The 57671-nt window shown below is 64.4% G+C and carries 48 protein-coding genes and 2 pseudogenes (1 of these 50 running past the window's edge); 18 read left to right on the top strand and 32 right to left on the bottom strand.

Features of this window, described 5'->3' with window-relative positions; all coding sequences use genetic code 11:
• On the top strand, positions 1-585 hold the 3' portion of the coding sequence (locus BLR94_RS10845; RefSeq protein WP_084304773.1) for a lysophospholipid acyltransferase family protein. It extends 183 nt beyond the left edge of the window; the window shows 585 of its 768 coding nt (coding positions 184-768); the start codon falls outside the window, past its left edge; the stop codon is at positions 583-585.
• 1 nt (position 586) lies between these two features.
• On the opposite strand, the gene BLR94_RS10840 is transcribed toward BLR94_RS10845, so the two are convergent.
• Positions 587-1435 carry a universal stress protein gene (locus BLR94_RS10840; protein WP_084304772.1) on the bottom strand — a complete coding sequence of 283 codons (849 nt, stop codon included), beginning with the start codon at positions 1433-1435 and terminating at the stop codon, positions 587-589.
• A gap of 133 nt (positions 1436-1568) precedes the next feature.
• On the opposite strand from BLR94_RS10840, the gene BLR94_RS10835 reads away from it, so the two are divergent.
• A complete protein-coding gene (locus BLR94_RS10835) occupies positions 1569-4277 on the top strand; it encodes a cation-transporting P-type ATPase (protein ID WP_084304771.1) in 2709 nt (902 codons plus the stop codon).
• Here BLR94_RS10835 and BLR94_RS10830 read toward each other — a convergent pair whose 3' ends face one another.
• Positions 4278-5312: an AbrB family transcriptional regulator gene (locus BLR94_RS10830; RefSeq protein WP_084304770.1), complete on the bottom strand. Its 1035-nt coding sequence runs from the start codon at positions 5310-5312 to the stop codon at positions 4278-4280.
• A 403-nt stretch (positions 5313-5715) separates the two neighbouring features.
• Between BLR94_RS10830 and BLR94_RS10825 the strand changes: the two genes are divergently transcribed.
• Positions 5716-6651: a GntR family transcriptional regulator gene (locus BLR94_RS10825; RefSeq protein ID WP_084304769.1), complete on the top strand. Its 936-nt coding sequence runs from the start codon at positions 5716-5718 to the stop codon at positions 6649-6651.
• Here BLR94_RS10825 and BLR94_RS10820 read toward each other — a convergent pair.
• Positions 6648-7229, bottom strand: coding sequence for an acyl carrier protein phosphodiesterase (locus BLR94_RS10820; RefSeq protein ID WP_084304975.1), 582 nt, complete (start codon positions 7227-7229; stop codon positions 6648-6650). The genes BLR94_RS10825 and BLR94_RS10820 overlap by 4 nt on opposite strands.
• A gap of 156 nt (positions 7230-7385) precedes the next feature.
• On the opposite strand from BLR94_RS10820, the gene BLR94_RS10815 reads away from it, so the two are divergent.
• Together BLR94_RS10815 and BLR94_RS10810 are read left to right on the top strand one after the other, a co-directional pair.
• A complete protein-coding gene (locus tag BLR94_RS10815) occupies positions 7386-7697 on the top strand; it encodes an ArsR/SmtB family transcription factor (RefSeq protein WP_084304768.1) in 312 nt (103 codons plus the stop codon).
• A 129-nt stretch (positions 7698-7826) separates the two neighbouring features.
• Complete coding sequence (locus BLR94_RS10810; RefSeq protein ID WP_084304767.1) at positions 7827-8876, top strand: alkene reductase; 1050 nt, start codon at positions 7827-7829, stop codon at positions 8874-8876.
• 63 nt (positions 8877-8939) lie between these two features.
• Here the strand turns inward: BLR94_RS10810 and BLR94_RS10805 are convergent, their stop codons facing one another.
• From BLR94_RS10805 to BLR94_RS10790, 4 genes are all read right to left on the bottom strand, one after another.
• A complete protein-coding gene (locus BLR94_RS10805) occupies positions 8940-9809 on the bottom strand; it encodes an ATPase (protein ID WP_084304766.1) in 870 nt (289 codons plus the stop codon).
• 221 nt (positions 9810-10030) lie between these two features.
• Positions 10031-10735, bottom strand: a complete 705-nt coding sequence (locus tag BLR94_RS10800) for a purine nucleoside phosphorylase YfiH/LACC1 family protein (RefSeq protein ID WP_084304765.1) — start codon at positions 10733-10735, stop codon at positions 10031-10033.
• A gap of 181 nt (positions 10736-10916) precedes the next feature.
• Positions 10917-11903, bottom strand: a complete 987-nt coding sequence (locus BLR94_RS10795; RefSeq protein ID WP_084304764.1) for an NAD-dependent epimerase/dehydratase family protein — start codon at positions 11901-11903, stop codon at positions 10917-10919.
• A 138-nt stretch (positions 11904-12041) separates the two neighbouring features.
• A complete protein-coding gene (locus BLR94_RS10790; RefSeq protein ID WP_084304763.1) occupies positions 12042-12935 on the bottom strand; it encodes a LysR family transcriptional regulator ArgP in 894 nt (297 codons plus the stop codon).
• 152 nt (positions 12936-13087) lie between these two features.
• On the opposite strand from BLR94_RS10790, the gene BLR94_RS10785 reads away from it, so the two are divergent.
• The 8 genes from BLR94_RS10785 to BLR94_RS10750 all read left to right on the top strand — a co-directional run bounded on the left by BLR94_RS10785 (position 13088) and on the right by BLR94_RS10750 (position 22971).
• Positions 13088-13690: a LysE/ArgO family amino acid transporter gene (locus BLR94_RS10785; RefSeq protein WP_084304762.1), complete on the top strand. Its 603-nt coding sequence runs from the start codon at positions 13088-13090 to the stop codon at positions 13688-13690.
• A gap of 60 nt (positions 13691-13750) precedes the next feature.
• Positions 13751-14590 (top strand): EamA family transporter, encoded by an 840-nt coding sequence (locus BLR94_RS10780; protein WP_084304761.1) that lies wholly within the window; start codon positions 13751-13753, stop codon positions 14588-14590.
• Between the two features lie 188 nt (positions 14591-14778).
• Positions 14779-15360, top strand: coding sequence for a superoxide dismutase (locus BLR94_RS10775; protein ID WP_084304760.1), 582 nt, complete (start codon positions 14779-14781; stop codon positions 15358-15360).
• 293 nt (positions 15361-15653) lie between these two features.
• Positions 15654-17717: a putative bifunctional diguanylate cyclase/phosphodiesterase gene (locus tag BLR94_RS10770; protein ID WP_084304759.1), complete on the top strand. Its 2064-nt coding sequence runs from the start codon at positions 15654-15656 to the stop codon at positions 17715-17717.
• Between the two features lie 159 nt (positions 17718-17876).
• The gene (locus BLR94_RS10765) at positions 17877-19214 is read left to right on the top strand and encodes an imelysin family protein (protein ID WP_084304758.1); all 1338 of its coding nucleotides are present in this window, start codon (positions 17877-17879) and stop codon (positions 19212-19214) included.
• A gap of 161 nt (positions 19215-19375) precedes the next feature.
• Positions 19376-20794, top strand: a complete 1419-nt coding sequence (locus tag BLR94_RS10760) for a di-heme oxidoreductase family protein (RefSeq protein WP_084304757.1) — start codon at positions 19376-19378, stop codon at positions 20792-20794.
• Positions 20795-20805: 11 nt separating this feature from the next.
• Positions 20806-21867, top strand: coding sequence for an imelysin family protein (locus BLR94_RS10755; protein WP_084304756.1), 1062 nt, complete (start codon positions 20806-20808; stop codon positions 21865-21867).
• 9 nt (positions 21868-21876) lie between these two features.
• Positions 21877-22971, top strand: a complete 1095-nt coding sequence (locus BLR94_RS10750; protein ID WP_084304974.1) for a DUF1513 domain-containing protein — start codon at positions 21877-21879, stop codon at positions 22969-22971.
• 143 nt (positions 22972-23114) lie between these two features.
• Here BLR94_RS10750 and BLR94_RS10745 read toward each other — a convergent pair whose 3' ends face one another.
• From BLR94_RS10745 to ppc, 6 genes are all read right to left on the bottom strand, one after another.
• The gene (locus BLR94_RS10745; protein WP_084304755.1) at positions 23115-23978 is read right to left on the bottom strand and encodes a DUF72 domain-containing protein; all 864 of its coding nucleotides are present in this window, start codon (positions 23976-23978) and stop codon (positions 23115-23117) included.
• A gap of 71 nt (positions 23979-24049) precedes the next feature.
• Positions 24050-24391, bottom strand: a complete 342-nt coding sequence (locus BLR94_RS10740) for a hypothetical protein (RefSeq protein WP_042551808.1) — start codon at positions 24389-24391, stop codon at positions 24050-24052.
• 117 nt (positions 24392-24508) lie between these two features.
• Positions 24509-25201 carry a tRNA (adenosine(37)-N6)-threonylcarbamoyltransferase complex dimerization subunit type 1 TsaB gene (gene tsaB / locus BLR94_RS10735; protein WP_084304754.1) on the bottom strand — a complete coding sequence of 231 codons (693 nt, stop codon included), beginning with the start codon at positions 25199-25201 and terminating at the stop codon, positions 24509-24511.
• Between the two features lie 189 nt (positions 25202-25390).
• On the bottom strand, positions 25391-26149 hold the full coding sequence (locus tag BLR94_RS10730; RefSeq protein WP_244158140.1) for a 5'-nucleotidase, lipoprotein e(P4) family: 759 nt from the start codon (positions 26147-26149) through the stop codon (positions 25391-25393).
• Between the two features lie 320 nt (positions 26150-26469).
• Positions 26470-27117 carry an adenylate kinase gene (adk, locus tag BLR94_RS10725; protein WP_084304752.1) on the bottom strand — a complete coding sequence of 216 codons (648 nt, stop codon included), beginning with the start codon at positions 27115-27117 and terminating at the stop codon, positions 26470-26472.
• 343 nt (positions 27118-27460) lie between these two features.
• Positions 27461-30097, bottom strand: coding sequence for a phosphoenolpyruvate carboxylase (ppc, locus tag BLR94_RS10720; protein WP_084304751.1), 2637 nt, complete (start codon positions 30095-30097; stop codon positions 27461-27463).
• Positions 30098-30277: 180 nt separating this feature from the next.
• Here ppc and BLR94_RS10715 point away from each other — a divergent pair, with 180 nt between their 5' ends.
• The 3 genes from BLR94_RS10715 (at position 30278) to lptF (ending at position 32136) form a co-directional block, all read left to right on the top strand.
• Complete coding sequence (locus BLR94_RS10715; RefSeq protein ID WP_084304750.1) at positions 30278-30622, top strand: pilin assembly protein; 345 nt, start codon at positions 30278-30280, stop codon at positions 30620-30622.
• A gap of 251 nt (positions 30623-30873) precedes the next feature.
• A complete protein-coding gene (locus BLR94_RS10710; RefSeq protein WP_084304749.1) occupies positions 30874-31308 on the top strand; it encodes a DUF4398 domain-containing protein in 435 nt (144 codons plus the stop codon).
• A gap of 42 nt (positions 31309-31350) precedes the next feature.
• The gene (gene lptF, locus BLR94_RS10705; protein ID WP_084304748.1) at positions 31351-32136 is read left to right on the top strand and encodes a lipotoxin F family OmpA-related lipoprotein LptF; all 786 of its coding nucleotides are present in this window, start codon (positions 31351-31353) and stop codon (positions 32134-32136) included.
• A 100-nt stretch (positions 32137-32236) separates the two neighbouring features.
• Here lptF and BLR94_RS10700 read toward each other — a convergent pair whose 3' ends face one another.
• The 18 genes from BLR94_RS10700 to BLR94_RS10615 all read right to left on the bottom strand — a co-directional run bounded on the left by BLR94_RS10700 (position 32237) and on the right by BLR94_RS10615 (position 55466).
• A complete protein-coding gene (locus BLR94_RS10700; protein WP_084304747.1) occupies positions 32237-32536 on the bottom strand; it encodes a PA3694 family proteiin in 300 nt (99 codons plus the stop codon).
• A gap of 95 nt (positions 32537-32631) precedes the next feature.
• The gene (locus BLR94_RS10695; RefSeq protein ID WP_084304746.1) at positions 32632-33927 is read right to left on the bottom strand and encodes a flavohemoglobin expression-modulating QEGLA motif protein; all 1296 of its coding nucleotides are present in this window, start codon (positions 33925-33927) and stop codon (positions 32632-32634) included.
• Positions 33928-34177: 250 nt separating this feature from the next.
• On the bottom strand, positions 34178-34729 hold the full coding sequence (locus BLR94_RS10690; protein WP_084304745.1) for a hypothetical protein: 552 nt from the start codon (positions 34727-34729) through the stop codon (positions 34178-34180).
• A 145-nt stretch (positions 34730-34874) separates the two neighbouring features.
• Positions 34875-36377, bottom strand: coding sequence for a lysine--tRNA ligase (gene lysS, locus BLR94_RS10685; RefSeq protein ID WP_084304744.1), 1503 nt, complete (start codon positions 36375-36377; stop codon positions 34875-34877).
• A gap of 60 nt (positions 36378-36437) precedes the next feature.
• A protein-coding gene (gene prfB, locus BLR94_RS10680) for a peptide chain release factor 2 (RefSeq protein ID WP_139207434.1) occupies positions 36438-37533 on the bottom strand; the annotation gives its coding sequence in 2 pieces (ribosomal slippage) (positions 36438-37460 and positions 37462-37533; 1095 coding nt in all).
• 159 nt (positions 37534-37692) lie between these two features.
• Positions 37693-38730: a response regulator gene (locus BLR94_RS10675; protein WP_084304743.1), complete on the bottom strand. Its 1038-nt coding sequence runs from the start codon at positions 38728-38730 to the stop codon at positions 37693-37695.
• Positions 38731-38794: 64 nt separating this feature from the next.
• Positions 38795-39799, bottom strand: a complete 1005-nt coding sequence (gene cheB, locus BLR94_RS10670) for a chemotaxis response regulator protein-glutamate methylesterase (protein WP_084304742.1) — start codon at positions 39797-39799, stop codon at positions 38795-38797.
• Complete coding sequence (locus BLR94_RS10665) at positions 39796-42078, bottom strand: hybrid sensor histidine kinase/response regulator (RefSeq protein WP_084304741.1); 2283 nt, start codon at positions 42076-42078, stop codon at positions 39796-39798. Before BLR94_RS10665 ends, cheB begins: the two co-directional genes overlap by 4 nt.
• On the bottom strand, positions 42075-42752 hold the full coding sequence (locus tag BLR94_RS10660; protein ID WP_084304740.1) for a chemotaxis protein CheW: 678 nt from the start codon (positions 42750-42752) through the stop codon (positions 42075-42077). Before BLR94_RS10660 ends, BLR94_RS10665 begins: the two co-directional genes overlap by 4 nt.
• Entirely contained in the window at positions 42742-43977 is a 1236-nt protein-coding gene (locus BLR94_RS10655) for a CheR family methyltransferase (protein ID WP_084304739.1), read from the bottom strand. The genes BLR94_RS10660 and BLR94_RS10655 overlap by 11 nt, the downstream gene beginning before the upstream one ends.
• Positions 43974-44489: a chemotaxis protein CheW gene (locus BLR94_RS10650; RefSeq protein WP_279615852.1), complete on the bottom strand. Its 516-nt coding sequence runs from the start codon at positions 44487-44489 to the stop codon at positions 43974-43976. Before BLR94_RS10650 ends, BLR94_RS10655 begins: the two co-directional genes overlap by 4 nt.
• A gap of 4 nt (positions 44490-44493) precedes the next feature.
• Positions 44494-46116 carry a methyl-accepting chemotaxis protein gene (locus tag BLR94_RS10645; protein ID WP_084304972.1) on the bottom strand — a complete coding sequence of 541 codons (1623 nt, stop codon included), beginning with the start codon at positions 46114-46116 and terminating at the stop codon, positions 44494-44496.
• 201 nt (positions 46117-46317) lie between these two features.
• Complete coding sequence (locus BLR94_RS10640; protein WP_084304738.1) at positions 46318-47046, bottom strand: tellurite resistance TerB family protein; 729 nt, start codon at positions 47044-47046, stop codon at positions 46318-46320.
• Positions 47047-47385: 339 nt separating this feature from the next.
• Positions 47386-49101, bottom strand: coding sequence for a single-stranded-DNA-specific exonuclease RecJ (gene recJ / locus BLR94_RS10635; RefSeq protein WP_084304737.1), 1716 nt, complete (start codon positions 49099-49101; stop codon positions 47386-47388).
• Positions 49102-49170: 69 nt separating this feature from the next.
• Positions 49171-49722, bottom strand: a complete 552-nt coding sequence (locus BLR94_RS10630; RefSeq protein ID WP_084304736.1) for a YaeQ family protein — start codon at positions 49720-49722, stop codon at positions 49171-49173.
• Positions 49723-49830: 108 nt separating this feature from the next.
• A complete protein-coding gene (locus BLR94_RS10625) occupies positions 49831-51468 on the bottom strand; it encodes a glucan biosynthesis protein D (RefSeq protein WP_084304735.1) in 1638 nt (545 codons plus the stop codon).
• Positions 51469-51601: 133 nt separating this feature from the next.
• The gene (locus BLR94_RS10620; protein WP_084304734.1) at positions 51602-52063 is read right to left on the bottom strand and encodes an ankyrin repeat domain-containing protein; all 462 of its coding nucleotides are present in this window, start codon (positions 52061-52063) and stop codon (positions 51602-51604) included.
• Entirely contained in the window at positions 52053-55466 is a 3414-nt protein-coding gene (locus tag BLR94_RS10615) for an AAA family ATPase (RefSeq protein ID WP_084304733.1), read from the bottom strand. The genes BLR94_RS10620 and BLR94_RS10615 overlap by 11 nt, the downstream gene beginning before the upstream one ends.
• 252 nt (positions 55467-55718) lie before the next feature.
• Here BLR94_RS10615 and BLR94_RS10610 point away from each other — a divergent pair.
• A pseudogene (locus BLR94_RS10610) lies at positions 55719-56090 on the top strand (transposase); the annotation flags it as partial.
• 129 nt (positions 56091-56219) lie between these two features.
• On the opposite strand, the gene BLR94_RS27125 reads toward BLR94_RS10610, so the two are convergent.
• Positions 56220-57365, bottom strand: a complete 1146-nt coding sequence (locus BLR94_RS27125; RefSeq protein ID WP_139207433.1) for a calcium-binding protein — start codon at positions 57363-57365, stop codon at positions 56220-56222.
• A gap of 11 nt (positions 57366-57376) precedes the next feature.
• Here BLR94_RS27125 and BLR94_RS10600 point away from each other — a divergent pair.
• Positions 57377-57671 (top strand): annotated as a pseudogene (locus BLR94_RS10600) (transposase); the annotation flags it as partial.

Below are 57671 nucleotides of genomic sequence, written 5' to 3'. Positions count from 1 at the left end.
AGCGTAGGCGGGCAACTCCCGCAAGCACCCATGCTGTGGTTGAGCAATCACGTTTCCTGGACCGACATCCCGCTGATCGGCATGCTCGCGCCGCTGTCGTTTCTGTCCAAGGCCGAGGTGCGCACCTGGCCGGTCGCCGGCTGGCTGGCGCACCAGGCCGGCACGCTGTTCATCCGCCGTGGCGCGGGCGACGGCGGCCTGCTCAATCAGCAACTGGGCCGGCACCTGGGCAGCGGTCGGCACCTGCTGATCTTCCCCGAAGGCACAACCGGCGATGGTACGGTGCTGCGTACCTTCCATGGGCGCCTGCTGAGCAGCGCCATCGACCGTGCGGTGGACCTGCAGCCTGTGGCCATCCGTTACCTGCGCCGTGGGCAACCTTGCAGCGTCGCGCCCTTCATCGGCGACGACGACTTGCTCTCGCACCTGCTGCGCCTGCTGTCCAGCGATATCGCCGAGGTGCGTATCCAGCTGTTGGCGCCGATCGACAGCCGCTCGGGCACCCGCAACGAACTCGCCCGACGCGCCCAGGCCGCGGTCAATCAGGCGCTGTATGGCGAAGCCGCAGTGCGCCAGGCGGCCTGATTCAGCCGTGTGGCGGCACCACCAGCATGTCGCCGGGATAGTCCGCCAGCATGCGACTGGCCACGCTGCCGAGCAGCAGGCGCTGAATGCCCTGGCGAGCGTGGGTGCCCATCACCAGCAGATCGGCACCGGTATCCTCGCTTACCCGCTCCAGCGCCTGCGTCGCTTCGCCGATAGGCACATGCAGGCGTGCCTCAGGCAGCGCCACCCCGGCCTTCTCCAGGCCCAGTTGCAGTTGCTCGCGGGCCTGGCGGGCCTGGGACTGGAACAGGCGCTGCTCGTTGCCCACTTCGGGCAGCACGCTTACCGGTATCGGAACGACGGCATGCACGACATCGCAATGCTCGAGGTCGAGCAAGCCCAGCTCCCGCCCACGCCGCAGGGCCAGCATCGAAGCCGGCGACAGGTCCAGGGCCAGCACAGCATGGCCGTAATGCCCCGACACCGGGCGGGTCACACGCAGCACCGGGACATGGCAGGCACGGATCAGCCGCGCCACCGTGGTGCCGTTGAACAACTCGCGCAGCCGGTTGGGCCGATGCAGGCCCACCACGATCAGATCCGGCTGCAAACGTTCGGCGGTCTCGACGATGACCTGCTCCACCACCCCGCGCAGCACCAGCACCCGGGGATGACTGCCGGCCTGCTCCGCGACCTGCCGAGCCTGCTCCTGCAACAGCGCTTCGGCGCGCTGCACATGTGCCGTTACAAACTCGTCGGGAGCACCGTCATCGACCACATGCAACCAGATCCACTCACCGCCGCCCTGCTGGCTCATCAGTTGTGCAGCGCGCTGTATGGCTGGCGTGGAGCGTTCGGAGAGATCGGTCGCCACCAGTAGTTTTTTCACTCTTGCCACCTCGCGGGCACTGGATTCATGCCTATTGAACGCCGCAGGTGAGCGTCGAATCTTGACCCATGTCAGACCACGGGCAGGCAGCCGGGCTAACGTTCTTCGCATGGCAACCCATGGAGACGTCGATATGCCCCAGCGACACCACAGCCCTGCGCAGAGCAACTGGCACGCCCTGGACCCGCAGCATGCCCTCGAGCAACTGGGCAGCAGCGACGCGGGCCTGAGCCCCGACGAAGCCAGCCAGCGCCTGCAACGTCATGGCGCCAACCGGCTGCCACCGCCGCCGCGCCGTGGGCCGCTGCGCCGCCTGCTGGCGCAATTCCACAATGTGCTGTTGTACATGATGCTGGCTGCCGCACTGGTGACCGCCGCACTCGGCCACTGGCTGGATACCACGGTGATTCTCGCCGCGGTTGTGGTCAACGCGATCATCGGCTTCATCCAGGAAGGCAAGGCCGAGAATGCCCTGGATGCCATCCGCAACCTGCTCTCGGCCCACGCCATGGTGTTGCGTGGCGGCGTGCGCCGGGAAATCGCCGCCGAACAGCTGGTACCCGGCGACGTGGTGCTGCTGGCTTCCGGCGACAAGGTGCCGGCCGACCTGCGCCTGCTCAGCGTGAAGAACTTCAATGTCGAAGAAGCCGCACTGACCGGCGAGTCGGTGCCGGTGGAGAAATCCGTCGCTGCCGTGGCTGCCGATGCCGCCCTCGGCGATCGGCGCGGCATGGCCTATTCCGGCACCCTGGTCAGCAGCGGCCAGGCGGTCGGCCTGGTGGTCGCCACCGGCGTCGACACCGAACTGGGGCGCATCGGCACCCTGTTGCGCCAGGTACAGAGCCTGTCCACGCCGCTGCTGCGGCAGATCGACCGATTCAGCCGCTGGCTGGCACTGGCCATCGTCCTGTTCGGCGCCGCGACTTTCGCGCTGGGCACGCTCTGGCGTGGCCAGCCGGCGGCGGACATGTTCATGATGGTGGTGGCGCTGACCGCGTCGGCGATACCCGAGGGCCTCCCGGCGATCATGACGGTGATCCTCGCCCTCGGCGTGCAGCGCATGGCCAGGCGCAACGCCATCGTGCGGCGCCTGCCGGCGGTGGAGACCCTGGGTTCGGTGACGGTGATCTGCTCGGACAAGACCGGCACCCTGACGCGCAACGAAATGACCGTGCAACGGGTGGTCAGCGCGGCTTCCATCATCGATGTCAGCGGCGTCGGCTACGCGCCCGCGGGAGGTTTCCAACGCGATGGTCAGGCACTCGCCGACGGCGATGCCGAACTGCAGGAAATCGGCCGCGCCGCCCTGCTGTGCAACGATGCACGGCTGCAGCAGGACAGCGACGGCCACTGGCTGCTGCATGGCGACCCCACCGAGGGCGCGCTGTTGACCCTCGCGCTCAAGGCTGGCCTGGATGCCGACGCGCTGCACGGCCAGTTGCCGCGCAGCGACGTCATTCCGTTCGAGTCCGAACACCGTTTCATGGCCACGCTGCACCATGACCATCAGGGCCACGGCGTCATCTACCTCAAGGGCGCGCCGGAGCGCCTCCTGGAAATGTGCAGCAGCCAGCGCGGCGGCGACGCTGGCGAACACCCCCTCGACGCCGACTACTGGCGCCGCCAGGCCACCGACCTGGCCGCCCGCGGCCTGCGCCTGCTGGCCATCGCCAGGCGCGAGGCGCCGTCCGGGCAACGCAACCTGGACCTCGCCGACGTCGAACAGGGCTTCACCCTGCTGGCCCTGGTCGGCATCATCGATCCCCCTCGCGAAGAAGCCATCGCCGCGGTCGCCGAATGCCGATGTGCCGGCATCTCGGTGCGGATGATCACCGGCGACCACGTCGACACCGCCCGCGCCATTGGCGCGCAGCTGGGCATCGGCATCGACCGCCCGGCGATGACCGGTGCCGAGATCGAACTGCTCGACGACCAGCGCCTGGCCCAGGTGCTGCCCACCATCGAGGTGTTCGCCCGCGCCAGCCCGGAACACAAGTTGCGCCTGGTACAGGCCATGCAGGCCAGCGGCCAGGTGGTGGCGATGACCGGCGACGGGGTCAACGACGCCCCCGCCCTCAAGCGCGCCGACGTCGGCGTGGCCATGGGCCGCAAGGGTACCGAGGCGGCCAAGGAGGCCGCCGAAGTGGTACTGGCCGATGACAACTTCGCCAGCATCGCCGGTGCGGTACGCGAAGGCCGGGCGATCTACGACAACCTGAAGAAATTCATCCTGTTCATGCTGCCCACCAACGGCGGCGAGGCGCTGATCATCATCAGCGCGATCCTGTTCCATCTGACGCTGCCGCTGACCCCGGTGCAGGTGTTGTGGATCAACATGGTCACTTCCAGCACCCTCGGCCTGGCCCTGGCCTTCGAGCCATCGGAGAGCGGCCTGATGAAGCGTGCCCCGCGCGACCCCGCCGAGCCGCTGCTGTCAGGGTTCTTCGTGTGGCGCGTGCTGATGGTCTCGGTGCTGATGATGGCCGGCGCCCTGGGCCTGTTCCTCTGGGAGCTGGAACGCGGCACCAGCCTGGAAAGCGCGCGCACCATCGCGGTGAACACCGTGGTGATGTGCGAAATGTTCTACCTGATCAACAGCCGCCATGTCTTCGACTCGGTGCTCAGCCGTGAAGGGCTGCTGGGCAATCCTGCCGTACTGATCGCCATCGCCGCCTGCGTGCTGCTGCAACTGCTGTTCACCTATGCCCCAGCGCTGCAACAGGTGTTTGGCTCCAGCGCGCTGAGCGCCGGCGAATGGCTGCGGGTGCTGGCGGCCGGCGCCCTGCTGTTCTGCATCGCCGAAGTGGAAAAAAGCGTGATCAGGCGCATACGCAGCGCCTGATCAGGCGGATTGCCGCCGCTGCCAGCGGCGAAAGATCGGTTCGGCGAGGAACAGCACCACGAACAGCCGGATCACCTGCATGGCGGTGACCAGCGGCACTGCCAGTTGCAGGGTTTCCGCGGTCAGGCTCATCTCGGCGATACCCCCCGGCATCATGCCGAGGGTCAGGGACTGGAAGTCCAGTCCGCTCGCCCAGCCGATCAGCAGTGCCGCGAGGCATGCCACCAGCATCATCGCCAGGGTGGTGATCAGTGTGCGGGCCAGAAACGAGGGCGCGTAGCGGAAGAAGGCACGATTGAAGAAGCAGCCCAGCGCGCTGCCGATCATCAATTGCCCGGCCTGGCTGGCGCCCGCCGGCAGGCCGCTGTGCAGGTCGAAGCCGATGCTGAGCAGCGCACTGACCAGCAACGGCCCGAACAACCAGGCGTTCGGCTGTTTGAAGCGCTGCATCAGCCAGCCCGCCAGGCCTGCCAGCGGCAGGATCAATGCCAGCCAGGGCCAGTCGGTGTGAATGGGATGCGCGAAGACCTCACCATCCCCGATCAGGAACTTGAACAGCGCCGGTACCAGCAACACCACCGCGACCACCCGCAGGCTCTGCGCAGCGGCGACCCGGGTCAGATCGGCGCCGTTGCGCGCGCCGAGGTTGACCATCTCCGCCGAACCGCCGGGCATGCTGGAAAAATAGGCGGTCGCGGTGGTTTCACCGGTACGGCGCATGAACCACACACCGATGGCGCTGCTCAGCACCGTGATGAAGGCGCCGATGACGATCGGCAGCAGGTGCGCGGCAATCTGCTCGACCAGCGCAGAGGTGAAGTGCAGGCCGATACCGATGCCGATGATCCACTGCCCGAATTTGCGCCCGCCAGGCAGCGCCTGCAGCTGCCAGGCGGTAGTGCAGCGCACCAGAATGACCGCGACCAGCGAGCCGATCATCCAGGGTAGCGGCCAACCAACGGCGCTGGCGATCAGGGCGCCTGTCGCGCCAACCAGCGGCGTTCCAAGGTAATTCAGGCAATGGCCCTTGAACATCGTGTCCTCTTGGGTCGATAAGGCGACAGCACCGGTATAGCCGGCAGCACGGGCGGAGACCCAGCGTCTCATCGGGCAACGACCAGCCAGGTCAATGCCGTCGATGATCGAGCCCGGTGGGCGCTGGAGAGCAGGGGGAGCCCTGAGACGATGCTTTTCGTCGTGACACAGCTCTTCCGATCACTGGAACGACCCGGTGAGAAGCACGTTGTAGCAACGTCTCACCGGTCTACCAGGGAGGGCAATATTGATCTTTATTAAAACAAAAAACAATACTAATTTATGGTAACGACATCCTCTGGGCTCTTTGCGCCCAGCGGATTACAGAGCAGAATGCAACGCCTGGCTCATCCGACCAGCCAGCTCGACAGCGCTCCCCGGACGAGAATCGACGCCCACCCTAATGACTCAGGAAAACAACACCCCGATAGCGCTCACCGCCTTGCAGAAACGCGTCGCACGCGAGGTCATCGCCTACGTGCGTCACGAGCGCCTGCCCGTCGGTCATCACCTGGCGGAATCCCATCTGGCACGGGCCCTGAACACGTCACGCACACCGGTGAAATTCGTGCTCAACCACCTCGCCGAGCGCGGCATGCTCAGGCACGATCGTAACCGTGGCTTCTTCCTCGCCCGGGCGGCCGACGATCTCAATGACCTGGTGCTGGAGATCGCCGCAGCCGAAGAGAATTCGGTGTACCTGAAATTCGTCGAACTGCGCCTGTCACGCCAGCTCCCGGAGCACCTCGGCGAGATCGACCTGATGCGCGAGTTCGGGGTATCACGCACCGAACTGCGGTCGGTGCTGCTGCGCATGCAACAGGAGGGCTGGGCCGAGCAGCGCAGCGGCCAGGGCTGGCGGCTGCTACCGGTGATCGATTCGATAGAGGCCTATGAGGAAAGCTTCAGCTTCAGGGTGACCATCGAGCCCGCCGGCCTGCTGTCACCGACTTTTCAGGTCGACCAGAAGGTGCTGGCGCTGTGTCGCCAGCAACAGGAATACATCGCCGCCACCGGCTACCTGAGCATGACCACTCAGGAGCTGTTCGAAGCCAACTCGAAATTCCACGAGATCCTTGCCGGCTTCTCGGGCAACCGCTTTCTGCTGCAATCGCTGAAACGCCTGAATGGCTTGCGCCGACTGGTCGAATACAGCGTCGACCTGCCACGGCCGACGCGGCGCAAGCAGGTGCTCGAGCACCTGCAGATTCTCGACCTGATCGAGCGTGGCGACCGCCTCGGTGCCGCCGACCGGTTGCGGGCACACCTCGAGGGGGCCAGGCGCAACAAGCTCAACCCGGCACTGCTCGAACGGCTCGGCCTGCAGAGCGAAGACTAGCCCTGTGCACGCTGCTCGCCGGCGAAGGCCATGAGCAGCGGATAGAAGGTGCTGAAGTCCTCGCTCAAGGGCTCGTAAAGACGGCGCAAGTCGTCCAGACCGCCATCCAGCAAGGCGGGCCGTGACAGGCGCCGGGCCATGCCGGCGAGCACCTGGCCGAGCACCTCGAAATCCCGATAACTGCCCAGCCAGTCCTGGGCGGCCATGCGCGGCGCCATGTGCTGCAGGTTGCCGGGCAAGCGCGCCTCGGCGGCCAGCACCTGGTACACCCGGGTGGTGAAGCGATCCAGCGGCTGCTCGCTGTAACGCTGCCAGTCCCGTGCCAGGCAGTGGTCGAAGAACAGATCGAGAAAGATCCCGGCGACCCGCCGGCGCTGCGCGGGAAAGCGCGCTCGAGCCTGGGCTTGCAATGGATGGCTGTCGGTGAAGGCGTCGATTCGCCGGTGCAGCGCGATGGCGGTTTCGATGCCGGCCGGCCATTGTCCGGCCAACGGCCCTTTGACGAAATCGCCATACAGGCTGCCGAGCAGTTCGGCAGGCGCGTTTCCGCCCAGGTGAAGATGTGCGAGGTAGTTCATGCCCGGCAGCTTAAGGCCTGGGCGTGCCACTGGCGAGATGTCGCCCATCACACCGGTCGATATGCACTATTTTCCTGAACGATCTGTATATCGCCAAGTCACGATATAGAGTTCGCTGCATCGCGATATTGCGTTGCGCCGCTATCAGGAGAACCCATGAGCAGCGACGGCGTCGATCTGGACGAAGTGATCAAGGCCCTGGCCCACCCGGTACGCCGGGATATCCTGCGCTGGCTCAAGGAGCCCGAGGCGTACTTCGCCCAGCAGGATCACCCGTTCGACATCGGCGTGTGTGCCGGCAAGTTCGACGAACGCACCGGCCTGTCGCAATCCACGGTATCGGCACATCTGGCCACCTTGCAGCGTGCCGGCCTGGTGACCAGTCGCAAGGTGGGCCAGTGGCATTTCTTCAAGCGCAACGACGCCACCATCGACGCCTTCCTGCAACTGATCGGCCGGCAACTGTGAACCCGGCAGCTGATGGCATTCCTGCCTTACTGCTGGCCGGCCTGCTGCCGGTGACCATCCTGCTGACCCGTTTGACCCGCACACCTGTCCATCACCCCGTTCTCAGCGAATGACCCGAGGATCCTGACCATGGCCACTCTGTTCGACCCCATCAAAATCGGCGACCTGCAACTCGCCAACCGCATCATCATGGCGCCCCTCACCCGTTGCCGCGCCGACGAAGGTCGCGTGCCCAATGCGTTGATGGCCGAGTACTACGTCCAACGCGCATCGGCCGGGCTGATCATCAGCGAAGCCACGTCGGTCACGCCGATGGGCGTGGGTTACCCGAATACCCCAGGCATCTGGTCCGACGATCAGGTGCGTGGCTGGAGTACGGTGACCAAGGCCGTGCACGCCAACGGCGGCAAGATTGTCCTGCAACTGTGGCACGTGGGGCGGATTTCCGACCCGTCGTACCTGGATGGCGAACTGCCGGTGGCCCCCAGTGCCATCAAGCCAGCCGGCCACGTCAGCCTGATTCGCCCTATGAAGGACTACGAGACCCCACGCGCCCTGGAAACCGAGGAGATCGCCGAGATCGTCGACGCCTACCGGCTGGGCGCGGAAAACGCCAAGGCTGCCGGCTTCGACGGCGTGGAAATTCACGCCGCCAACGGTTACCTGCTCGATCAGTTCCTGCAGGACAGCACCAACCAGCGCACCGATAACTATGGCGGCTCCCTGGAAAACCGTGCACGCCTGCTGCTGGAAGTCACCGATGCGGTGCTGAGCGTCTGGGAACCGGGCCGCGTGGGCGTGCACCTGGCCCCCCGCGCGGACAGCCATGACATGGGCGATTCCAACCGCACGGAAACCTTCACCTACGTGGCCCGCGAACTCGGCAAGCGCAACATCGCCTTCCTCTGCGCCCGCGAGCGGGAGGCCGATGACAGCCTGTCGCCGAGCCTGAAAGAAGCCTTTGGCGGCGCATTCATCGCCAACGAGCGCTTCTCGAAGGATCAGGCCAATGCCTGGCTGGCCAGCGGCAAGGCCGATGCGGTGGCCTTCGGCGTCCCCTTCATCGCCAACCCGGATCTGCCGGAGCGCCTGCGCCAGGGCGCAGCGCTGAACGAGGCACACAGCGAGACCTTCTACGCCTCGGGCCCGGTCGGCTATATCGACTACCCGCGCCTGTAATTTCCGCCACGCAATGAAAAAGCCCGCGTTCTCACGCGGGCTTTTTCATTGCGGTGCGCCGGGCTAGCGTGCGTCGATCTGCTGCTGCAAGTTCTGGATTTGCGCCTGCAGCGTGTTGACGCTGCGCGTGGTCTGCGCGCGGAACGCGTCGAACTCGGCGGTACTGCTACCACTGCTGGCCGCCGGGCGATTGTCCATCTGGCTCTTGAGCACCAGCAGATCCTGCTCCAGGCGATCGACAGCGGCGTTGGAGTTGCCAGCCTTCTTCAGTGCCTCGATGTCACCCGCCAGACTCTTGACCTGGGTAGCCAGTTTGCCGGCATCCGCCTGGGCGCTCTTCAGGGTGGCCAGCTCGCTTTTCACGGCAGCCAATTCGCTTTTCAGCGAGCCTTGCTCGCTGCCGAGGGTCTTGAGGCTCTCGTCGTACTTGCCCGTGTCACCCTGCTGGGCCTTGAGGTCGGCGATCAATTGCTCGATGCGCTTGTCCTGCCCGCTCTGCTGGCCACCAGCGGCCTGCTGTTGCCTGGTCAGCTCGGCGACCTTGCCTTCCAGCTGGCGCACCTGCAGGCGCAGGGCCTCACTGCCGGTGGTGACGTTGGACTCAGCCGCGACCACCTTGCCGGAGATGTCCTGAATGCGGCCCGCCGCTTCTTCGCTGATACGCGCGAAGCTTTCCTGTGTGGCAACCAGTTGCTGCTCCATCAGGTTGATCTGCTGGAAGCTCCACCAGCCCACGGCGCCCAGGGCGATGCTCAGCGCGCCGACCAGCGCCCACAGCGGGCCGGTGCTGGCTGCACGGGACGCAGCGGCGGCCTTGCCAGGCGCAGCGGCACGGGCATAAGACTGCGGTTCAGGGTCGAAATCATCCTGATCGCGGCGATCCGGCGTCAGGCTGGGCACATCATCGAGTTCGTCGTGGGCATCGTTACGCATGTAGGGAGACCTTGAGAAAACCACGGTGGAAGCAAATTGCCGCGCAGTATACCGATTCGCTGGTGACGCTTGGGTGTCGTAGTGCCAGTAATCGAGGTGTCACCGCGGCCTGTATTGCGCACACAGACCAGCGGTGTGCGGCTCCGGTTCCGTGACGGCCTGGGCCCCCGGTCACGGGGCGGGCGGCATGATCCACCGCGCCGACATTTCCCTCACAGAGGTCAAGACAGACAACGAATCCAGGAATACTGGAAAGCCTTGGCCTCCGCTCGATGGTGCCGCCTCCGGTAACTTGCAAGACCAAGGCCGGAGCAGTAGGTGCACAGATTCGACGCTTCTATATGCTTGGCTTCGATCCCTTCTGCCAGCAAGAGCAAGGTGCAGTACCTGGCAAGACTCAACCAGGCCTCGCCATGGGAGGCCACTGCCGAATTGGCGTGCTGGCAAGGCCGAACAACAAACCAGGGCGGTTGGTTTCCGGACCACAGCCGGCCATGAATACGCTGCAGTTCCTGGGTCAACTGGGTCGGCACTTCGTAACAGCACGCCATGATGCCAGGCCCTATCGCAATTCTCAGGCTTTGCCGTTCGATACCCGCTTGAGAAAAGGCACCGAGCGCATTGGCGATCACACCACCCAGCAAACCCTTCCAGCCGGCATGGATGGCCGCGACGAAACGCCCTGAGGTGCAACCCACCAGTATGGGCAGGCAGTCGGCGGTAATGACCGAGACAGGCCTGGTGCTACGGGTGAAAACAGCATCAGCGCTCAGATCCCCTGCCGGCTCCTGACCCGCTATTTCCACCACTTGGCTGGAGTGCTGCTGCCGCAGGTAGAAGGTACCCGCAGGCATCGCTTCATCCATGGGCCCGCAAAAGCCGTGCTGAATATTTGGCAACAGGCTCAGTATCTTGGCCGAGTACATGGCTCACCACGCGATGATTAGCTCGATGAGCCTCTACACTAGCCTAGGGCCAAGGGTAATGAAATCACCCTGTTTAGCGGTTTTTTCGCACGGATTCACAGGTCAAGCCACTGTCGCGGATTGACCTGTCGAGCGGCAACGGATTGCTCGCAGCCCCTGCACAATCGACCGAGCAACTGATCTAGCCCTGCGCCCGCCACCAGCGGCAGAACTCGTCCAGTGCCGGCCACAACCCGGCGGTGGCCTGGTAGTCCAGGTGCCGCTGCGCCTGGCTGATGTCCAGCGAGAAGTGGCGGCTCATCACGTCCACGGTCAGTCGCGACAACGACGGCTCGGGGCACCCCGGCAACAGCCTGCAGAGCCCCTCGTTGAAAGTCGCCATGCTGCGTGCCAGGCCGACCGGCACGTGGCGGGTAACCGCCGGCATCTGTAGTTGACGCAGCACGTAATTGACCACGTCCCAGAGTGGTACCGCCGCGCCATTGCTGATGTTGTAGGCCTTGCCCAGGGCCGGCCCGGCGGCCAGCAAGGCGCTGAGCAGGGCCTCGTTGAGGTTGTGCACGCTGGTGAAGTCGACCTTGTTCAGGCCATTGCCGATGATCGCCAGGCGCTTCTTGCGCTGCATGGCGATCAGCCGTGGAAAGATGCTCACATCGCCCGCCCCGGTGACGAAGCGCGGGCGCAGGGCAATCACTTCCAGGCCGAACTCCTGGGCGCCGAACACACGCTGTTCGGCGAGAAACTTGGTACGCGCATAGTGGCTGGAAAAACGCTTCGGCACCTGCTCTTCGCTCAGACCGACATGATCGCGCCCATCGAAATAGATCGACGGCGACGACAGGTGGACGAGCCGTCGAACCCGACGCTTGAGGCAGGCTTCGATGACGTTCTCGGTGAGCAGCACGTTGCCCCGATGAAAGTACTCGTAGCGCCCCCAGACACCCACGGCGCCGGCGCAATGCACCACCGCCTCGACATCGCTGCACAGCGCCAGGGCCAGCTCCGGGTCGTTGAGGTCGCCGGGCATGAAGTGCGCACCACGGCGCAGCAGATGCTCCAGTGCCTCTTCTCGGCGCCCAGTCACGCGCACGTCCAGCCCCTGCTCCAGGGCATGCCTGGCAAAGCGCCCGCCAATGAAACCGCTTGCTCCGGTGACCAGAATCTTCATCACGTCCTCCGCTCGCTCGTCGGCGCACTATAAAGCCTGGCGCAGGGTCGCGGCAGGCCGCCTGGAAGCTGTTCAAAGTCTTGCGAGCCAGAGCCAGAGCCAGGCAAGAGCGGGGCGCAGCAGCCTGTGAACAGGTTCTTACCCCAATGGCACCAGATAATCACCCGCATGGCGGTGCAAATACCCGGTCAGGCGGTCGAGCAGCTCGCCGCCATTGCGCCAGTGATGCCAGTAAAGCGGCACGTCGATGGGCCTCTCGGCGAGCAGCTCGACGAGCGCACCGCTGGCCAGCGCCTCGTGCATCTGTGGCTCGGGCACCATGCCCCAGCCCAGGCCCTCGGCGGTCAGCCGCAGGAAACCTTCCGATGAAGGGCACAGGTGATGCAGGAAGCTGCCCGACAGGCCAAGCTCACTGAGGTAGCGGTGCTGCAACTGGTCGTCCGGGCCGAATACGATGGCCGGCACATGGGCCAGCCGCTCGGCCGTCACGCCGCCGGGAAAATGTCGGGCGATGAAGGCCGGGCTGGCCATGGCCCGATAGCGCATGGCCCCGAGCGGCAGGCTGCGAGCGCCGGAGACCGGACGCTCCGCCGCACACACGCAAGCCGCCACATCGCCGGCGCGCATGCGCTTGAGGCCCACTTCCTGATCCTCGACCACCAGCTCCAGCAACACCCGGTGGCTGGCGCAGAAATCCGCCACCGCCCTCGCCCACCAGGTCGCCAGGCTGTCGGCGTTGACGGCGATGCGCAGCCGCTGGGTCTCACCATCGGCCTCCAGGGCCGGCACCTGCTGCTGCAGATCACGCTCGAGCAGGCGCACCTGCTGCACATGGTTGAGCAGGCGCCGACCGACTTCGGTGGGCGTCGGCGGCATGGCGCGCAACAGCACAGGCTGGCCGATGCGCGCTTCCAGCAGCTTGATGCGCTGGGACACCGCCGATTGCGACAGCCCCAGGACCTGGGCAGCGCGCTCGAAGCCAGCCTGTTCGACGACCGCGGCAAGGGCAGCCAGCAACTTGTAATCGAGCAATCGATTTTCCTAATGAGCGATCAGGAGGATTGCTTTTCCTTATACAAGCAATCGCCACAGACTGATAGCCATCCCTCCCCTATTCAGGATGCATCGGTCATGTCAGGTCTCGGCAACTTCCCTTTCTCCCCTCAGGCACAGGCGCGCTGACCATGTGGCAGAGCTACAGCAATGGCCTGGCGATCACCGCCGGCCTGATCGTCGCGCTCGGCGCACAGAATGCCTTCGTCCTCGCCCAGAGCCTGCGCCGCGAGCACCACCTGCCGGTGGCGCTGTTGTGCATCGCCTGCGATGCCTTGCTGATCAGCGCCGGTGTGTTCGGTCTGGCGACCCTGCTGCTGCAAAGCGAATGGCTGCTGGGTATCGCGCGCTGGGGTGGTGCGGCCTTTCTGCTCTGGTACGGCACCCAGGCATTGCGGCGCGCCTGTCGGCCGAACGCCCTGCTGTTAGAAAGAGGCGCCCCCCGTCCGCTGCGTGCGGTGTTGCTCGCGACCCTGGCCGTGACCCTGCTCAACCCCCACGTCTACCTCGATACCGTGCTGTTGATCGGCTCCCTCGGCGCCCAGCAGAGCGTGCCCGAGGCCTACGCGGCCGGCGCCGCCAGCGCGTCGCTGCTGTGGTTCATGTGCCTGGCGCTCGGCGCTGCCTGGCTGGCGCCATGGCTGGCTCGGCCGCTGACCTGGCGAATCATCGATCTGCTGGTGGCCGTGATGATGCTGGCGATAACCTGGCAACTGATCGCCAAGCCCTTGTAGGCCGTCGAGATGGACGACGGTGCTATGCTGCCCGTCCTGTCGCACGTTGCCGGAGGCTCTGTGGAAACCAGCGTCTTTCTCATGGTAATCGCCTCGGCAACCCTGCACGCGGGCTGGAACGCGCTGCTGAAAATCGGCCTGGATCGTTTTCTCACCGCTTCGCTGATGCAGATCGGCGCCGCTGCCGTCGCCGTGCTGGCCCTGCCGTGGGTAGCCCTGCCGAACGCCGCGGCCTGGCCGTGGATCGTCCTCTCGGCACTCCTGCACATCGGCTACAACGTGTTCCTCAGCCGTGCCTATCGATACGGCGATCTCGGTCAGGTCTATCCCATTTCCAGGGGCAGTTCTCCCCTGCTGGTGGCCGGTTTGTCGGTGCTTTTGCTGGGCGAAACCCTGCCAGCCGGGCAACTGCTCGGCCTGGCGGTGCTGGTCGCCGGTATCTGGTTGATGGCAATCCGGGGTGGCAGCGGCGAAGCCAACGGCGGCCTGCTGTTCAGCGCGCTGATGACTGCCCTGTTCATCGCCGGCTATACGCTCTCCGACGCCGCCGGCGCCCGTGTCAATGGCGACCCGCTGGCCTACTCGCTGTGGCTGTTCACCGTGAACGGCGCGGTGATGGCCCTGGTGATCCTTGGCCAACGCGGCCCAGGTATCGTTCGCGAACTGGGCCCGCACTGGCGGGCGGGGCTGCTGGGCGGGAGCATGTCGATGCTCGCCTACAGCATCGTCATCTGGGCGATGACCCAGGCGCCGGTGGCGCTGGTATCGGCCTTGCGCGAAACCAGCGTGGTATTCGCCCTGCTGATCGGCTGCCTGTGGCTCAAGGAGAGCCTGCCGCCGATTCGTCTGCTGGCCTGCCTGATCATCGTCGCCGGGGTGGCGACCCTGAAGCTCGCCTGAAGCGCCGGCCCGATCGGCGACAGCGGCTCTAGCGCGGTTTCCGGGCACGCTCGCCGCGTGGTTATACGCCAGGCCCGGTGCTATGATCCCTGCCCTGCGTCGCAAAGGATACAAATCCGCCGACGCATGTTTGGCCGCCCGTGATCGGCCCTGCGCTCATCGCAACAGACCTGATTAGGAGAACCACCATGGCTTTCGAATTGCCGCCGCTGCCTTATGCACACGATGCCCTGCAGCCGCACATTTCCAAGGAAACGCTGGAGTTCCACCACGACAAGCACCACAACACCTACGTGGTGAACCTGAACAACCTCGTGCCCGGTACCGAGTTCGAAGGCAAGAGCCTGGAAGAAATCGTCAAGACGTCCTCCGGCGGCATCTTCAACAACGCGGCCCAGGTATGGAACCACACCTTCTACTGGAACTGCCTGAGCCCCAACGGCGGCGGTCAACCGACTGGTGAGCTGGCCGCAGCCATCGAAAAATCCTTCGGTTCCTTCGAGACGTTCAAGGAAGAGTTCAGCAAGGTCACCATCGGCACCTTCGGGGCTGGCTGGGGCTGGCTGGTGAAGAAGGCTGACGGTTCCCTGGCGCTGGCCAGCACCATCGGCGCCGGTTGCCCACTGACCGCAGGCGATACGCCGCTGCTGACCTGCGATGTGTGGGAACACGCCTATTACATTGACTACCGCAACGTTCGTCCGAAGTATGTCGAGGCGTTCTGGAGCCTGGTCAACTGGGACTTCGTGGCGAAGAACTTCGCGGCCTGATGCCAAGCACCACGCTTGCCTGCAAGCGTACCAGCCAGATGCCGATGCCCTCCTGATGCGAATCATGGGGGCATTTTTTCATGTGCACGACGCCTGTCCACGGCAGGCGGGAGATGTGTCAGGATCGACAGACGGTCCTCAAGAGTTGATGGACGTCTCCGAAACAATGCAGGCGCTAGGGCAAACCGTCATCATTGGATCGACGCCGTGCAGCGGAGGTCTTTGACTGCCACCGTGACTTTGCCAATACTCAATCCCTGTCCGGCGTCCGGTATCTCACAAGGAACTGCTATTTGAAGCTGGAACTCAAGCACAGTCTGTCCGTGAAACTGCTTCGCGTCGTGCTGTTGTCCGCGCTTGCCGTTGGCGTGGTGTTGAGCCTGGGTCAGATCGTGTTCGATATCTACAAGACCCGCCACTCGATCACCAGCGATGCCCAGCGCATCCTCGGCATGTTCCGCGATCCTTCGACCCAGGCGGTCTACAGCCTCGACCGGGAAATGGGCATGCAGGTCGTCGAAGGCCTGTTCCAGCATGAGTCGGTGCGCCATGCCTCCATCGGTCACCCCGGCGAACAGATGCTGGCCGAAAAAAGCCGGCCGCTGGCCGAGCCCTCCATGCGCTGGCTGACCGATCCCATCCTCGGTGAAGAGCAGAACTTCACCATCCGCCTGGTGGGCCGCGAGCCCTACAACGAGTACTACGGTGATCTGAACATCACCCTCGATACCGCGTTGTACGGCGAAAGCTTCCTCACCAACTCGGTGATCATCTTCATTTCCGGGGTGCTACGCGCCCTGGCCATGGGCCTGGTGCTGTACCTGGTCTATTACTGGCTGCTGACCAAGCCGCTGGCGCAGATCATCGAACACCTGAGCAACATCAACCCGGATCGGCCCAGCGAGAACAAGTTGCCGATGATCGCCGGCCACGAGAAGAACGAACTGGGCCTGTGGATCAATACCGCCAACCAACTGCTCGCCTCGATCGAACGCAACACCCAGCTGCGCCGCGAAGCCGAAAACAGCCTGCAGCGCATGTCGCAGTACGACTTTCTCACCGGTCTGCCGAATCGCCAGCAGTTGCAACAGCAGCTCGAGCAGATTATCGAAGACGCCGGCCGCCTGCAGCGCCGGGTGGCCGTGCTGTGCGTCGGGCTGGACGATTTCAAGGGCATCAACGAACAGTTCAGCTACCAGATCGGCGACCAGTTGCTGCTGGCACTCTCCGATCGTCTGCGCAGCCACAGCGGCCGCCTGGGCGCCCTGGCTCGCCTGGGCGGCGACCAGTTCGCCCTGGTGCAGGCCGATATCGAACAGCCCTACGAGGCCGCGGAGCTGGCGCAGAACGTACTGGACGACCTAGAGGCGCCGTTCGCCCTCGACGAGCACGTCATACAGCTGCGCGCGACCATCGGCATCACCCTGTTCCCCGAGGACGGCGACAGCCCCGAAAAGCTGCTGCAGAAAGCCGAGCAGACCATGACCCTGGCCAAGAGCCGCTCGCGCAACCGTTATCAGTTCTACATCGCCAGCGTCGACAGCGAGATGCGCCGCCGCCGCGAACTGGAAAAGGATCTGCGCGATGCCCTGGCGCTGGATCAGTTGCACCTGGTCTATCAGCCACAGATCAACTACCGCGACCAGCGTGTGGTCGGCGTCGAGGCCCTGCTGCGCTGGCAGCACCCGCAACACGGCCTGGTTGCACCGGATCTGTTCATTCCGCTGGCCGAGCGCAATGGCATCATCATCGCGATTGGCGAATGGGTGCTGGACCAGACCTGCCGTCAGCTGCGCGAGTGGCACGATCAGGGCCACGGCGACCTGCGCATGGCGGTCAACCTGTCCACCGTGCAGTTGCACCACGCCGAACTGCCGCGGGTGGTCAACAACCTGATGCAGGTGTACCGCCTGCCGGCGCGCAGCCTTGAACTGGAGGTCACCGAAACCGGCCTGATGGAAGACATCAGCACCGCCGCCCAGCACCTGCTCAGTCTGCGCCGCTCCGGAGCGCTGATCGCCATCGATGATTTCGGTACCGGCTATTCGTCGCTCAGTTACCTGAAAAGCCTGCCGCTGGACAAGATCAAGATCGACAAGAGCTTCGTGCAGGATCTGCTCGAGGACGAGGACGACGCCACCATCGTTCGCGCCATCATCCAGCTCGGCAAGAGCCTGGGCATGCAGGTCATCGCCGAGGGGGTGGAAACCGCCGAGCAGGAGGCCTATATCATCGCTCAGGGTTGCCATGAAGGTCAGGGCTACTACTACAGCAGGCCGCTGCCGGCCCGCGAACTGACCCAGTATCTCAAGCAGTCCAGCCGCGCGCAGCACCGCGTCGATCCGGCAACGCTCTGATGCCGGGGCCGCTCTGAATCGAGCCTGAGCGCGATTATCCGGGTTCGGAACGGGCGGTAGCACATCCAGCCTTTGCGTAAAATGCAAATCTTTCGCATTATGTTGCAGCTCGCGTGGACGACCACGTGCGCTCCCCATTAACACGCAAAGGATTTCGTCATGATTCGTATGCCCCTGGCCTCTGCCAGCCTGCTGACAATCGCCATTGCCCTGGCGGGCTGCGGCGAAGACAAAGCGCCTGCCAACCAAGCCGCCGCCCCGGCTCCGCAAGCGAGCACCAGCAGTGCACCAGCAGCAGCCGGCGCCTTCGATGAAGCCGCAGCGCAAGACGTGGTCAAGCACTATGCCGACATCGCTTCCGCCGTGTTCGACGACGCCGCCAGCACGGCGAAAACCCTGCAGACCGCCATCGACGCGCTGCTCGCCACGCCGAACCAGGAAACCCTCAAGGCTGCCCGCGAGGCCTGGCTGGCCGCACGCGTGCCCTATATGCAGAGCGAAGTGTTCCGCTTCGGCAACACCATCGTCGACGACTGGGAAGGCCAGGTCAACGCATGGCCGCTGGATGAAGGGCTGATCGACTACGTCGCTGCGGACTACCAGCATGCGCTGGGCAACCCGGGCGCCAGCGCCAACATCATCGCCAACACCGAGATCCAGGTCGGCGAGGACAAGGTCGACGTCACCGAAATCACCCCGGACCTGCTCGCCAGCCTGAACGAGCTGGGCGGTTCCGAAGCCAACGTCGCCAGCGGCTACCACGCCATCGAATTCCTGCTCTGGGGCCAGGACCTGCACGGCACCGGCCCAGGCGCAGGCGAGCGCCCGGCTACCGACTACGTGGTCGGTGAAGGCGCCACCGGCGGCCACAACGAGCGTCGTCGTGCTTACCTGAAGGCCGCCACCGAACTGCTGGTCGCCGACCTCGACGAAATGGCTGGCCAGTGGAAAGCCGGCGTAGCCGACAACTACCGCGCCACCCTGGAAAGCGAATCCGCCGAGAACGGTCTGCGCAAGATCCTCTTCGGCATGGGCAGCCTGTCCCTCGGTGAGCTGGCCGGCGAGCGCATGAAGGTCGCGCTGGAAGCCAACTCCACCGAAGACGAGCACGACTGCTTCAGCGACAACACGCACAACTCGCACTTCTACAATGGCAAGGGCATTCGCAACGTCTACCTGGGCGAGTACAAGAAGGCCGACGGCACCAGCCTGACCGGCCCGAGCCTGTCGTCGCTGGTCGCCAAGGCGGACGCCGCTGCCGACAGCACCCTGAAGGCCGATCTGGAAGCCACCGAAGCCAAGCTGCAGGCCCTGGTCGACAGCGCCAACAAGGGCCAGCACTTCGACCAGTTGATCGCCGCCGACAATGCCGAGGGCCAGCAACTGGTGCGTGATGCCATCGCTGCCCTGGTCAAGCAGACCGGCGCCATCGAGCAGGCGGCTGGCAAGCTGGGCATCAGCGATCTGAACCCGGACACCGCCGACCACGAGTTCTGATTCGACAGCCTCAGGCGTAGACCAGGCCGATGCGACTCACCTCGCATCGGCCTTTTTCGTTTCTGCGCCGGCTACCATCCACACATGCAAATCCATCTTATTTAAAGCTGCATAGGCTGCTAAGATTCCCGCCCTTGATTTTCCTGTCACGGACTCTGTCGATGCCTGCGCCACCCGGTCGTCTGCTGCCAATGCTGGGCCTGGCCCTCAGCCTGGCGGCGTGTGAGCAGTCCCCGCGCTTCACCGAAGCAGAGCCTGGCGAAGCGCTTTCCGGCGGCACGGCCACGGTATCGCGCAGCGACCACAACGCGTTCTCCCTGCCCTCCGCCAACCTCGAGGCCGAACGTCGTCTGGATTTCAGCGTGGGCAACAGTTTCTTCCGCAACCCCTGGGTGATCGCGCCGTCCACCACCACCGCCCGCGACGGTCTCGGCCCACTGCTCAACACCAATGCCTGCCAGAACTGCCACATTCGCGATGGCCGTGGCCACCCGCCCGAACCCGGCAGCCTCAACGCCGTGTCGATGCTGGTACGCCTGTCGATTCCTGCCGGCAGCGCGCACCCGTGGATCATCGAGCGCCAGGGGGTGCTGCCCGAACCGAAGTACGGCGCGCAGTTGCAGGACATGGCCAACCCCGGCGTAGCGCCCGAAGGCAAGGTACGCGTCGCGTACAGCACCCACCACGTGCAGTTCGACGACGGGTATGGCATCGAGCTGCGCATGCCACAGTTGAACATCAGCCAGCTCGGCTACGGGCCGATGCACCCGGACACGCAGTTTTCGGCCCGGGTCGCCCCACCGATGATCGGCCTCGGCCTGCTCGAAGCGATCCCAGAGGCGGCCATCCTGGCCAACGCCGACCCCGAGGATCGCGACGGTGACGGCATCGCCGGGCAGCCCAACTGGGTGTGGGACGATGTGCAGCAGAAAACCGTGCTCGGCCGTTTCGGCTGGAAGGCCGGACAACCGACCCTGAATCAGCAGAACGCCCATGCCTTCGCCCACGACATGGGCCTGACCAGCAGCGTCGTGCCCCACGACCAGTGCACCGATGCGCAGGCCGCCTGCCGCGAGGCGCCCCACGGTGGCGAGCCGGAGGTCAGCGACAACATCATGAAAATGGTGCTGTTCTACACCCGCAACCTCGCCGTGCCAGCTCGTCGACGGGCCGACGACGCCCAGGTGCTGGCAGGCAAGAACCTGTTCCATCGCGCCGGCTGCCAGCGCTGTCATACGCCAAGCTTCGTGACCGCCACCGATGCCGCGGAACCGGAGCTGGCCAGGCAGACCATCCGCCCCTACACCGATCTGTTGCTGCACGACATGGGCGATGGCCTCGCCGACGGTCGCGGCGAGTTCCGCGCCAGCGGTCGGCAATGGCGCACCGCGCCGTTGTGGGGCATCGGCCTGACCGAGCAAATCAGCGGCCACACCCAGTTCCTGCATGACGGTCGCGCTCGCAACCTGCTCGAAGCCATTGCCTGGCACGGTGGCGAAGCAGAGGCTGCCAAACGCCACGTACTGACATTTTCCAGCGAGGAGCGCGCCGCGCTTCTGGCCTTTCTGAACTCACTGTAAAGGAGCCGCGCATGATTCGTTCTCCGCTGACCATCGCCCTGCTGGGCCTGACCCTGGTCGCCTGCTCACCCGCCGACCCGCAGGCCACGGTCAGCGCTGCGCTGGCCGAAGGCGTGCTGCTGCCCGCTCACATCACCTGGAAAGAGGCCGATGCCGGCCTGGCCAGGAGCGCCCGGTCGTTCTGCGCAGGCGAAGAGGATCTGGCCACCGCTCGCCAGGCCTTCCTCACCGCCCAGAGCGCCTGGGCCAGCCTGCAGCCACTGGCCGTCGGGCCGCTTGCAGAAGGCAACCGCGCCTGGCAGGTGCAGTTCTGGCCGGACAAGAAGAACCTGGTGGCACGCCAGGTCCAGGCCCTGGTCAAGGGCAACGCCCGGTTGAGCGCCGCCGACCTGGAGAAATCCAGCGTGGTCGTCCAGGGGCTGACCGCCTACGAGTACCTGATCTTCGATCCGGAAATCGATCTGCACGACGCTGAACAGAAAGCCCGCTACTGCCCGCTGCTGGTGGCCATCGGCGAGCATCAGCAGGCCTTGGCAGGCACCGTGCTGACGCAGTGGCAGGACCAGGCCGGTGCACTCAGCCAGTACAAGACCTTTCCCAACGAGCGCTACGCCGAAGCCGGCGAAGCCATCTCCGATCTGCTGCGCACCCAGGTCAGCGCCATCGACGGCCTGAAGAAGAAACTCGGCGCCCCCCTGGGCCGGCAAAGCAAGGGCGTACCGCAGCCCTACCAGGCGGAAGCCTGGCGCAGCCAGGCCAGCCTGGCCAACCTCGGCGCGGCGCTGACCGCTGCCGAGCAGCTCTGGCACGGCGCCAAGAACGACGGTATCCAGGCCCTCCTGGGCAGCGACCAGGATGCGCTCAAGCAGCGTATCGACGGGGCCTACGCCGAGACCCAGCGACAGCTCGCCGGCCTGCAGCGCCCGCTGGGCGACCTGCTGACCGACGAAGCCGGACGGCAGACCCTCAACGCCTTCTACGACAGCCTCAATGTCCTGCACCGCCTGCACGAGGGCGAGCTGGCGCGAGCGCTGGGTATCCAGCTGGGCTTCAATGCCCACGACGGAGACTGACTCATGACGATCAAACGCAGAGCCTTTCTTGGCTTGAGTGCCGCGGTACTCGCTGCCGGTGCCGTGGGCGGCTGGAAGCTGAGCCACAACGGCGGTCAGCCACTGCTGCTCTCGGCACGCAACGACGAAGATGGCAAGCACTACGCGGTCGGTTATCGGCTCGACGGCCAGCGGGCGTTCGCCACGCAGGTCAGCGAGCGCTGCCACGACGTGGTGCCCCATCCGACCCTGCCCATGGCCCTGTTCGTCGGGCGCCGGCCGAGCACCGAGAGCTACCTGGTGGACACCCGCGACGGACGCCTGCTGCAGACCCTGCACAGCGAGCAGGACCGGCATTTCTACGGCCACGCGGTATTTCACAAGGACGGCCAATGGTTGTACGCCACCGAGAACGATACCCGCGATCCCGGCCGCGGGGTACTTGGCGCCTATCGTCTGGAAGGCGAGCGCCTGCTGCGCCGCGAGGAGCTGTCGACCCACGGCCTGGGCCCGCATCAGGTGCTGTGGATGCCGGATGGCGAAACCCTGGTGGTGGCCAACGGCGGCATCCGCACCGAAGCGGAGAGCCGGGTGGACATGAACCTCGATGCCATGGAAGCCAGCCTGGTGCTGATGGCACGCGACGGCACCCTGCACAGCAAGGAACAGTTGCCCGAACGGATGAACAGCGTGCGCCACCTGGCCGTGGCCAGCGACGGCACCATCGTCAGCGGCCAGCAGTACATGGGCGACCCCATGGACGCCGTGCCGCTGGTGGCGATCAAACGTCCCGGCCAGCCGTTCCAGCACTTCCCGATGGCCGAGGGGCAACGGCAGATGATGAACCAGTACACCGCCAGCGTGGCGGTGCACAGCGATCTGCGCCTGCTGGCGATGACCGCCCCCAGAGGCAATCGCCTGTTCATCTGGGACCTGGACAGCGGCGCAGTACGCCTGGACGTTTCGCTCCCCGATTGTGCGGGCGTCGGCGCGGTGGAACACGGCTTCGTGGTCAGCGCCGGCATCGGCCGCTGCCGTCTGTACGACTGCCGCAGCGAGCGCATCGCCATGCAGCCCCTGGATCTCCCGGCAGGGCTGTGGGACAACCACCTGCGCCTGGCCTGACCGGCACCAAAGTGGCGTAAGCAGCCGTAGGGTGGATGACGCTCTTTTCATCCACCATCGCGCTCGCAGAGCGGTGGACGGATGAAGCGTCGTCCACCCTACAAATGACCGCTAACGCCTTTACTTGCCGCTTGAAGCTGCTCCTAAAGCAAGCCGAGCTGCTCGGCTCGGGGTTCGTTGTCGGTGTATTCGGGTAGCGGCGGCAAGCCCGGCAGGCGTTCGCTCAACGACTGGTGAAAGCGCAGCGCCTGGGCAGCGGCAAGGTGGTTGTCCGGGGTGTGCAGGAATACATAGGGCGTCAGGCCTTCTTCGATCCAGGCCGCGACCTTGTCGAGCCAGGGCTCGAGAAAGGGCTGATTGGCATCCAGATCCGGCCCGCCGATGAAACGCACCTGCGGGCTGTCGCTGAACGCGGCCGGACGAATCGGCAGGCGGGGCTTCTTCGCTTGCGCATGCAACACCGCCGGGTCGCTGGAGCGGCAACTGAACAGCGCACGGGAATCCAGGCAAATGCGCTCGACACCGCGCTCGTGCAGCAGCCGATTGAGGGCGCGCTCGGCATCCCCCTTGTCGAAGAACGCCGGATGGCGGACTTCGACGGCCAGCCGGCGCTGCGAGAACGCATCCAGCCACACCGCCAGCTCGTTCAGCCGTGAAGGCCCGAACATGGCCGGAAGCTGCAGCCACAGCGGTGCCACTCTATCCCCCAGCGGCGCCAGGAGTTCGAGGAACGCCTGGGTGCCGTCGAGCTGATCACGCAGATCCCCCTCGTGGCTGATGTCCTTGTGCACCTTGGCGCAGAAGCGGAAGTGCTCGGGCATGCGCTGTACCCAGCGAAGCAGCTTGTCCTGATCAGGGCGGGCATAGAACGTGGTATTGCCTTCCACCGCATTGAAGACGCGGCAGTAGTGTTCGAGGCTGTCAGCCAGATTGAGATCGGCCGGATAGAAACTGCCGCGCCAGGCGGTCTCGCTCCAGGAGGGGCAACCGAGGAAATAGGGAAGCATGGCAAATCGCTGACGAGTCAAAGGCCGCTATTGTGCCCTGTGTACAGCGAGAGGTGCAGATTGGAAGTCGATCAGGCGTACAGATCGAGGCCCAGCACCTGCTGGGCATCCACATCACGGGCATAGGCCTCGGTGCTGCTATAGCTGGCGATGGCCTGAGCGGCGCGATTGCTCATGGCTGGCTGGTAGGTCACGTCCAGCGAGCGCACCGGGAAGTTGTCGGTGCTGGAATTGGTCTGCTGCACGCGACGAATTTGCGGGGTCTGCTCGAAGCCCTGAGTAGCGGCGGTCGTTGCCGGTTGCTCGCGCTTTACTTCCTCTTCCCGGTTCGCCTCACGATAGGGCGTAACCGCAGTCCCCGAGCGGGGGCCACGATCCGGTGAGTAGGGCGCGATGTTACCGTCGATACGCATCAGTGAAGGCTCGGCAGAAAGACGTGCGGAAGTGCTGGCAATTTAGCTGCACCCTGCAGCCATGGCAATGCATGGCGGGAAGTTGACGACAAAAGGACGGCTCGTCCGTCGGCAAATTCAGAATCCAGCCGGTGGCGGCATCTTGGGAGTGGCCACCTTGTCACGCAGATAGATCGGCTGCGCCTGGTCGGCAACCACCGCCTCACCCCGCGCCCAGGCGAAACGCGCCAGGCTCAGCAGGTCCTCGGCATGGGGTAGCATGCCGTCATCCCTGGCAGCAACCTGTGCGGCAATACGCGGTGCAAAGGTGCCCCAGCCGGTACCTGCACCGAACCACTCGCCTGCAGCGTCGCGCGGCAGCAGCGCCTGCTCCGGCGCCAGCACCGCCTCGTGACCGACCAGCCGCATCTCGCCCTGCTCGGCGCGGTAACAGCCCCAATAGACCTCATCCATGCGCGCATCGATGGCCGCAGCGACCTGGCTGGCCCCGTGTTCACGGAGCGAGCGTTGCGCCAGCACCGCCAGGTTGGACACCGACAGCACCGGGCGATCGAGCGCAAACGCCAGGCCCTGCACCACGCCGATGGCGATGCGCACACCGGTGAAGGCACCGGGGCCGCGACCGAAGGCGATGGCATCCAGCGCCGACAGTGCGACGCCCTGCTCGCCCAGCAGCGCCTTGATCATCGGCAACAGCCGTTGAGCGTGCATACGCGGGATCACCTCGTAGTGACTCGTCACCCGGCCATCGTGCAGCAGGGCGACGGAACAGGCTTCGGTGGCGGTATCGAGGGCCAGCAGAGTAATCATGGTGATCTGTAGAGGTGGCTGAGCGGGCGGGCATTAAAACGGTTTGAGGCGTTTTTTTCCAGCACAGCGGGTCAAGCGGCGGGTCCTGGGGCCATGAGGTGGTGTACTGAGTGCTACACCACCACAACGATGCCCTGGATGGGCACCGGCGAGCAGTGTGTCAGCCCGCACGCGTCCGGGCCGCCTCGCTCACCATTTCTCGATGACCGGTTTGGCGTCCCAACCCTTCAGAGGTTCTTTCGACCAGGTGCCATAGCCGGAGTTGGGGAACACGATCCACTCGGTGCCCCATTTCGCGGACTCTGCCTCGGCGGTCGCGCGCTGCTGCGCCACCGGCGTCTTGCGGAAACGTGCATCGAAGTCATGCAGGGTGTCGCCGAGCAGCATCACGATCCGGTAGTCCTTGGCGACCAGCGCTCGGCGCTCGACCTTGGGCGGTCCGAGCAGCAGCACGCTTTCTGCGCTGACCTGCGGCAGGTCGAGCTTCTTCAGGGCCTTGAGGGTGTAGTCCTTCTGCTCTTGCGAGCGATCCGACACGTAGCGGATGGCAACGCCGAGCTTGTCAGCGTGCTCGAGGAATTTCTTGGCACCCGGGATCAATACCGGATTGCCGTCGCGCTCCCACGGCAGCCAGGTGTCCCAGCCGTCGTAGGTGTGGCAATTGGCAAGGTCACGGGCCAGCAGCGCGGAGTTGTCGATGATGGTTTCATCCACATCGGAAACGATGGCGAGTTTCGAAGGATCTTCTGCCGCAGCCACCGCTGCATCCAGCTTCTCGGTGGCGATGTTGTAAGCCTGCATCTGCAGGGCGCGAACTTCCGCTGATTGCTGCTGATAACGCAACGCCATGGTGAACTGGTCAACCGGGCACTCGCCCTTTTTTTCCGGGGCGTCGTCGGCGAAAGCGACGGATGCGCTCAATGCCGAAACCACGATGGCGACGGGCAAGCAGGCAAATCTTCTGTTCCTGGTCATGGAATGCACTCTGATGGGGTGGTTGATGTAAAGCCGCCTTCCTCGAAGCTGTTTCGTGACGGTCGATGAAACCAGCAGAGCAGCGCGGATTTCCTGCGCTGCTCTGCCGGGAACGGTGGGGCATGCCGAAGGTGGCGGCCTGACGCTCGAAAGGCGCGGACTCTCCCGATACTAGATAGCCAGGCGCTCGATCCGCGATCCAGGAACGACACTGGCTTAGCCCGCCAAGCCTTCGGCATGCCCAGAAACGACAACGGCCCGCAAGCGGGCCGTCGATATCAGGTAAGCAGGGCTCAGCTGAGCGCTGCCAGGACCTTGGAGGTGATCTGCTCGACGGAGCCGACACCGGCGATGGCGCTGTATTTCGGCGTGCCTTCGGCAGCCGAAAGCTTCTGGTAGAAATCCACCAGGGGCTTGGTCTGCGAATGGTAGACCGACAGGCGATGACGCACGGTGGCTTCCTTGTCGTCGTCGCGTTGGATCAGGTCTTCACCGGTTTCGTCATCCTTGCCAGCGACTTTCGGCGGGTTGTGCTCGGTGTGGTACACGCGACCGGAGTTCGGGTGTACACGGCGACCGGCGATGCGGCCGACGATTTCCTCGTCATCGACGGCGATTTCCACCACGTGATCGATCTGCACGCCGGCGTCCTTGAGGGCCTGGGCCTGAGGGATGGTGCGCGGGAAGCCATCGAACAGGAAGCCATTGGCACAATCGGGTTGAGCGATGCGCTCCTTGACCAGGTTGATGATCAGCTCATCGGAAACCAGGCCACCGGCATCCATCACGCTTTTCGCGGCCAGGCCCAGTTCACTGCCCGCCTTGACCGCCGCACGCAGCATGTCACCGGTGGAAATCTGTGGAATCGAGAATTTCTTGGTGATGAAACCAGCCTGAGTACCTTTGCCGGCACCGGGCGCCCCCAACAGAATCACGCGCATCGATGTGCTCCTCAAGTTCTTGGTAGTGATGGTGGACTCGCCTCGTGGGGCCAATCTCGGAAGGTTTCGGCAGGCCGGCCAGGGGCCGAACTGCCAGAAGGTCGATCAAGATACACAGCGCCCCAATGCCGCACAAGCCATCGAAAGTCGCAGACAAATGCCGTCGCAGCCACCTCGCTGTCGACGTCCCCGACAGCTTGCCGGATCGTATCCAGGCACCGCCATACAACCAAGGTCAAACCCGGCGAAGATTTCGACAAACCGCGCACCGGCGGAAGTTTTCTGCGCTTTTACCGACAACTTCCGCCATTGACGCCATGAACGAGCATTCCTACGGCCGCTCCTACCCGGTATTGCGCAAGCCAGCGGCGATGCCGGCCACGCTGACCAGCAAGGCCTGTTCCAGAGGGCTTCCCGCCTGCTGCTCGCGCTGCCGGGAGCGCGCCAGCAGTTCGGCCTGCAATAGGTGCAGCGGGTCCAGATAGGTATTGCGCACAGTGATGAATTCCAGGGTCTCCGGGCTGTGGGCGAGCAGCTGCGATTGCCCGGTCAGGCCCAGCACCACAGCGCCAGCCTGCGACAATAGGTCGCGCAGATGGGTACCCAATGGCTGCAGTTCGGCACTCACCAGGCGCTGGTCGTACAGCCTGGCGATCGATTCGTCGGCCTTGGCCAGCACCATTTCCAGCATGTCGATACGCGTGCGGAAGAACGGCCAATGCTCGCGCATGTCGCGTAACAACTGGCCTTCACCGCGCTGCAGCGCACCGTTCAGAGCGGCTTCCCAACCCAGCCAGGCCGGCAGCATGAGGCGCGTCTGCGTCCAGGCGAAGATCCAGGGGATCGCCCGCAGGCTTTCCACCCCGCCCTCGCGCCGCTTGGCCGGCCTGCTGCCCAGCGGCAGGCGGCCAAGCTCCTGTTCCGGCGTCGCCTGGCGGAAGTAGTCGACGAACTGCGCATGCTCACGCACCACCCCGCGGTAGGCTATCACGCCGTCGGCTGCGAGCCTGTCCATCTGTGCCCGCCAGGCCGGCTCGGGTACGGGGGGCGGCAGCAGGGTCGCCTCCAGTACAGCGGCGAGGTAGAGGTTGAGGTTCTGCTCGGCGATGTCCGGCATGCCGAACTTGAAACGAATCATCTCGCCCTGCTCGGTGCTGCGAAAACGCCCGTTCACCGAGCCTGGCGGCTGCGACAGGATCGCCTCGTGGGCGGGGCCCCCCCCGCGCCCCACGGTGCCGCCGCGGCCATGGAACAGCAGCAGCTCGACCTGATGCTGGCGACAGATCTCCACCAGGCTTTCCTGGGCACGGTACTGCGCCCAGGCAGCGGCGGTGGTGCCGGCATCCTTGGCGGAGTCGGAGTAGCCGATCATCACTTCCTGCGGGCCGTGCAGGCTGGCACGATAGTCCGGTAGCCCCAGCAGGCGTTCGATGACGATCGCTGCGTTGTCCAGATCCGCCAGGGTCTCGAACAACGGCACCACCCGTATCGGCCGACGCAGGCCGGCTTCCTTGAGCAGCAACTGCACGGCGAGCACGTCGGAGGCGGCACCGGCCATGGATATCACATAGGAGCCGAGAGACGCCGCCGGCGCGGACGCGACTTCACGGCAGGTCGCCAGCACTTCGGCAGTCTCGTCGGCCGGCTGAAAATCGGCCGGCAATAGCGGCCGGCGGCTGCTCAACTCGGCCTGCAGGAACGCCAGGCGCTGCTCTTCGTCCCATTGCCGATAATGGCCAAGGCCCAGGTAGTCGGTGATTTCATCGAGTGCCGCGGCGTGGCGGGTCGCATCCTGGCGAACGTCCAGGCGAACCAGAAACAACCCGAAGGTGCTGACCCGGCGCAGGAAGTCGAGCAACGGCCCGTCGGCGATGACGCCCATGCCGCACTCATGCAGCGAGCGGTAGCAAAGGTGCAACGGGTCGTAGAGGTCGCTGTTGTCGTGCAACACGGCAGCCGGCGGGCTGACTGGCCCCGCCAGCGACTCATGGGCCCAGGCACGCGTCGCGCGCAGGCGCTCGCGCAGTTGCTTGAGCAATGCCCGGTACGGTTCGGCACTGTCGCCGCTGCGCGTACGCAGCTCGTCGCTGGCCTGCTGCATGGACAGCTCGGCGGCCAGGCTGTCGATATCACGCAGGTAGAGGTCGGCCGCCATCCAGCGGGCCAGCAACAGGACCTCGCGGGTCACCTTGGCGGTCACGTTGGGGTTGCCGTCCCGGTCTCCGCCCATCCACGAGGCGAAGCGAATCGGCGCGGCATCCAGTGGCAGGCCCACGCCCGTCTCGCGCAGCAGTACCTGGTCGGCGTTGCGCAGCACGGTCGGCAAGGCGTACCACAGCGAATTCTCGATCACCGCGAAGCCCCATTTGGCCTCGTCCACCGGCGTCGGCCGCACCCGACGGATCTCCTCGGTGTGCCAGGCTTCGGCAATCAGCCGCTGCAGCCGGCTGGAGATCGTGGCGCGCTCGACCTCGGAGAGATCATGGTGATCCTGCTCCGCCAGTTGCGCGGCGATGGCATCGTACTTCTGGATCAGGGTACGCCGGGCGACTTCGGTGGGGTGGGCGGTCAGCACCAGTTCGATATCCAGCCGCGCGACCTGACCCGCCAGGGCTTCAGGGTCGTGGCCTGCGGCGCGCAGGCGCTGCAGCAGTTCGACGAATATACGGTTCTCGAAAGGCAGCGCCTCGTCGGCATCACGACGGCGCACGCGGTGGTACTGCTCGGCGATGTTGGCCAGGTTGAGGAACTGGTTGAACGCGCGGGCGACCGGCAGCAATTCGTCGTCGGGCAACTGGTCGAGGGTATCGCTGAGCTGCCTGGCCCCTTCGGCGGACCCTTGGCGCGCCGCCTTGGCGCCCTTGCGGATGCGCTCGATCTTGTCGAGAAAGGCATCGCCATGCTGTTCGCGGATGGTGCTGCCGAGCAACTCGCCAAGCTGGTGAACGTCCTCGCGTAGACGTGCGTCGATTTGCGTCATACCGGTGTCCCTGCGCCGCTGGATGAGCGTTCAGATTGCCCAGCCTGGCGACGCCTGACAAGCAGGCCTGCAAGCGATGCCGCCGAACGCCACGTCGTTGGCGCTGCCGTGCCCGGCAATCGGAACGCAGCCAGAGGCCTCAGGTCTGAAACAGAGAACCCGCCCCGCCTCGAGGTACCTATGAAGATCCGCGAACTCGTCCAGCAATGGGAACAACACGCTGTCGGCCGCCTGGTCAGCACGCCCTACCAGGTGAACCTGGATGTGGAATCGGCAGCACGCCTGGCGGCGCTCAGCCATATGTACCCCAAGCGACGCCCGGAGGAGCTGCTCGCCGAACTGCTCGGCGCCGCCCTCGAGGACCTCGAGGCCAGCCTGCCCTACGTACAGGGTACCCAGGTGGTCGCCAGCGACGAAGAAGGCAACCCCGTCTATGAAGACGTGGGCCCGACCCCGCGCTTTTTGGAACTTGCCCGGCACTACCTCCACGAAATGACCGAGCAGTCCGACCCATCCGTGCGGTGATCGCGCACACAGCAGCCATTTTCGTTGCAACGGTCAAAGCGCCGGCTGACGCGGCCTGCGACATTTTTTTGGCGACATCGCCCTGACAAATGAACTTTTTTGCTGAACGTTTTCTGAATCAGCCAACTCACAGGGTTATGCCGTAATGACCACTGGTCGCCGGAGAAAAACTAACTCAGCCGCTATCGCTCCTGAGTTTCCGGACGGCAGGTGACCATCGTGGAAACCGACTGTTTGCCAGGAATTTACCAATGGAGTTGCACACCATGACCACTAAAACTGCCCCAAATGCTCGTACCAAACTAGCCGCCTGGAAAGTTGCGGCACTGGCTATCGGCAGCAGCTTGCTGCTCGTCGGTTGCGCAGGCACTCCGCCCAGTGAGCAACTGGCTGTGGCCAAGTCGGCCGTCAACGAAGCCGTAAGCTCCGGTGGTACCGAGTTTGCCGCAGTCGAAACCAAGTCGGCTCAGGACAAACTGAAGCAGGCCGAGCTGGAAGTCATCGAGAAAAACTACGAAGAAGCCAAACGCCTGGCGGAACAGGCGGAATGGGACGCTCGCGTGGCGGTGCGTAAAAGCCAGGCAGCCAAGGCCGAAAAAGCGCTGAAGGATGCTCAGCAAGGTATCGAGGAGTTGCGCCAGGAAGGTCTGCGCAGTGCCCAGCCTAAGCCGGGCAAGGGTCAGTAACGACCCGTCAGACTTCGCCAATTGAATAAAGGATGAACGATCATGCGTAAACAAGTGATGATTCCAGCCCTGCTGGCTCTGAGCATTGGCCTCGCGGCTTGCTCCACCCAACCCAACATCAACCTTGAGCAGGCGCGCAGCAGCTACTCCAGCCTGCAAACCAACCCGGAAGCGGTGAAAGTCGCCGCGCTGGAAACCAAGGATGCTGGCGAAGCACTGGAAAAAGCCGAGCGCGCCTTCCGCGAGAAGGAAGACGAGAAAAAAGTCGACCAGCTCGCCTACCTGGCCGAGCAGCGCATCGAACTGGCCAACCAGACCATCGCCCTGCGCACCACGGAGCAACGTTTGGCGCAATCCGCATCCGAGCGTGCCAAGGCTCGCCTGGAAGCCCGTGACGCGCAGATCGCGCAATTGGAGAACAGCCTCAACGCCAAGCAGACCGAACGCGGCACACTGGTCACCTTTGGTGATGTGCTGTTCGACCTCGATCGTGCCGAACTCAAGCCCAATGCCTACCCTAACATTGCCAAGCTCGCTCAGTTCCTGCAGCAAAATCCAGATCGCAAGGTGATCGTCGAGGGGTACACCGACAGCACCGGTTCTGCTGAGTACAACCAGGGCCTGTCCGAGCGCCGTGCCAACGCAGTACGCGCTGCACTGGTTCGTCAGGGCGTAGGTTCAGAGCGGATCGTGACCCAGGGCTACGGCCTCGAATACCCGGTCGCCAGCAATGCCAGCGCCGCCGGTCGTGCTCAAAACCGCCGTGTGGAAGTGACCATTTCCAACGACGACAAGCCGGTTGCTCCGCGCTCCTCCGTGGGCCACTGAAGCCAGGGGCCTGAGCAAGGTGCTTGAGTGGCCCCGGCGGCCGCTCAGCTAGCCAAGACGACAAACCCCGCTACGGCGGGGTTTGTCGTTGCTGCGCTGTTCATTCGTTGCAGCGCACCGCCCGTTTGCGGTCATCCACCAGTACGCCGCTGAGCCCCTTCTGCTGCAGATCGAACAGCACCAGCACGCCATCGATGCACTGGCCGACCTGATCGGCCGGCTTCAGGCTGACCGTGTAAGCCTCTCCGGGAACGGTCTTGAGCATGGTGAACTCGGATAGCAGCAGCGCATCTTCCGGCTTGGCGAAGTGCAGGTAGCCGTAGAAACCGAGCACGGCTACGGTACCGGCGATGCTGCCGATGGCGGTGAGAATAAGGGGGATGGGGTTGCGCTCGTTCATGCACACATCTCGAAAAGCGCCCCGGCCAGGCATGCGGCGGGGCGTTGCAGTGGGGATCGGCCAGGCGCTGCGCCGCCAGCCCCTGCTGCAGGCGATCAGAGAATGTTGGCGTAGTCGGCCTCGATGCGATCCAGGCTCAGGTGGTTGAGGAAGTTGGAGAAGCACATCCAGGCCGACAGCGAGTTGAGGTCACGGAACTGCTGTGGCAGGTACTTGGGTGGGCTCACCAGGCCTTCATCGACCAGTTGCCGTAGCGTACGCATATCTTCGAGCGTGGTCTTGCCGCAGAACAATAAAGGGATCTGTTCCAGCTTGCCTTTGCGCACCGCGAGCTGGATGTAGTTGTAGATCATGATGAAACCCTTCAGGTAGGACAGATCCTTGGTGAAGGGCAGGCCGTTCGGGGCTGAGCCGCGGAAGGCGCGGCTGGCGTTGCTGTAGCTGTCTTCCAGGCTGAAACCCTGCTCGCGGTAGAAATCGCAGACCTGCAGGAAATCCGCCCCCTGCTCGGCCATGTGAATGGCGCGCGTGCGGTTGGTGAGTTTGCGCAGGCGGCTGGGATAGGAAGCGAAGGCGATCACTTCCATGAGGATCGCCAGGCCCTCCTGGGTAACCGTCGACGACGGCGGCCCCTTGGCCAGGAAGGTGCAAATCGGCTGGTTCTGGCCATTGAGCGTGGTCGCCACGTGCACCAGCCCCTCGTGCACTTCCAGTGCCTTGACGTCGCGCTCGTTGAACATGGCATCGGCGCGGATCTTGATGTAGTCGGCGCCGGCGGCGGCATCGGCGAGAATGCCGTCGGACTCGAACACGCGGATGGTGCTGTCGCTCTCGCCGAACACCAGGTTAAGCCGGCTCTGCAGCAGCGCGACGGCATCCTTGGCGCTGAGCGTCTTGGGTTCGTCCTTGAGGTCGCCACGGCTGTCGATGTTGTTCAGGTAACCGGAAAACATCAGCCCCAGATCGGCCAGGGTCGGATCGCCCGCGTGGAAGGCGTCGGACGCCGCGCCGTAGAGTTCCTGGGAAATCAGCCCGAAATCCGAGGTGCCACGGGCTTCAAGCATGCGAATGACCATGCGGTACTCGCGGCACATGCGGCGCATGATCTGTCCCACCGGATTGAACTGGCCGAGCTGGCGGGTGATGTCGCGCTCGATGTCCTGCAACTCCAGCTTCTTGGCCGCCGGGTCGAAGGCCAGCGGCCGGCTGTCGTAGTAGCCACGATCGATGACCGGCAGTTCCCTGCCCTCGTGCTTGAGAAAGGCCTGGCGAATGGAGTCGTCCCACTTCACCGCATCGAGCACGCGGATCGGTGTCTGCGCCTCGACGATACGATCGGACAGCGCGCGCACGACCAGTTGATAACCGTCGAGTCCTGTGTGGCTGTTCATGGGGATCCTCTTTGCATTGCGGAAATTGCCGAACCGGCCGGTAACGCCGCTTCACGCTTGCGCCAAGACGCTCGCCACGACAACACGCGAGCAGGCCGGCGGGCTTGGCATTCGGGCCTACTGCCGTCGGTCAGCATAACGCGCTTCACCCGCCCTGCGGGTGGCACTGAAGGGGATTGCTCGCCAGCGGTTGGCGATCCAGCTGGGTGCAGCGCAGCAGGGCCGGCGTGCAGCAGAGGGTAACCGGCTCTCACGGGCCGGTTCGCTGATAGCGTGCCACTTCGACGAATACATCGGAGTTGGCCGGATCGTTCAAGTAGGCGAACACCTGTTCGAGGCCGCTGGAGACCAGTGCGCCGTCGCCTTGCGGCATCGTCACGGACTCCCCTGCCAACTGCCCGTTGTCGATGGCCTGAAGGATGCGCTCGACGTCGAGGTTGAACAGCACCAGCTCGTTGCCGGGGGTCAGTTCGAAACCGCCGATGGCGAAATTCGCCCCCATGCGCTTGGGCACGCCGGCCGACAGGTACCAGCGTCGCCCGTGATGAGCCACGGTGAAGCTGTAGCTCTGCAGGCTGGCGACGTTGTCAGCGCTGTCGATGTAGGTATCGGCCTTGTACAGGTTGGCTCCCGAACGGCTGATGTCGAGAACGCGCAGTTCCCCCCACTCATCGGTGCGCGACCAGATGCCGAGCAGCGGGATGGGCGCCGCCTCGTTGGCCGCGATCGGCTCCTTGAAGGTCACCAGGCAGCCGCTCAACAACAGGAAAGACAGCACCACCACCGCACGCCAGGCTCTCATCATGCTCTCCTCGAAGCCCCTTACGGGACCGACACGGGCCGATAGTCCGTTCCCCCGGCGCAGCCCGTCAAGCGTTTGTCCCTCAACAGCATAGGCGCTGAACCGCGGGTAACAAAAAGCCGCCCGGAGGCGGCTTGAGTGATCTTCAGAGTTCCGGGCGCATGTGCGGGAACAGGATCACGTCGCGGATCGACGGCGAGTTGGTCAGCAACATCACCAGGCGGTCGATGCCGATGCCCTCCCCGGCCGTGGGCGGCATGCCGTATTCGAGGGCACGAACGAAATCGGCGTCGAAGTGCATGGCCTCGTCATCGCCGGCGTCCTTGTCGGCCACCTGCTGCTGGAAACGCTCGGCCTGGTCCTGCGCGTCGTTCAGCTCGGAGTAGGCGTTGGCGATCTCGCGGCCACCGATGAACAGCTCGAAGCGGTCGGTGACGCTCGGATCGTCGTCGCTGCGACGGGCCAGTGGCGACACTTCGAACGGGTAACGGGTGATGAAGTGCGGCTGCTCCAGCTTGTGCTCGACCAGTTCTTCGAAAATCATCACCTGCAGCTTGCCCAGGCCTTCGAAGCCGAGCACCTTGGCGCCGGCTTTCCTGGCGATCGCGCGCGCCGTGTCCACGTCTTGCAGGTCGGCAGCGGTGATGTCCGGGTTGTACGTGAGGATCGAGTCGAACACCGAGAGGCGCACGAAGGGCTCGCCGAAGTGGAACACCTTGTCGCCGTATGGCACGTCGGTGCTGCCGAGCACGCGCTGGGCCAGCTCGCGGAACAGTTCCTCGGTGAGGTCCATGTTGTCTTCGTAATCGGCATAGGCCTGGTAGAACTCGAGCATGGTGAACTCGGGGTTGTGCCGGGTCGAAACGCCTTCGTTACGGAAGTTGCGGTTGATCTCGAAGACCTTCTCGAAGCCGCCAACAACGAGCCGCTTGAGGTACAGCTCCGGAGCGATGCGCAGGAACATGGCCATGTCCAGGGCGTTGTGGTGGGTTTCGAAGGGCTTGGCCGCGGCACCGCCGGGAATGGTCTGCAGCATCGGCGTTTCCACTTCGAGGAAGTCGCGCTCAGCGAGGAAACGACGGATGTGGGCGATCACCTGGGAACGCACGCGGAAAGTCTCGCGCACGTCTTCGTTGACGATCAGGTCGACGTAGCGCTGGCGATAGCGTTGCTCGGTATCGGTCAGGCCGTGGTGCTTGTCCGGCAGCGGACGCAGCGACTTGGTCAGCAGGCGCACGTCGGTCATTTCCACGTACAGGTCACCCTTGCCACTGCGGGCCAGGGTGCCGACCGCAGCGATGATGTCGCCCATGTCCCAGCTCTTCACCGCTGCCAGGGTATCTTCGGGCAGGGTCTTGCGGTTGACGTAGACCTGGATGCGCCCGCTCATGTCCTGGATGACCATGAAGGCACCACGGTTGAGCATGATGCGGCCGGCAACCTTGACCGGGATGGCAGCGGCTTCGAGCGCTTCCTTGGTGGTATCGGCGTACTGTTTCTGCAGGTCGGCGCAGAGGTTGTCGCGACGGAAATCATTGGGGAAGGCATTGCCCTGCTCGCGGATGGCAGCAAGCTTGTCCTTGCGCTGGGCAATCAGCTTGTTCTCTTCCTGTTGCAGGTGCTGCGGGTCGGGTTGTTGGTCGCTCATGGTCGTCGGGATTCCATCACGGGGTAGTCGCCGCCCCCACCGGGGCGGAACCAAAAGGTATTACAGGCCTTGTTTCAAGCTGGCTTCGAGGTACTGGTCGAGGTCGCCATCGAGCACCTTCTGGCAGTCGCTACGCTCGATGCCGGTACGCAGGTCCTTGATGCGCGAATCATCGAGCACGTAGGAGCGGATCTGGTGACCCCAGCCGATATCGGACTTGGTGTCTTCCAGCGCCTGGGAAGCAGCGTTGCGCTTCTGCATTTCCTGCTCGTACAACCGGGCCCGCAGCATTTTCATGGCGGTGTCCTTGTTGGCGTGCTGGGAACGCTCGTTCTGACAGGCCACCACGGTGTTGGTCGGCACGTGGGTGATACGCACCGCCGAGTCGGTGGTGTTGACGTGCTGACCACCCGCGCCGGAGGAGCGGTAGGTGTCGATGCGCAGGTCGGCCGGGTTGATCTCGATCTCGACCTTGTCGTCGATCTCGGGCGACACGAACACCGCCGAGAACGAGGTGTGGCGACGGGCGCCGGAGTCGAACGGACTCTTGCGCACCAGGCGGTGCACACCGATTTCGGTGCGCAGCCAGCCAAAGGCGTACTCGCCCTTGATGTGCACGGTGGCGCCCTTGATACCGGCGACTTCGCCTTCGGACAGTTCGACGATCTCGGCGCTGAAGCCGCGCTTGTCGGCCCAACGCAGGTACATGCGCAGCAGGATGTTGGCCCAATCCTGCGCCTCGGTTCCGCCGGAACCGGCCTGTATATCCAGGTAGCAGTTGTTCGGGTCCATCTCGTGGCTGAACATGCGGCGGAATTCCAGCTTCTCGAGGATTTCGCGCAGTCGTTCGATTTCCGAGGCGACGTCGTCGACGGCGCCCTGGTCGCCTTCTTCGACGGCCATGTCGAGCAGGTCGCGCGAATCGGCCAGGCTGCCGGTCAGGTCGTCGATGGTCTCGACGATCAGCGCCAGCGTGGCACGCTCACGGCCGAGGTTCTGGGCGTATTCCGGCTTGTTCCAGACGTTCGGGTCTTCGAGTTCGCGGTTTACTTCGACGAGACGATCATGCTTGTGATCGTAGTCAAAGATACCCCCGAATGGTCTGGGTGCGCTCGGACAGGTCCTTGATGCTGTTAAGGATCGGGTTGATTTCCATGGCTGGCGGCACTCGCAGATAAAACTTCGGAAAAGCCGACGAGTATACCCGAGTCGCCATTCGATGGCAGTACGATGACGAGCATCCAAGGATCAATCGTCCCAGGGTCTGTTGACGTTTCAGCGCGAGCCGCGTTGCCGCGAGAAACGTCAACGGCCCCTAGGGCGGCCCCAGCGAGCTGGTATCGTTGACCAGTCCAACCTGATCGCGACCGGCCTGCTTGGCCATGTAGAGGCCGCGATCCGCCAGGTTGACCAGTTGCAGGGAGGTCTGACCGGCACGCGGCACCAGCGTGGCGACCCCCAGGCTGACGGTCAGCACCGAGCCCGGCTCGGGTTTGTCATGGGCGATGCCCAGGTCGGTGACGGCACGTCGCACCTTTTCTGCCAGCAGGCGTGCGCCACCCGCGGAGGTGCCGGGCAGCACCAGGGCGAACTCTTCCCCGCCATAACGGGCAGGCAGATCGGTGGAGCGGCTGCAACAGCCACGCAGGGCCCCGGCGACGGAGCGCAGCGCATCGTCGCCGGCGACATGGCCGAAGCTGTCGTTGAAACTCTTGAAAAAATCGACATCGATCATCAACAGCGACATCGGCGTCTGCTCACGCAGTGCGCGGCGCCACTCCATCTCCAGGTACTCGTCGAAATGCCGTCGGTTGGACAATCCGGTCAAGCCATCGGAGTTCATCAGCCGCTGCAGCACCAGGTTGGTCTCCAGCAGTTGCTGCTGGCTTTCGCGCAAGGCGCGGTACGCCTCGTCGCGCTGCTGCAGGGCGGTGTAGGAGCGCGAGTGATAGCGAATGCGCGCGATCAGCTCGATGGTATCAGGCAGCTTGACCAGGTAATCATTGGCACCCGATGCGAAAGCGGTGCTTTTCACCGTGGCGTCGTCCTTGGTCGACAGCACGATGATCGGCACATCGCGCAGCGATGGCCGGGCACGGTAGGCGCCCAACAGCGTCAGGCCATCGACACCGGGCATCACCAAGTCTTGCAGGATCACCGTCGGGCGCAGTTGCTCGGCCAGGGCGACCGCCTGGGTGGGATCGGAGCAGTAGTGAAAATCGATGCCCAGCTCACCGAGCAACTCGCGGCGCACTGCTTCACCGATCATGGCCTGGTCATCGACCAGCAGCACCATGACTGCGCCTTCCTTGGGTGAGCCGAATTCTTCCGTGGCATTGCGGGGCGCTTGCATGTCGGTCTCCAGACCCATAGGTAACCAGGGTGAGTCTCTAAAATGTGGACGCAGGTTAAGTCTATCAGCCAAACAGCTCGACGAGCCGCGGGGCGATTCGCTCCAGGGCCAGTATCTCTTTCGCGGCCTGCAGCTCGGCCGCCGCCTTGGGCATGCCGTACACCGCGCAGCTGGCCTGGTCCTGGGCGATGGTCAGAAATCCCCGACCACGCATGTTCTTCATGCCCAGGGCGCCATCGCGCCCCATGCCGGTGAGCAGCACGCCAATCGCCTCGCCAGACCAGTGCTCGACCACGCTGTCGAAGAACACATCGATGGAAGGCCGGTAAATGTGACTGCGCGGCTCTTCCGTGTAGGCCAGCTCGCCGTTGCGCTGCAGGCGCATGTGGTTGTTGGTGCCCGCCAGCAGCACCACGCCGGGCTGCGGTTGCTCGCCTTCACGGGCCAGGCGTACCGGCAGGGCCGACTCGCCGGCCAGCCAGTCGGCCATGCCGGCGGCGAACACCTCATCGACATGCTGGACCAGCATCACCGCGGCATCGAAATGGCCGGGCAATTGCTTGAGCAACGTGGCCAGTGCCGCCGGCCCACCCGCGGAAGCACCGATCGCCACCAGTCGACGAGCCGCCGACGTGCCGGGCAGCGACACCGAGGCGCTGCGCTTGTGACCGGCATTCTGGCCGATCAGCCAGCCGATGTTGTGGATCTTGCGCAGCAGCGTGGCCGCGTCAGCGGCGCTGTCGCCGCCCAGCGAGGGGGTGTTCACTGCATCCAGGGCGCCATGGCCCATGGCTTCGAACACGCGATTGACGTATTGCTCGATATCCACCGAGACGATCAGGATCGCGCAAGGGCTCTGCGCCATGATTCGCCGGGTCGCCTCGACGCCATCCATCACCGGCATCAGCAGGTCCATCAGCAGCAGGTCCGGCAGGTCGACCGCGCAATGCTGCAGCGCCTCGGCGCCGTTTGCCGCGATCCAGGCGATGCGATGCGCCGGCTCGAGGGCCAGGGCCCGGCGCAGGGCTTCCACCGCCAATGGCATGTCGTTGACGATCCCTATCCTCATTCGTGCGGCTCTCCAACCAGATCGAGCACGGCGTCGAGTAACGCCTCATCATGAAAACTGGCCTTGGCAAGATAATAGTCGGCCCCGGCATCCAGGCCGCGCCGGCGGTCTTCTTCGCGATCCTTGTAGGACACCACCATCACCGGCAGCGACTGCAAACGGCTGTCGCGACGCACCAGGGTGACCAGCTCGATGCCATCCATGCGCGGCATGTCGATATCGGTGATCAGCAGGTCGAAATGCTCCGCACGCAGAGCATTCCAGCCATCCATGCCGTCGACCGCCACCGCCACATCGTAACCACGGCCCAGCAACAGCTTGCGCTCGAGCTCGCGCACGGTGAGCGAATCGTCGACCACCAGCACGCGCTTGCGGGAAACGCCGATGAGCTGCCGAACACTGCGGTCGACCCGCTCCAGGCGACCGCTACCGAGCAACTTGGTTACCGACATCAGCATGTCCTCGACATCGAGAATCAGCACCGGCGTACCGTCATCCAGCAATGCGCCTGCCGACACGTCCTGCACCTTGCCCAGGCGCGCATCGAGTGGCATCACCACCAGGGTGCGCTCGCCGACGAAACGCTCCACCACCAGGCCGAACAGGTTGTCACGGTCACGGATCAGCACCACCGGGATACCGTTGTCGCCAGGCTTGCCTTCCGGGCGCTGGAGAATCTGACTGGCGGCGATCAGGCCGACGTGCTGGCCTTCGCTCCAGAAGTGTTGGCGCCCTTCGAGCTGCACGATGTCCTCGGCCTGCAGGCGCGTCATCCTTTCGATATGGGCCAGCGGCAAAGCATAGGCTTCGCCGCCGACTTCGACCACCAGGCTGCGTACCACCGACAACGTCAACGGCACTTCCAGATGGAAGCTCGAGCCCCGGCCCTGGCGCTGCTGCATGCGTACACCGCCGCGCAGTTGCCGCACCATGTGCTGAACGGCGTCCAGGCCAACCCCGCGGCCGGACACCTCGGTGACCTGATCACGCATGCTGAAACCCGGCAGGAACAGAAAGGCCAGCAGTTCCTCCTCGGTCAGTTGCTCGCCGGTCTGCTCGGTCGCGAAGCCACGGCTGATCACCGCACTGCGCAGTTTGTCCAGGTCGACGCCCCCTCCATCGTCACTGAGTTCCAGCAACAGCATGCCGGCGTGATGGCGGGCGCGAATCAGTATCTGGCCTTCGGCTGTTTTGCCACGCGCCAGGCGCACCTCGGGCGGCTCGATGCCATGATCCAAAGCATTGCGCAGCAAGTGCGTCAGCGGCGCTTCGAGGCGCTCCAGCACGTCGCGGTCGACCTGAGTGCTTTCGCCCTCGATCACCAGTCTCACCTGTTTGCCCAGGGCGCGAGCGAGATCGCGCAACATGCGTTCATGGCCCGACAGCACATCGGCGAACGGGCGCATGCGCGAAGCCAGCGCGGCATCGTACAGCGACTGAGCACGCTGGCCGCCCTGCCAGCCGAAATCGTCCAGGTCGGCCATGTGCTGGGCCAGTACCTGCTGGCACTCGACCAGCGCCTGGCGGGTTTCCACCAGCATGGCTTCGGCCTGGGCGTCGATACTGCCTTCGGGCAGCGCTTCACGTGCCACGTCCAGTGCACGCCGCGCCGCCGCCTGCAGGCGTTTGAGGCGTTGCAGGCCATCGCCCAGGGGTTTGATGCGCTGGAACTCGACCAGCGACTTGCTGGAGATATCCAGCAGGTGGTCGAGCCGCTCCGCACTGACCCGCAGGATGCGCCCGCGCCCCTCCCCCCCGCCGTCACCGCCCTCCGCCCTCGCCGGCCTGGCGGGCGCGGGCTGCGGCTCCGGCGCGGCCGCAACGACGGGCTCGGGCTCGGCGACCGGGGCGGGCGACGTCGGCGGGCGCGGGCTGGGGACGTAGCCACCGCGCGCCAGGGCACCGAGACGCTCGATCAACGGGTCGATAACGGTGCTGGTCTCGCTCGACCCGGTCGATGGCGAGCCCAGGCCCAACAGAATGTCGGCCCCCTGCAGCAGCGCATCGATATGCTCGGGTTGCAGCAGCAGGCGCCCTTCCTGGGCCTCGACCAGGCAATCCTCCATCACATGGGCGACCTTGACCCCGATGTCGAGGCCGACGATGCGCGCCGCGCCCTTGAGGGAGTGGGCGGCGCGCATGCAGCTTTCCAGGCTGTCGGCATGGCGCGGATCGCGCTCGAGCACCAGCAAGCCGTCGTTGAGTACCTGGGTCTGCGCCTGCGCTTCGAGCTTGAACAGTTCCAGCAGCGAAGCGTCACGCATCTGATCGGGCGTCATCCGAGACTCCTGGCGATGGTCTGCTGCACGATCTGTTCGTCGAGCAGGGTCACGCTGCGCCCCTTCCACTGTAGAACCCCGGAGGCGAAGCGTCGGGCCATGGGAACGCTGCCGTTGCCCACCTCGACCACCTGACTGACGGCGATGGCTTCGATGCCCTCGACTTCGTCGACCGGCATCACCACAGGCCCGTCGGCAAGGCTGAGGATCAGCATGCGGGGCACCACGCTACGTTCGCTGACCGCCTCGGCGCTTTCCAGGCCGAGCATCTCCGCCAGGGAGACACAGGCCACCAGGGCGCCACGCACGTTGGTGACGCCCATCAGGCCAAGCGAGCGCTGGTGCGGCAGGGAATGAATCGCGGTACGCGTGGCCACCTCGCTCAGGGCACGGGTGGCCAACGCCAGCCAGGCCTCGCCAACGCGAAAGATCAGCAGCGAGCGACGCTCGCAAGGCACCTCCTCTACCCATTCGTCGTCGGGCTGGTCGTCGCGCTGCAGCGCGAAACGATCCAGCAGGCGGCTGGCCAGTGACGCATGAACCTCGCAGTTGCGGCAGTGCAGGTGCTCTTGCAGGCGCTCGCAGGACTTGTCGCCCTGCACGCCAATGCGGTTCCAGCAATCGTCGATGGCCGCCCGTTCGTCATCGCTCAGCGGCAGCAGGCTATCGCTCATCGCGGCTCACTCCACGCCCGGCACGCTGTTGCAGGCGCCTGGCGCCAGCCAGGTCTCCACGGGCCGCGAGCAGGGCCGACAGGTGGGCGATGGCCTCGGCGTGCCTGGGTGCCAGGTACAGGGCCTTGCGGTAGTAGCCCTGCGCCTCGCTGCTGCACCCGGCCACGTCGCTGAGCAGCCCCAGCCAGTAAAACACCTGAGCGGTGGGGCCGTGAGCGGCCAGGTAGCGCTCGCAGGCCGAACGGGCCTCGTCGCTGTGACCGGCATTGGCAAGGCTGGCGATTTCTTCCAGGGCTGACTCCCCGGTAGCCTGCGGCCGTGGCGCTGACGCAGGTGTACGGGGCATCGCTGGCTGGTACGCAGGCGCGGGCGCAGCCCCCCTGGCACGGGCCGGCACGGCCTGGGGCGGGGCGGCCGTGGGAACCGGCGCCTTGTCGACCGCGCGCCGAAACACGAACGCCAATGGAATGTTAAGGGCCTGCATGCCGACCTGGCTGAACAGGCTGGCCTCCGCTGGCCCGATGAACAGTGCGCCGTCATCGCGCATCAGACGTTGCAGCACGGCCGCCACGGATTGCTGGGTCGGACGGTCGAAGTAGATCAACAGGTTGCGACAGAACACGAAATCGTAGGGTGCTTCGCCGGCCAGCAGACCGGGGGCCAACAGGTTGCCGGCGAGCAGACGCACCTTGCGGCGCACCTCGTCCTTTAGCTGAAAGCCTTCCGGGGTCTCGACGAAGTGCCGATCACGAAAGCTCAGGTTGTCGCCACGGAACGAATTGCGCCCGTACAGCGCTCGCTGTGCACGAACCAGTATCAGCTCGCTGATGTCCATGGCGTCGATGCGAAAGGTGTCGCCCGGCAGCCCGGCATCTAGCAGCGCCATGGCAATGGAATACGGTTCTTCGCCACTCGAACAGGGCAGGCTGAGTATGCGCAGCGGGCGAACGCCCATGATCTGCGCGACCCGCTCACGGGCCAGCTGCGCGAGCGCGACGAAGGATTCCGGGTAGCGGAAGAACCAGGTTTCCGGCACCACCACGGCCTCGACCAGCGCCTGCTGCTCGAGCGACGAAACCTGCAGTTGCAGCCAGTAGGCGTCTTCGTCCGCGCAGCCCAGGTCGGCGACGCGCTGGCGGACGGCGCGTTCGATCACCACCTGGCCGACCGATTCGGCATCCAGGCCGATCAGGCCGTGCAGCAGACGCTCGAAACGGTCGCTCATGCGCTGCCCTCCAGGGTGGCGGCGAACAACAGCTGGCGCAGCGGTTCGTCGAGCAGATCAGCCACGCGCACCCACTGTACCAGTCCCTGCTCGGCCTTGAGCACTGGCCCCAGGTAGCGGGCATCGGGCACACTCATCCCCGGGTCGACGAAGGCCTCGGGCGGACTGCGCAGGGTGTCGCTGGCCTGTTCCAGGATCAGCCCCAGCAGGCGCGGTGGCTGACTCGCCTGCGGCTGGTAGCTGACCACCACCAGCCGCGTGCTGGTGCGCACGATGGCCGGCCGGCCGAGCGCCTGGCACGCGAGATCGAGCACCGGCACCGGCTTGCCGCGATAGGCGAACAGCCCCGCGACCCAGCCGGGCGCCGCCGGGATCTGCTTCAAACGGCGCAGCAGCATCACTTCCACCACCTCGCGAACGTCCAGGGCGTAGCGATCGCTGCCCATACTGAACAACAGGAACAGCTGACCGGCGCTGCGCCGCCCCGGCAATGGCCTGGCTGATTCACTCACCGGCTCAGACCTTGAAGCGGCTGACACCGCTACGCAAACCGTTCGCCACCAGGTTGAGGTCGTCGATCGACGCGCTGGCCTGGCGCAGCGACTCGACGGTCTGCGACGAGGCCTCGCTGAGCTGCACCAGCGCCTGGTTGATCTGTTCGGCGCCGGTGGACTGCGCCTGCATGCCTTCGTTGACCATCAACACACGCGGCGCCAGGGCCTGCACCTGGTGGATGATCTGCGCCAACTGCTCGCCGACCTGGCCGACCTCGCCGATCCCACGGCGCACCTCCTCGGAAAACTTGTCCATGCCCATCACCCCGGCCGAGACCGCCGACTGGATCTCGCGAACCATCTGTTCGATGTCGTAGGTGGCGACGGCGGTCTGGTCGGCCAGCCGGCGAACCTCGGTGGCGACCACCGCGAAGCCACGGCCGTACTCGCCGGCCTTTTCCGCTTCGATGGCAGCGTTGAGCGACAGCAGGTTGGTCTGGTCGGCCACTTTGACGATGGTGGTGACCACGTGATTGATGTTGCCGGCCTTCTCGTTGAGGATCGCCAGCTTGGCGTTGACCAGCTCGGCGGCACTCATCACCTGGTGCATGGTGTCCTCCATGCGGCCCAGGCCCAGTTGCCCTGCCCCGGCCAGGGTCGAGGTCTGTTCGGCGGCGCCGGACACCTCGGTCATGGTGCGCACCAGATCCCGCGAGGTGGCGGCGATTTCCCGGGAGGTGGCACCGATTTGCGTGGTGGTGGCGGCGGTTCCGGTCGCCGTGGCCTGCTGCTGCCTGGAGGTCGCGGCGATCTCGGTCACCGACGTGGTGACCTGCACGGCCGAACGCTGCGCCTGGGCGACCAGCACCTTGATCTCCTCGGCCATGCCATTGAATCCGGTTTCGATGGCGCCGAATTCGTCGCGGCGGCCGAGGTCCATGCGCACGGTCAGGTCGCCGCTGGCCAGTGCCTGGAGGGTCTGCACCACCTGCTGCACCGGGCGAGTGATCGCCTTCATCAGGAAGTAGCCGCAGACGAAAGCGGCGACGATCGCCAGCAGCACGGAAATGGCCATGCTCAGTTCGGCACGGCTGACCGCCGAGACGATATCCCGTGCCGAGGAGTAGGCCACATCGCGATTGAGTTCGATCATCGAGGTGAGCTGGGTACGCCCCAGGTTCCAGGTATCGGTCAACTCCCCGGCCAACTGGGCACGCGCTTCGGCGGTGCGGCCCTGATCGTAGACGCTCAGCACGTTGGCCTGCTGCTGGGCGAAGCGCTCGCGGGTCTGATCGAAGGCCGCGAGTGCGCTGCGATCAGCGTCGTCGCGAATGGTGGTGCGGTAGTCGACAAGCGAAGCGAGCAGCTTGTCGCCGGCCCCCTTGATCAGTTGCCGGTCGGCGTCGCTGAGGACGTGCTGCTCCTTCATGCTGACCTGGACGATGGTCTGGTGGAACAGGTCGGTCCAGGCGCTGCGTACCTGAGTGATGTGGAACATGCCGGGCATGGCATCGTCCAGCAGGCGAGTAGCTCCGCCATCGACCTTGAGCAGGCGCTCGAAGGATGCCGCGGCCATCAACAACATGATCGCGATGATGATCGCGAAACTTGCCTGGATACGCTGGCGAACAGTCCAGTTCTTCACATTCAACCCCATCTGCCGACTCTTTGAATGAAGCCTGCGGGCAGGCCCCGCAGTTCATGCGCCGGACTCTATGGACGTTGCAGCAGCAGCGCAAGCGAGACAGGCCCTATTTACTGTAGCAACAGGCGCTTGGGTGTCAGGGGTAACAGCGGACAGGACTGCCGAACGGCATGCAGCCGTCGGCAGCGGGATGAGGCGGGGTTACTGCAGATCCTGGCGAACCTGCGCTTCAAGTTCGGCCTTGAGGGCCGGGTCGAGCTTCAACTGGCGGGCCAACTCTTCCAGGTAGGCGCGCTCCATGAAGTGTTCTTCGTCGACCATCAGCACGCTGGCGACGTACATTTCCGCAGCCATTTCCGGCGTGCTGGCCGAGCGTGCCACATCGGCGGGATCCAGCGGCTTGTTCAGCTCGGCCTGCAGCCAGCGCTGGGTTTCGGCGTCGCTGGCCAGCTTGCTGAACTCGCCTTCGATCAACTCGCGCTCACGCTCGTCGACATGGCCGTCGGCCTTGGCGGCCGCCACCAGCGCCTTGAGAATACCCTGGCTGTGCAGCTCCACCTGCGGCGCCGGCAGGCGGTCGAGGGTCTGCGGTTCGCCCTGGGGCGCACCCGCCTGTTTGGCCTGCCAGTTGCCGTAGGCCTTGTAGGCGATCACGCCCAATGCAGCGAGGCCACCATAGGTGATGACCTTGCCACCGATCTTGCGGGCGCTCTTGTTGCCCAGCAGCATGGCCAGTGCCGCACCGCCGCCGGCGCCCTTGAGCATCGAGCCGATACCACCGTTGTCGTTCTTGCCGGCGCTAGCGGCGTTGCCGCCGAGCAGGCCGCCCAGCGCACCACCCAGCCCCGAGGAGGACTTGCCGCCGGTTTTCTGTTGCAGCAATTCCTGCCCGGACTTCAGCAGTTGATCGAGCAAGCCGCGCGTATTCATGAAGATCTCCAATGGTTCGGGAACGAACGAATCTACTGCGAAGCCTGGCCGCCGTCGGTTACAGATTGCGTCAAGATATTGCGCGTACAGCCGCGTCGCACAGGCAGATAGACAATCGGCCTGTGGGCAACGTTCAAGATGGCGTTAGGGTCTGTCTGAAAAGTCTCCGAGCGAAGGTCAGGCGAGGCAAAAATCGGTGAGGAACGGACTGGGCTCGCATTCGAGTTTACGAGCTGTAAATGAGCATTTTGACTGGGCTGGCATTCCAGCCGATTTTTAACGAAGCATCAGCGAGCGCAGGTACTTTTCGGACAGAGCCTAGGGCTGCGTGACTGACCGTCAGCGCGGCGCCAGGTGAGAGATCAGCAACTGCACCGATTCCTGACCGCAGAATTCGTTGACGTCCAGCTTGTAGACCAGCTCGACCCAATGCACGGTTGGATTCGGCCACACGTCACGATCGACGTTAAAGGCAATGCCATCGAGCTGCAGGCTGCCGCACTCGCTACGCAACTGCAGTTTCAAGTGTCGCTCCTTGAGCAGTCGCGGTGGCTGAACGATCTGAAACACACCATGGAACAACGGCTCCGGGAAATGCTGGCCCCAGGGCCCGGCATTGCGCAGCTCGCGGGCCAGCGGCAGGTTGAATTCGTCGATGCCCAGCACACCATCGGACAACAGGCGGCCGGTCAGGTCGTCCTCGCAGAGCTGCCGGCGTACCTCGTCATCGAAGGCCTTGGCGAAGATCTCGAAATGCTCGGCCGGCAACGACAGGCCGGCGGCCATGGCATGGCCGCCGAACTTGCCGATCAGGCCCGGATGACGGGCCGCCACGGCATCCAGCGCGTCGCGGATATGAAAGCCCGGCACCGAGCGCGCCGAGCCCTTGAGCAGGCCCTCGCCGGCATCGGCGAAGGCGATAGTCGGGCGGTGGTAGCGCTCTTTCAGGCGCGAGGCGAGGATGCCGATCACCCCCTGGTGCCAGTCGGCCTCGAACAGGCACAGGCCGAACGGCAGGTTTTCCAGGGGCAGGTCCTTGAGCTGGGCCAGCGCCTCACGCTGCATGCCCTGTTCGATGGCCTTGCGGTCCTGGTTGAACTGGTCGAGCTGCACGGCCATGTCGCGGGCCAGGCCTTCGTCCTCGCAGAGCAGGCATTCGATACCCAGGCTCATGTCGTCGAGACGCCCGGCGGCGTTCAGGCGCGGGCCGAGAATGAAGCCCAGGTCGCTGGAGGTGATGCGCCCGTGCTGCTTGCCGGCGACCTCCAGCAACGCGCGCAACCCTGGTCGCGCGCGACCGGCGCGGATACGGGCCAGGCCCTGGTGCACCAGGATGCGGTTGTTGGCGTCCAGGGGCACCACGTCGGCCACGCTGCCCAGGGCCACCAGGTCGAGCAGTTCGCCCAGATTGGGCTCGGGACGCTCGGCGCTGAACCAGCCCAGCTCGCGCAGTCGCGCCCGCAGCGCCAGCAGCACGTAGAAAATCACCCCGACGCCGGCCAGCGACTTGCTCGGGAAGCTGCAGCCCGGCTGATTGGGATTGACGATGGCATCGGCATCGGGCAACGCGTTGCCCGGCAGATGATGGTCGGTGACCAGCACCTTCAGCCCGGCCGCCTTGGCAGCCGCCACGCCTTCTATGCTGGAGATACCGTTGTCCACGGTGATCAGCAACTGCGGTTCACGGGTCAGCGCCACGGCGACGATTTCCGGGGTCAGGCCATAGCCGTACTCGAAACGGTTCGGCACCAGGTAATCGACATGGGCGGCGCCCAGCATGCGCAGACCGAGCATGCCGACGGTGCTCGCGGTGGCGCCGTCGGCATCGAAGTCGCCGACGATCAGCAGGCGCTGACGCTGGCGCAGCCCGTCGACCAGCAACCCCACCGCCGCCTCGATGCCCTTGAGCTGGGTGAAGGGAAGCAGCCGTGCCAGGCCCTTTTCCAGCTCCGCTGCCGAGAGCACCCCGCGGGCCGCGTAGAGTCGGGTCAGCAAAGGCGGCAGATTGCCCAGATCGGGCAGAGAAGCGGGAAGCGGGCGGGACTCGATACGCATGGACGTCGGATTCTACTCGTGCGGTGAAACAGGGGGCGCGCCAGGCCAAAAGGCGTGGCGCGGCTCGGATCAGTTGCCCAGCGTTCGCTCGCCAGCCAACCACTCCACGGGGATTTCGTGCTGGCCGCGCTCGTCGGTCACGAACAGCTCGCCATCGCTGATCATCACGCTCCAGCTCAGGGAACGGGGCAGATCCAGAGAAAGATCGGCCAGTGCTTCCTGACCCAGGGCGACCACGTTGATGTTCTTCAGGGTGCGCACCGGGTCGAGGCACTTGGTCTGCCACACCCGCAGGTTGCCGTAGGCCACCAGGCTGAAGGTCTCGGTACGGCGCGAGCACCAGGTGATCCGCTCGCTGTCCGGCTGGCCGACTTCGATCCAGTGCAGTACGCGGCCGTCCAGGCTCTTTTCCCACAGCGCCGGCTCGTCGACGTCGGAGAGGCCGCGCCCGAAGGCCAGGTGCTCCTGGTAGAACAGCGCATAGGCGATCAGCCGCGCCGCCAGGCGTTCCTCGGTTTCCGAGGGATGGCGGGCCACGGTGAAACGCAGGCTCTCATAGATGCTGCGATCGATATCGGTGAGGTTGAGATCGATCTTGTAGGTCGTGGACGGCTGGGCCATGGCGCACTTCTTGGAATTCAGAAAAGTGCGCCAGTCTATCAGGCCGGCTGCAGGCGTGGGCGCAGCGCCGCCCAAAGGGTGCGCTGCCAGGCTGCAGGTGGCTGTACCTCAGCCCTTCCAGTCGGGGTAACGGCGCTCTTGCGGTGCCGGTGGGAAGTATTGGTACAGCCAGGTCTCGCTGAGTACTTCCTTGTTGTCGACACGACGCAGGTAGGCACGCATGTTCACCGGCTCGACGCTGTCGCTGGTCGGGAACCAGTCGAACTGGGCGCGGAAACCCTCGATGTCGGGATAGAGGGCGAGGATGCTGAAATCCTTGACCTCGCCGTGGGAGGCTTCGACCACCACTTCGACCTGTGCCTTGGCGTCCATCCTGGCCAGCGGGCCGCTGGCGAAATCGATGGCGAAACGTCGCGCCCACTGCTTTGGCCAGTGCTCGCCCGGCGCCCAGCCGAGGGTGAAGCCGCCCATGCCGGAGCGGGTGGCATGCACCTGCGCCAGGGTCGGTTTGACCGGCGGCAGTGCAGCCCAGTGCAGCTTGTAGCCGAAGTTGAGCGACGTGCCGGGCTCGATGGCCTGCTTGGGATTCCAGAAGCAGACGATGTTGTCCATGGTTTCGCCGGTGGTGGGGATCTCCAGCAGGTCGATGCTGCCCTCGCCCCACTGAGTGGTCGGCTCGACCCACAGGCTTGGCCGGCGGCTGTACCAGACCACGGTGTCCTGGTAGGACTTGAAGTCATGGTCGAACTGCACCAGGCCGAAACCTTTCGGGTTGGTATCGGCGAAGGCGTTGAACTGCAGCTTTTCCGGGTTGTTCAGCGGCCGGCAGACCCACTCGCCGTTGCCGCGCCACATGGACAAGCGGTCGCTGTCGTGAATCGCCGTGGTGACGAAATCACACATGCGGCGCTCGTGCCCACCGCAGGAAAACATGCTGGTCATCGGCGAGATGCCCAGTTGTTTGATGGTCTTGCGGGCATTGATGTGGGCGTCGATGTCCATCACCACGCGGTCTTCCAGGCAATCGATATCGAAGCGGAAGGCACCGGTGGCGCTCGGCGAGTCGAGCAGCGCATAGAGGACGAAACGGGTGGCGTTCTTGTCCGGTGTCTCGAACCAGAACTCGGTGAAATCGGGGAATTCTTCCGGCGTGTCGGTGAAGGTATCGACGGCCAGGCCGCGGGCCGACAGGCCGTACTGGCCGGTGTTGTCCACCGCGCGGAAATAGCTGGCACCAAGGAAGGAGAGGATGTCGTACTTGGCGATGTTCGGCTGCTTGAACACCTTGAGGCCAGCGAAGCCCAGGTCGCCCTTGAGCTGCGCCACGTCCACCCCGCTCTTGCCGTATTCGAACAGTTCGGGGCGGAAATGCACTTCGCGGGCGACGCGGGTCTTGGCATCGACGGCGTGCATGCGCACCGGCTGACGGAAGCCCATGCCGACATGGAAGAATTGTACGTCCAGCTGCCCGCCCAGGTCGCGCCACAGCGAATGGGCCGGGTCGTACTGGATGGCGTTGAACTGCTGGGGCGTCAGCTCGGCGAGGGTCTTGGGCAGCACCTCGGCGGTGCTCTTGTAGGCACGGCCGGCCATGCTCTTGGCGCGAGACTGCAGCTGCTTGAAATCGAAGGGTTCGGCCTTGCCGTCGGCGGTTTCGGCGAAGCTGCGCAGGCTGAACAGCCCGGCTGGAAGACCGGCACAAGCGGCCATCAACATGGAAGCTTTCAGGAGGTTACGTCTTTGCATGGGCGTACCTGATAGGTTGAGATCTGCCCGAAGGCGATAAAAAAGACCTACAACAGATAGCCCTACCCGCCACATGGTTCCACGGAGAATTTGCAACCGTCGGTGTGCCGCTGCTCGATGACAGGCGAAACGCCTAGCGCCTCGCTTCCAGCAGCGTCCTGATGGCATTGCGATCACGCTTGCCGTCGCGCTTGCCGAGCAGCTCGAGAAAGGCGAAGGAATCGAGGCCATTGAGTGTGGTCTTCGGGCTGACGATCTTGCGCCGCGGATCGGCGCCGCCTTCGAGCAGCAGCTTCACCACTTCCGGCTCGTCGTAGAGGATGGCGCCATTGAGAGCCGAGAGGCCTATCTGATCGGGTTCGTCGACCGGGCAGCCGGCCTCCAGCGCCTCTTTCATCTGCGTCAGCGCCATGGCCTTGCGCGCTGGCGACTCGCCATAGGCGGCGGCCATCAGGGTCAGGGTCGGCGCCTGCATGCTCGCGTTGCCAAGCACGCAGCCACGCTCGTCCATCACCTGCAGGCCATGATCCTGCCGGGCATCTTCGCCGTGGGCAAGGCTGCTCAGCAGGCACAGCAGCAGAACTTTAGACCGCATAACGTTTCTCCAGCGTGCTGTAACCCATCCCAACCCCCTTGCTGACCTTGAGCTGCACGGCGACACGCTCCTTGAGCGCCTCGACGTGGCTGATCACGCCGATCATCTTGCCGCTGGCGTTGAGGTTGTCCAGCGCATCGAGGGCGACTTCCAGGGTGTCACCGTCCAGGGTGCCGAAGCCTTCGTCGAGAAACAGCGAGTCGATGCGCGTGTTGTGGCTGACCAGATCGGACAGCGCCAGCGCCAGGGCCAGACTGACCAGGAAGCTCTCGCCGCCGGACAAGGTGCGCGTGTCCCTGGCCACATCGCCCTGCCAGGTGTCGATCACCTCCAGCTCCAGTTCGCCCAGGGATTTGCGCGCCAGTTGGTAACGGCCATGCAGGCGCTGCAACTGACCGTTGGCCAGGTGCAGCAGATGGCCAAGGGTCAGGCCCTGGGCGAAGCGCCGGTACTTGGCGCCATCGGCCGAGCCGATCAGGCTGTTGAGCTGCTGCCAGGCATCGTATTCGCCCTGCTGCGTGGCGATGGCCGCGAACAGCGCCTGCTGGTTGAGGCGGCGCTGCTCATCGGCCTGCAACTGCCCGCGAATTTCGCCCTGGCGCTGGCCGAGCTGTTTCAGGGTCGCCTGCAGGGCCTGCAGGTATTCGTCCAGGTGCTCTGCGCTGTGCGCGGTCTGCGGCTCGGCGCGCAGCGTGGCCACGCGAGCCTGGGCAGCTGCCTGCAATGCGCGCGCTTCGGTCTGGGCTTTCTCCAGGCGCTGTTTGAGCGCTTGCAGTTGCGCGCGCTGGCTGTCGTCGAGCAGGGCCCCGAGGAACTCGCCTTCATCGCTGAACGGGCTGCCTGCCAGCGCCGCCTGCCAATCGGCTGCAGCACGCTGCGCGGCCTCGTTCAAGCCAGCCTGCCGTTGAGCGAATCCCTCCAGCGTGATGCGCAGTTCCAGGCAGCGCCGCTCCGCACTCTGCCAGCCCGCCTCGGCCGACTCGAGGCTTGCGGCAGCCTGATCCATCGACTGGGCAGCCAGCGGTTGGCCACCCGCTTGCTGCCAACGGGCCTGCCACTGTTGCGCCTGCTTGTCCGCTTCAGCGAGCTGGTGCTGCAAACCGGGCTGCTGCCGGGCCAGGGCCTGACGGCGCTGCTGTGCCTCCTGCCAGCGCCCGGCATCGGCACTGCGCTCGGCCAGCCAGGCCGCACCGTCGTCGGGTAGCGGATGACCGAAGGCGGCCAGTTGTGCCGTCAGTTCGGCCTCGACCTGAGCATGATGCTCTTGCTGCGCCTCGAGCTGTTCAGCCAACGCCTGCGCCGCCGCCTGGGCGAGATCGCGATCGCGCTCGACGGCGCTCAGCTGCTGCTGGGCCGCTACATGTTTCTGGGCACTGATGCCGGCGTCCTGGCGGGTGCGTTCGAGCTCCTGTTTGAGGCCATCGAGCTGCTTGAGGGTCGCGTCGACCTCGACGCGTTCGGCGATCTGCCGGGTTTGCGCGGCGGCAAGTGCCGGCTCGTCATCGGGCAATGGGTCGAGCACCTCGCCCTGACGTCGCCAGGCAGCGGCCAGCGCATCGAGCTGGCGCTGCAGGTCCTGCTCCTGCTCCCTGCTCTGCACCACCTGGGCCTGCAGCGCGGCAAGCTGATTACCGAGACTCTGGCCCTGTTCGGTCAGTGCCTCGAGCGCACGCCGCACGTCATCGCGCTCGCGTTGGGTCGCCGATACGTCCAGTGCCTGATAGGCGGCGATGGCCGGGTGTTCGGTGGAACCGCAAAGCGGGCAGGCCTCCCCCGACTTGAGCTGGGAGCGATAGGCCTCCAGCGCCTGGATGCGCTGTTCCTGCTCGAGCAGCTTTTCCTGATCGGCCAGTCGCTGTTTCACCTCACGATAGCGCTCGCGCAGTACCCCGCGCTCGGCCTCGCGCTCGCCGAGGCCGTGCTGCTGGCGGGCAAGGCCGGCCGTAACGCGCTGCCGTTGCTGGGTGAGCTGGCTGCGCCGCTCGGCCAGTTGGCCGAGCTGCTCCAGTGCACTGCCGCGGGCGTGCACCTGCTGCCAGTGATTGCGCCAGTCGGCTTCGCTGCGCCCGGCCAGGGCCTTCTGCCAGCGCTCTTCCACCTCGGCTACACGCTGTTCGGCATTGGCCTTGACCCGGGCGGCAGCCTGCACCGATTGGGCAAGCCCGCTCAGGCTGATCTGAAACTGCTGCAACTGATCGGCGCCAGCCTGCCGCCTGGCCTGTAAGGCGGCAATGGCCTGCTGCGCCTGGTCGCGCGCTTCGAAGGCGTGCTGCCAGCCGCTGAGCTGGGCGGTCAACCGTTCGTGGTCGGCGCTGGCCTGCAATTGCGCATCGAGGCCGTGGGACTCGTCGTCCAGCCGTCGCAAGGCCTGGCGTTTTTCCAGGGCGATGGCAGCGCTGGCCCGCGCGGCCTGCTCCAGGCTTGCGTGCAGCGCTTGCGCGGCCTCGCCGAGTCGCTGCTGGTGCGCTCGCTGTTCATCGTCACTGGCCGCCAGCGCCTGGGCCGCGTCGCGCCTGGCCCGGTAAGCGGGTTGCAGCCGCTGCGCCGGCTCGCTGTGCTGCAGCCGGGTCAGTTCGTCGGCAGCCTGGTGCTCGGCCTGGGTGGCGGCCTCGACCTGAACGGTGGTGATGGCGAGTTGTTCTTCGGCGCGCGCCAGGTCAGTCAGCCACTGCCGCTGGCGACCGGCTTCGGCTAAGGCGCTCTGCAGGCCGCCCTCCTCGGCCGCCAGCCGCGCGGCCTCGTCGCCGAGTGCCTGGCGCTGCTCGTCAGCCAGCAGTTCGACGCCCTCGGCACGGGCGCGCAATTGATCGAGATGAGTTTTTACGTCACGGGTCTGCTCGAACACCCGCTGGGAAATCAGCCCGTAGATGTCGGTACCGGTCAGCTCTTCCAGCAACTCGGCGCGCTGGTTGGCGGAGGCTTCCAGAAAAGCGGCGAAACCGCCCTGGGCCAGCAGCATGGACTTGGTGAAGCGGCCGAAATCCAGGCCGGTCAGGCGCTCCACTTCGCGGGGTTTCTCACTGAGCTTGTCGGTGATGATCTCGCCATCCAGCCGCGCCAGCTCGGCCTTGGCGCCCTGCAACGCGCCGTCGGGCCTGTCTCGCGCCCGGCGCTGACTCCAGAACGCGCGATAGCCCTGCCCCTTCACCTCGAACTCGACCTCGGCCAGGCATTCGGCGGTGTGCCGGGTCATCAGCTCATTCTCGCCGCCGACCCGCTCCATGCGCGGCGTGCGGTGATACAGCGCCAGGCAGATGGCATCGAGCAGGGTGGTCTTGCCGGCCCCGGTCGGCCCGGTGATGGCGAACAGGCCATTGCTGGCGAAGGGTTCGGCGGTGAAATCGATCTTCCACTCGCCCTTGAGCGAGTTGAGGTTCTTCAGGCGCAGGCTGAGGATTTTCATGGACGGCGGACTGGCTCGGGTCACGGCAGAACGGCCATTGTGGCACCGTTGCAAGGGTGTCGCCCATGCTAGGCAATGAGCTTACTGCGAAGATGTTTCGAGCAGATCACCACGCAGGGTGGCGATGCCCTGTCCTGTGGCATAAAGCTGCTCCAACTGCGCAACGTCCTGCAACTGCACTGGTGTCAGCGTAGCCTCCTCTCTCGCCAGCTCCCGCACCATCTGCACTGCATCAGCTTCTGGGAACGCTTTACCCAAGGCTTGTCGCATGCTGTAGCGGTGACGACGGCGGAGATTACCTATCGCAAGGGCGCATTGGCCGCGATCACGCGCTGTAAACAGGCCCTGCCTCGGGTTCAAAGCCTGGTGTGCGATAGCGGCTATACCGGGGAACCATTCGCCGAAGGCGTACGAGAACGCTTGGGCATGCGAGTCACGGTGCAAACTGTCAAGCGCAACGAACTGCATGCCTTCAAGGTCATGCCCAAGCGCTGGATTGCCGAGCGCAACTTTGCGTGGCTGGAGAAAAATCGAAGGCTATGGAAGAACTGTGAACGCAAGTTCAGCACAAGCTTGCAGTTCATCCATCTGGCCTTCCTGGCACTGCTACTCAAAAGATCGTGAACAGGCTCTTAGAATGCATATTTTGCGCGTCGTATCATTGTAGTGTTCTCCAGCAACATCCCGTTGATACTTAGGGCGCCAGGCTAATGGCGTAAGCTATTGCTAAACAGGGGGTGCAGGATCTAGTTCTCAAGCAGCCCAAAGGTCATACGAAGAAATGTGGAACTCTTCGGCGACATTTAGCCCCTCTAGATGGGCATTTTCGTACACACTTATAATAGTCTCCATAGGCGTTGTTGCCGCAGCAACCGAGTAATTGGGCTCAATGAGCTCTTTGAATTTCAAGCCGAGTTGTCCGTCCTGGTAATCGTGAACGATTACTTCAGACACATCATTCGCCCCATTGCTCAGCAGCCTTGTTATTTCAATAGTAAGATCTAAACTGCTTCGCCCACCAGATGGCGCGGCAAGACTGTATTTGATGAATACGCTATTTTCTACATCTGAAGTTAGGGGGGTCATGTTAGGATTGAAGCCAGTATGAAAATTAGCAGGGCTTACGACTTTCGCGGGGTTAAAATAGGCTGCTCTGTCTGGAGTCAGAGGGAAATATCCTGCCTGCGCCAATATAGAAACGGGCGTAAATCCTCCAATTAAAGGCATTAAATCGCCCGATGCATCCCGGATATAGAGCCTAGAATCGTTGGAGTTGTCGTAGACATGATCCGTTGAACCGGCCGCACCAACGACATACTTGTCACCACCGTCATGTCCCCAGTAGCTATTTGTCCCGGAGAGACCTTCGACTATATTAGTCGAGTCATTGCCGTCGAAACGGTCGTCGCCAAGTGTGCCAATCACGTTTTCCACACCCGTCAGGTCATAGAATCCGAATGCGTGATTGAAACTATATACTTGCCCCTCTGACCCAAGTGCAATTTCAAGACCGGTGCTGACTGATGAAAAGTCAACTGTATCACCAATACCACCAGACTGCCCAAGATCAATAACCAGGCTGTGCTCCCAAATTGCCTCAGGGCTATCTCCGGGTACCATTTCATAGGCTCCAACGCGAAATATGTCCGATCCAATGGAGCCAAATATTTTATCTGCGCCGTAAATTATATCTGTTCCTGTCGTGTCGCCGCGAACACCAATTGCTTTGTCAATCGATAAATATTTTGAGTAGTTTATGTTTCCAGTGGTCTGTTCGAAATGAATATCAAGAACAACTCCAGACCCTGATGATGCTTCACCTGCTGTGTAAGAGACGACATCTAATGTTGAATCGCCCCTAGTTTCGTAGACACCTCCAAGCCTCATAATGAGGCCCACTAGGAGGTGCCATGAGCAACCAGCGTTACCCCGAAGAATTCAAAATCGAAGCGGTCAAGCAAGTGACCGAGCGTGGCCTTCCTGTAGCCGAAGTGGCAGCGCGGTTAGGTATGTCGGTGCACAGCCTGTATGCCTGGATCAAGCGCTACAGCAAGCCCCAGGAAAAGCGGCAGCAAGAGAACGATCAGCAGGCCGAACTGCGTCGTCTGCGTGCTGAACTCAAGCGAGTGACCGAAGAGCGAGACATCCTAAAAAAGGCCGCCGCGTACTTTGCCAAGGAGTCCGGCTGAAGTACGCCTTCATCAG

Source organism: Phytopseudomonas flavescens (assembly GCF_900100535.1).
Classification (GTDB): domain Bacteria; phylum Pseudomonadota; class Gammaproteobacteria; order Pseudomonadales; family Pseudomonadaceae; genus Aquipseudomonas; species Aquipseudomonas flavescens.
The sequence above is the reverse complement of the archived record's forward strand: the minus strand, read 5'-3'. Positions and strand labels throughout refer to the sequence as shown.

What these genes read in the sequence shown, in the direction of transcription:
- BLR94_RS10835 (WP_084304771.1), top strand. Translation starts at nt 1,569, where the DNA reads ATGCCCCAGCGACACCACAGCCCTGCGCAGAGCAACTGGCACGCCCTG.
- BLR94_RS10830 (WP_084304770.1), bottom strand. Translation starts at nt 5,312, where the DNA reads ATGTTCAAGGGCCATTGCCTGAATTACCTTGGAACGCCGCTGGTTGGC.
- BLR94_RS10825 (WP_084304769.1), top strand. Translation starts at nt 5,716, where the DNA reads ATGACTCAGGAAAACAACACCCCGATAGCGCTCACCGCCTTGCAGAAA.
- BLR94_RS10820 (WP_084304975.1), bottom strand. Translation starts at nt 7,229, where the DNA reads ATGAACTACCTCGCACATCTTCACCTGGGCGGAAACGCGCCTGCCGAA.
- BLR94_RS10815 (WP_084304768.1), top strand. Translation starts at nt 7,386, where the DNA reads ATGAGCAGCGACGGCGTCGATCTGGACGAAGTGATCAAGGCCCTGGCC.
- BLR94_RS10810 (WP_084304767.1), top strand. Translation starts at nt 7,827, where the DNA reads ATGGCCACTCTGTTCGACCCCATCAAAATCGGCGACCTGCAACTCGCC.
- BLR94_RS10805 (WP_084304766.1), bottom strand. Translation starts at nt 9,809, where the DNA reads ATGCGTAACGATGCCCACGACGAACTCGATGATGTGCCCAGCCTGACG.
- BLR94_RS10800 (WP_084304765.1), bottom strand. Translation starts at nt 10,735, where the DNA reads ATGTACTCGGCCAAGATACTGAGCCTGTTGCCAAATATTCAGCACGGC.
- BLR94_RS10795 (WP_084304764.1), bottom strand. Translation starts at nt 11,903, where the DNA reads ATGAAGATTCTGGTCACCGGAGCAAGCGGTTTCATTGGCGGGCGCTTT.
- BLR94_RS10785 (WP_084304762.1), top strand. Translation starts at nt 13,088, where the DNA reads ATGTGGCAGAGCTACAGCAATGGCCTGGCGATCACCGCCGGCCTGATC.
- BLR94_RS10775 (WP_084304760.1), top strand. Translation starts at nt 14,779, where the DNA reads ATGGCTTTCGAATTGCCGCCGCTGCCTTATGCACACGATGCCCTGCAG.
- BLR94_RS10765 (WP_084304758.1), top strand. Translation starts at nt 17,877, where the DNA reads ATGATTCGTATGCCCCTGGCCTCTGCCAGCCTGCTGACAATCGCCATT.
- BLR94_RS10760 (WP_084304757.1), top strand. Translation starts at nt 19,376, where the DNA reads ATGCCTGCGCCACCCGGTCGTCTGCTGCCAATGCTGGGCCTGGCCCTC.
- BLR94_RS10755 (WP_084304756.1), top strand. Translation starts at nt 20,806, where the DNA reads ATGATTCGTTCTCCGCTGACCATCGCCCTGCTGGGCCTGACCCTGGTC.
- BLR94_RS10745 (WP_084304755.1), bottom strand. Translation starts at nt 23,978, where the DNA reads ATGCTTCCCTATTTCCTCGGTTGCCCCTCCTGGAGCGAGACCGCCTGG.
- BLR94_RS10740 (WP_042551808.1), bottom strand. Translation starts at nt 24,391, where the DNA reads ATGCGTATCGACGGTAACATCGCGCCCTACTCACCGGATCGTGGCCCC.
- tsaB (WP_084304754.1), bottom strand. Translation starts at nt 25,201, where the DNA reads ATGATTACTCTGCTGGCCCTCGATACCGCCACCGAAGCCTGTTCCGTC.
- adk (WP_084304752.1), bottom strand. Translation starts at nt 27,117, where the DNA reads ATGCGCGTGATTCTGTTGGGGGCGCCCGGTGCCGGCAAAGGTACTCAG.
- ppc (WP_084304751.1), bottom strand. Translation starts at nt 30,097, where the DNA reads ATGACGCAAATCGACGCACGTCTACGCGAGGACGTTCACCAGCTTGGC.
- BLR94_RS10715 (WP_084304750.1), top strand. Translation starts at nt 30,278, where the DNA reads ATGAAGATCCGCGAACTCGTCCAGCAATGGGAACAACACGCTGTCGGC.
- BLR94_RS10710 (WP_084304749.1), top strand. Translation starts at nt 30,874, where the DNA reads ATGGAGTTGCACACCATGACCACTAAAACTGCCCCAAATGCTCGTACC.
- lptF (WP_084304748.1), top strand. Translation starts at nt 31,351, where the DNA reads ATGCGTAAACAAGTGATGATTCCAGCCCTGCTGGCTCTGAGCATTGGC.
- BLR94_RS10700 (WP_084304747.1), bottom strand. Translation starts at nt 32,536, where the DNA reads ATGAACGAGCGCAACCCCATCCCCCTTATTCTCACCGCCATCGGCAGC.
- BLR94_RS10695 (WP_084304746.1), bottom strand. Translation starts at nt 33,927, where the DNA reads ATGAACAGCCACACAGGACTCGACGGTTATCAACTGGTCGTGCGCGCG.
- BLR94_RS10690 (WP_084304745.1), bottom strand. Translation starts at nt 34,729, where the DNA reads ATGAGAGCCTGGCGTGCGGTGGTGGTGCTGTCTTTCCTGTTGTTGAGC.
- lysS (WP_084304744.1), bottom strand. Translation starts at nt 36,377, where the DNA reads ATGAGCGACCAACAACCCGACCCGCAGCACCTGCAACAGGAAGAGAAC.
- BLR94_RS10675 (WP_084304743.1), bottom strand. Translation starts at nt 38,730, where the DNA reads ATGCAAGCGCCCCGCAATGCCACGGAAGAATTCGGCTCACCCAAGGAA.
- cheB (WP_084304742.1), bottom strand. Translation starts at nt 39,799, where the DNA reads ATGAGGATAGGGATCGTCAACGACATGCCATTGGCGGTGGAAGCCCTG.
- BLR94_RS10665 (WP_084304741.1), bottom strand. Translation starts at nt 42,078, where the DNA reads ATGACGCCCGATCAGATGCGTGACGCTTCGCTGCTGGAACTGTTCAAG.
- BLR94_RS10660 (WP_084304740.1), bottom strand. Translation starts at nt 42,752, where the DNA reads ATGAGCGATAGCCTGCTGCCGCTGAGCGATGACGAACGGGCGGCCATC.
- BLR94_RS10655 (WP_084304739.1), bottom strand. Translation starts at nt 43,977, where the DNA reads ATGAGCGACCGTTTCGAGCGTCTGCTGCACGGCCTGATCGGCCTGGAT.
- BLR94_RS10640 (WP_084304738.1), bottom strand. Translation starts at nt 47,046, where the DNA reads ATGAATACGCGCGGCTTGCTCGATCAACTGCTGAAGTCCGGGCAGGAA.
- recJ (WP_084304737.1), bottom strand. Translation starts at nt 49,101, where the DNA reads ATGCGTATCGAGTCCCGCCCGCTTCCCGCTTCTCTGCCCGATCTGGGC.
- BLR94_RS10630 (WP_084304736.1), bottom strand. Translation starts at nt 49,722, where the DNA reads ATGGCCCAGCCGTCCACGACCTACAAGATCGATCTCAACCTCACCGAT.
- BLR94_RS10625 (WP_084304735.1), bottom strand. Translation starts at nt 51,468, where the DNA reads ATGCAAAGACGTAACCTCCTGAAAGCTTCCATGTTGATGGCCGCTTGT.
- BLR94_RS10620 (WP_084304734.1), bottom strand. Translation starts at nt 52,063, where the DNA reads ATGCGGTCTAAAGTTCTGCTGCTGTGCCTGCTGAGCAGCCTTGCCCAC.
- BLR94_RS10615 (WP_084304733.1), bottom strand. Translation starts at nt 55,466, where the DNA reads ATGAAAATCCTCAGCCTGCGCCTGAAGAACCTCAACTCGCTCAAGGGC.